General features: G+C 56.9%; 43 protein-coding genes and 2 pseudogenes. 22 read left to right on the forward strand and 23 right to left on the reverse strand.

Annotation, left to right across the window (positions count from 1 at the left end; all coding sequences use genetic code 11):
* Positions 1–789: 789 nt before the first annotated feature.
* Positions 790–963, reverse strand: coding sequence for a hypothetical protein (locus tag M2427_RS39420; protein ID WP_280712151.1), 174 nt, complete (start codon positions 961–963; stop codon positions 790–792).
* A gap of 2,054 nt (positions 964–3,017) precedes the next feature.
* Here M2427_RS39420 and M2427_RS39425 point away from each other — a divergent pair.
* A complete protein-coding gene (locus tag M2427_RS39425; RefSeq protein ID WP_280712152.1) occupies positions 3,018–3,197 on the forward strand; it encodes a hypothetical protein in 180 nt (59 codons plus the stop codon).
* Between the two features lie 403 nt (positions 3,198–3,600).
* On the opposite strand, the gene M2427_RS39430 is transcribed toward M2427_RS39425, so the two are convergent.
* The 6 genes from M2427_RS39430 to M2427_RS39455 form a co-directional block, all read right to left on the reverse strand.
* Positions 3,601–3,867, reverse strand: coding sequence for a PilZ domain-containing protein (locus tag M2427_RS39430; protein WP_280712153.1), 267 nt, complete (start codon positions 3,865–3,867; stop codon positions 3,601–3,603).
* Positions 3,868–3,879: 12 nt separating this feature from the next.
* Entirely contained in the window at positions 3,880–4,113 is a 234-nt protein-coding gene (locus tag M2427_RS39435; RefSeq protein ID WP_280712154.1) for a hypothetical protein, read from the reverse strand.
* A 198-nt stretch (positions 4,114–4,311) separates the two neighbouring features.
* The gene (locus M2427_RS39440; RefSeq protein ID WP_280712155.1) at positions 4,312–4,560 is read right to left on the reverse strand and encodes a PilZ domain-containing protein; all 249 of its coding nucleotides are present in this window, start codon (positions 4,558–4,560) and stop codon (positions 4,312–4,314) included.
* Between the two features lie 6 nt (positions 4,561–4,566).
* A complete protein-coding gene (locus M2427_RS39445; protein WP_280712156.1) occupies positions 4,567–4,788 on the reverse strand; it encodes a hypothetical protein in 222 nt (73 codons plus the stop codon).
* A gap of 1,029 nt (positions 4,789–5,817) precedes the next feature.
* Positions 5,818–6,012 (reverse strand): DUF6499 domain-containing protein, encoded by a 195-nt coding sequence (locus M2427_RS39450; protein ID WP_280712157.1) that lies wholly within the window; start codon positions 6,010–6,012, stop codon positions 5,818–5,820.
* Positions 6,013–6,178: 166 nt separating this feature from the next.
* Positions 6,179–6,451: a DUF2285 domain-containing protein gene (locus M2427_RS39455; protein ID WP_280712158.1), complete on the reverse strand. Its 273-nt coding sequence runs from the start codon at positions 6,449–6,451 to the stop codon at positions 6,179–6,181.
* A gap of 146 nt (positions 6,452–6,597) precedes the next feature.
* Between M2427_RS39455 and M2427_RS39460 the strand changes: the two genes are divergently transcribed.
* Positions 6,598–6,846, forward strand: a complete 249-nt coding sequence (locus M2427_RS39460; RefSeq protein WP_280712159.1) for a helix-turn-helix transcriptional regulator — start codon at positions 6,598–6,600, stop codon at positions 6,844–6,846.
* On the opposite strand, the gene M2427_RS39465 is transcribed toward M2427_RS39460, so the two are convergent.
* A complete protein-coding gene (locus M2427_RS39465; protein WP_280712193.1) occupies positions 6,794–7,039 on the reverse strand; it encodes a hypothetical protein in 246 nt (81 codons plus the stop codon). The genes M2427_RS39460 and M2427_RS39465 overlap by 53 nt on opposite strands.
* 291 nt (positions 7,040–7,330) lie before the next feature.
* Between M2427_RS39465 and M2427_RS39470 the strand changes: the two genes are divergently transcribed.
* Together M2427_RS39470 and M2427_RS39475 are read left to right on the forward strand one after the other, a co-directional pair.
* The gene (locus M2427_RS39470; RefSeq protein WP_280712160.1) at positions 7,331–7,561 is read left to right on the forward strand and encodes a hypothetical protein; all 231 of its coding nucleotides are present in this window, start codon (positions 7,331–7,333) and stop codon (positions 7,559–7,561) included.
* Positions 7,562–9,092: 1,531 nt separating this feature from the next.
* Entirely contained in the window at positions 9,093–9,887 is a 795-nt protein-coding gene (locus M2427_RS39475) for a hypothetical protein (protein WP_280712161.1), read from the forward strand.
* 33 nt (positions 9,888–9,920) lie between these two features.
* On the opposite strand, the gene M2427_RS39480 is transcribed toward M2427_RS39475, so the two are convergent.
* Both M2427_RS39480 and M2427_RS39485 read right to left on the reverse strand, forming a co-directional pair.
* A complete protein-coding gene (locus M2427_RS39480) occupies positions 9,921–10,268 on the reverse strand; it encodes a hypothetical protein (RefSeq protein ID WP_280712162.1) in 348 nt (115 codons plus the stop codon).
* Between the two features lie 13 nt (positions 10,269–10,281).
* Positions 10,282–10,473, reverse strand: coding sequence for a hypothetical protein (locus M2427_RS39485; protein ID WP_280712163.1), 192 nt, complete (start codon positions 10,471–10,473; stop codon positions 10,282–10,284).
* A gap of 797 nt (positions 10,474–11,270) precedes the next feature.
* Here M2427_RS39485 and M2427_RS39490 point away from each other — a divergent pair.
* Complete coding sequence (locus M2427_RS39490; RefSeq protein WP_280712164.1) at positions 11,271–11,504, forward strand: hypothetical protein; 234 nt, start codon at positions 11,271–11,273, stop codon at positions 11,502–11,504.
* Positions 11,505–12,144: 640 nt separating this feature from the next.
* Here the strand turns inward: M2427_RS39490 and M2427_RS39495 are convergent.
* From M2427_RS39495 to M2427_RS39510, 3 genes are all read right to left on the reverse strand, one after another.
* Positions 12,145–12,513, reverse strand: a complete 369-nt coding sequence (locus M2427_RS39495; protein ID WP_280712165.1) for a hypothetical protein — start codon at positions 12,511–12,513, stop codon at positions 12,145–12,147.
* Positions 12,514–12,709: 196 nt separating this feature from the next.
* Positions 12,710–13,006, reverse strand: a complete 297-nt coding sequence (locus tag M2427_RS39500) for a hypothetical protein (protein WP_280712166.1) — start codon at positions 13,004–13,006, stop codon at positions 12,710–12,712.
* A gap of 444 nt (positions 13,007–13,450) precedes the next feature.
* Entirely contained in the window at positions 13,451–13,723 is a 273-nt protein-coding gene (locus tag M2427_RS39510) for a DUF2285 domain-containing protein (RefSeq protein WP_280712167.1), read from the reverse strand.
* Positions 13,724–13,821: 98 nt separating this feature from the next.
* Here M2427_RS39510 and M2427_RS39515 point away from each other — a divergent pair, with 98 nt between their 5' ends.
* Both M2427_RS39515 and M2427_RS39520 read left to right on the forward strand, forming a co-directional pair.
* Positions 13,822–14,103: a helix-turn-helix transcriptional regulator gene (locus M2427_RS39515; RefSeq protein WP_280712168.1), complete on the forward strand. Its 282-nt coding sequence runs from the start codon at positions 13,822–13,824 to the stop codon at positions 14,101–14,103.
* A 408-nt stretch (positions 14,104–14,511) separates the two neighbouring features.
* The gene (locus M2427_RS39520) at positions 14,512–14,928 is read left to right on the forward strand and encodes a DUF1488 family protein (RefSeq protein ID WP_280712169.1); all 417 of its coding nucleotides are present in this window, start codon (positions 14,512–14,514) and stop codon (positions 14,926–14,928) included.
* A 207-nt stretch (positions 14,929–15,135) separates the two neighbouring features.
* Here M2427_RS39520 and M2427_RS39525 read toward each other — a convergent pair whose 3' ends face one another.
* Complete coding sequence (locus M2427_RS39525; RefSeq protein ID WP_280712170.1) at positions 15,136–17,220, reverse strand: autotransporter domain-containing protein; 2,085 nt, start codon at positions 17,218–17,220, stop codon at positions 15,136–15,138.
* Between the two features lie 316 nt (positions 17,221–17,536).
* Here M2427_RS39525 and M2427_RS39530 point away from each other — a divergent pair, with 316 nt between their 5' ends.
* Positions 17,537–19,774, forward strand: coding sequence for a caspase family protein (locus tag M2427_RS39530; RefSeq protein ID WP_280712171.1), 2,238 nt, complete (start codon positions 17,537–17,539; stop codon positions 19,772–19,774).
* Positions 19,775–20,167: 393 nt separating this feature from the next.
* Positions 20,168–20,551, forward strand: coding sequence for a helix-turn-helix domain-containing protein (locus M2427_RS39535; RefSeq protein ID WP_280712172.1), 384 nt, complete (start codon positions 20,168–20,170; stop codon positions 20,549–20,551).
* 214 nt (positions 20,552–20,765) lie between these two features.
* On the opposite strand, the gene M2427_RS39540 is transcribed toward M2427_RS39535, so the two are convergent.
* Complete coding sequence (locus tag M2427_RS39540; RefSeq protein ID WP_280712173.1) at positions 20,766–23,636, reverse strand: Ig-like domain-containing protein; 2,871 nt, start codon at positions 23,634–23,636, stop codon at positions 20,766–20,768.
* A gap of 438 nt (positions 23,637–24,074) precedes the next feature.
* Here M2427_RS39540 and M2427_RS39545 point away from each other — a divergent pair, with 438 nt between their 5' ends.
* Both M2427_RS39545 and tnpB read left to right on the forward strand, forming a co-directional pair.
* Complete coding sequence (locus tag M2427_RS39545; protein WP_280712174.1) at positions 24,075–24,371, forward strand: transposase; 297 nt, start codon at positions 24,075–24,077, stop codon at positions 24,369–24,371.
* Positions 24,368–24,577 carry an IS66 family insertion sequence element accessory protein TnpB gene (tnpB, locus tag M2427_RS39550; protein WP_280712175.1) on the forward strand — a complete coding sequence of 70 codons (210 nt, stop codon included), beginning with the start codon at positions 24,368–24,370 and terminating at the stop codon, positions 24,575–24,577. The genes M2427_RS39545 and tnpB overlap by 4 nt, the downstream gene beginning before the upstream one ends.
* 545 nt (positions 24,578–25,122) lie before the next feature.
* Here tnpB and M2427_RS39555 read toward each other — a convergent pair.
* Entirely contained in the window at positions 25,123–26,280 is a 1,158-nt protein-coding gene (locus tag M2427_RS39555; protein WP_280712176.1) for an aminotransferase class I/II-fold pyridoxal phosphate-dependent enzyme, read from the reverse strand.
* A gap of 2,308 nt (positions 26,281–28,588) precedes the next feature.
* On the opposite strand from M2427_RS39555, the gene M2427_RS39560 reads away from it, so the two are divergent.
* Together M2427_RS39560 and M2427_RS39565 are read left to right on the forward strand one after the other, a co-directional pair.
* Entirely contained in the window at positions 28,589–28,741 is a 153-nt protein-coding gene (locus tag M2427_RS39560) for an IS630 transposase-related protein (RefSeq protein WP_280712177.1), read from the forward strand.
* A gap of 208 nt (positions 28,742–28,949) precedes the next feature.
* Positions 28,950–29,177, forward strand: coding sequence for a hypothetical protein (locus M2427_RS39565; protein WP_280712178.1), 228 nt, complete (start codon positions 28,950–28,952; stop codon positions 29,175–29,177).
* 363 nt (positions 29,178–29,540) lie between these two features.
* On the opposite strand, the gene M2427_RS39570 is transcribed toward M2427_RS39565, so the two are convergent.
* The 3 genes from M2427_RS39570 to M2427_RS39580 all read right to left on the reverse strand — a co-directional run bounded on the left by M2427_RS39570 (position 29,541) and on the right by M2427_RS39580 (position 33,248).
* On the reverse strand, positions 29,541–30,953 hold the full coding sequence (locus tag M2427_RS39570) for a mannose-1-phosphate guanylyltransferase/mannose-6-phosphate isomerase (RefSeq protein ID WP_280712179.1): 1,413 nt from the start codon (positions 30,951–30,953) through the stop codon (positions 29,541–29,543).
* Positions 30,954–32,137: 1,184 nt separating this feature from the next.
* Positions 32,138–32,503, reverse strand: coding sequence for a hypothetical protein (locus M2427_RS39575; RefSeq protein ID WP_280712180.1), 366 nt, complete (start codon positions 32,501–32,503; stop codon positions 32,138–32,140).
* Positions 32,504–32,606: 103 nt separating this feature from the next.
* The gene (locus M2427_RS39580) at positions 32,607–33,248 is read right to left on the reverse strand and encodes an OmpA family protein (RefSeq protein ID WP_280712181.1); all 642 of its coding nucleotides are present in this window, start codon (positions 33,246–33,248) and stop codon (positions 32,607–32,609) included.
* A gap of 336 nt (positions 33,249–33,584) precedes the next feature.
* Here M2427_RS39580 and M2427_RS39585 point away from each other — a divergent pair, with 336 nt between their 5' ends.
* Complete coding sequence (locus M2427_RS39585) at positions 33,585–34,997, forward strand: caspase family protein (protein ID WP_280712182.1); 1,413 nt, start codon at positions 33,585–33,587, stop codon at positions 34,995–34,997.
* A gap of 706 nt (positions 34,998–35,703) precedes the next feature.
* Complete coding sequence (locus M2427_RS39590) at positions 35,704–35,913, forward strand: hypothetical protein (protein ID WP_280712183.1); 210 nt, start codon at positions 35,704–35,706, stop codon at positions 35,911–35,913.
* Positions 35,914–36,023: 110 nt separating this feature from the next.
* Here M2427_RS39590 and M2427_RS39595 read toward each other — a convergent pair whose 3' ends face one another.
* Positions 36,024–36,200, reverse strand: coding sequence for a hypothetical protein (locus M2427_RS39595; RefSeq protein WP_280712184.1), 177 nt, complete (start codon positions 36,198–36,200; stop codon positions 36,024–36,026).
* Positions 36,201–37,240: 1,040 nt separating this feature from the next.
* On the opposite strand from M2427_RS39595, the gene M2427_RS39600 reads away from it, so the two are divergent.
* The 3 genes from M2427_RS39600 (at position 37,241) to M2427_RS42195 (ending at position 38,527) form a co-directional block, all read left to right on the forward strand.
* Entirely contained in the window at positions 37,241–37,546 is a 306-nt protein-coding gene (locus tag M2427_RS39600; protein ID WP_280712185.1) for a hypothetical protein, read from the forward strand.
* Between the two features lie 473 nt (positions 37,547–38,019).
* Positions 38,020–38,238 carry a glycosyltransferase family A protein gene (locus M2427_RS42190; protein WP_348521973.1) on the forward strand — a complete coding sequence of 73 codons (219 nt, stop codon included), beginning with the start codon at positions 38,020–38,022 and terminating at the stop codon, positions 38,236–38,238.
* A complete protein-coding gene (locus tag M2427_RS42195) occupies positions 38,168–38,527 on the forward strand; it encodes a glycosyltransferase family A protein (protein ID WP_348521974.1) in 360 nt (119 codons plus the stop codon). Before M2427_RS42190 ends, M2427_RS42195 begins: the two co-directional genes overlap by 71 nt.
* A 431-nt stretch (positions 38,528–38,958) precedes the next feature.
* Here the strand turns inward: M2427_RS42195 and M2427_RS39610 are convergent, their stop codons facing one another.
* Both M2427_RS39610 and M2427_RS39615 read right to left on the reverse strand, forming a co-directional pair.
* Positions 38,959–39,666: a hypothetical protein gene (locus M2427_RS39610; RefSeq protein WP_280712186.1), complete on the reverse strand. Its 708-nt coding sequence runs from the start codon at positions 39,664–39,666 to the stop codon at positions 38,959–38,961.
* A 382-nt stretch (positions 39,667–40,048) separates the two neighbouring features.
* Positions 40,049–40,290: pseudogene (locus M2427_RS39615) on the reverse strand (transposase); the annotation flags it as partial.
* Between the two features lie 663 nt (positions 40,291–40,953).
* On the opposite strand from M2427_RS39615, the gene M2427_RS39620 reads away from it, so the two are divergent.
* Positions 40,954–41,319 carry a hypothetical protein gene (locus M2427_RS39620; protein ID WP_280712187.1) on the forward strand — a complete coding sequence of 122 codons (366 nt, stop codon included), beginning with the start codon at positions 40,954–40,956 and terminating at the stop codon, positions 41,317–41,319.
* 55 nt (positions 41,320–41,374) lie between these two features.
* Here M2427_RS39620 and M2427_RS39625 read toward each other — a convergent pair whose 3' ends face one another.
* On the reverse strand, positions 41,375–42,235 hold the full coding sequence (locus M2427_RS39625) for a hypothetical protein (RefSeq protein ID WP_280712188.1): 861 nt from the start codon (positions 42,233–42,235) through the stop codon (positions 41,375–41,377).
* A 594-nt stretch (positions 42,236–42,829) separates the two neighbouring features.
* Between M2427_RS39625 and M2427_RS39630 the strand changes: the two are divergent.
* The 3 genes and pseudogenes from M2427_RS39630 to M2427_RS39640 form a co-directional block, all read left to right on the forward strand.
* Positions 42,830–43,173, forward strand: a pseudogene (locus M2427_RS39630) (IS701 family transposase); the annotation flags it as partial.
* 573 nt (positions 43,174–43,746) lie between these two features.
* Positions 43,747–44,640 (forward strand): class I SAM-dependent methyltransferase, encoded by an 894-nt coding sequence (locus tag M2427_RS39635; protein WP_280712189.1) that lies wholly within the window; start codon positions 43,747–43,749, stop codon positions 44,638–44,640.
* Between the two features lie 1,154 nt (positions 44,641–45,794).
* On the forward strand, positions 45,795–47,962 hold a 2,168-nt coding region (locus M2427_RS39640; protein ID WP_280712191.1), incomplete at its 3' end, for a calcium-binding protein.

Consider the following 47,962-nt stretch of genomic DNA (forward strand, 5'->3'; position numbering starts at 1 on the left):
CTGTCCGCGCCTTCAACGAAGCGTCCCATCCGTGTCCTCCATCAGGAAACGGAGGAATCGTAGCCGACTCGTGGCTTTTCACACAGCCAGGGTCACAAGCGGTAATGCTCTGGCCCACTACAAGATTTCCGCTCGCCCTCAGGAGCCGACATGAGTACACGCGCTAAATCTCCCCATTTTGTGGATACATGGAATCTTCGGCTGATCGGACAACAGGGCCTTCGCGCCAGCGAATCTACGCCCCCTACCCCTAAGCGACGGATGGCGCCGCGCGTGAGCCTTCTCACAGCACGCGCCGGCCTCGCTGGCCGTGCTGCCGATTATGGCACCGCATGCACAGGGTACGCAGGTTGGCCAAGGTATCGGTCGAACCGGGCGTACCGCGCTCAACGATGTGATGCGCCGTCAGCCTGTCGGTCGGGGTGGTGCAGAACCGCTCCGTGCACCGATTGCCGTCGCGCTGCAGGCACGCGGCTCGTAAGGCGCGCCAGCCGGCAGATTTGTAGAAGGCGTCGCTGTTGAAGGTCGGTCGTTTATACGGCCGCCATTGGGCGGGCCGGAATTGCTTTGCTCGTGTTGGCATGATTTCCTTTGATCTAACCCAAAGGGCGCGTTCCTAGACGCGCTCCGTTTATCGGCATGAAGCAGCCTCCCGAAGAGCGCCCGCCCGACAGAGAGGAGAAGCTACCTCCGCTGGATGAGGCACGCAGACTGCTTGCGCAATACATTGACGACCTGCGCCAAATCATCGCGAAGCTGCGCGACCGGCCTAATTGAGGCGCTAGTGCGCTAGTTGGACGACGCTTGCCAGCCTGTGCCCGCAGTCAGGCGGCCCAGCTTAGCTTTTTTAAGCTGCAGCTTCGCGCGTTCCGCTTCAACGATATGGCCATCGCGTTCGAGCACATCGAGCAGTATCTCTAGGTTCTCAATTTGCTTGCGAAGTTCACTTATTTGTTGCTGCAATTGCGTACCCTCAAAAAAATAAAGGCAACGTACCGAGTTCGACTTAACCAAAAGTTCTTGCCGAATTTCGATAGACCGTTTCGAAACTCGCCGGGCGTACCGATTATGCAATGAGATTTGCCTCCATGGAATCGATACTGGAAGCCATTCGAACCGTCTACGCCAAACAAAGCGGCGGGCCGTGACACGTTGAACGACAGTGACCTTGCCCAACACCGCCCGAGCCCTCAAACTCACCAGCGGCCTCGCCAGCCGGTTCTAAAGGCATGACCACCGACCTGCGGTAATGAGGCTCCCGGTCACCCTTCTAAGAGAAACCCGATTATTCCGATTACTCCAGTTATTCATTAGAGGAGTAGTCAGAGTAACCAGAATAATCAGAGTTCTATAGAGCGGTTAGGCAGCCTTTCCGAATTGTGTTGGCACGGTGGTCAAACAGCACCGGGAAGAGGTCTTCGAGCCGGCGGAAAGGTTGCCTGCCAAGTCGTCGAGCTCATCCGCGATATGCGCAAGATCGAGCTCGTCGAACCGGTTCGCACGGATCAATGAAGCTTGGCGCGAGGCCCAGGTCGAGCGGCGCGGTAGACGTGCTCCTTCTGCGCGCGGCTGATGGGTGCCGTAGTGCACGTCCCATTTAACCTAACAAATTTACATTAATCCGAATCTCAACTTGCTGACTGGCTCCTTGAGCCTTAGCTTCGATTTGCCAATCGATCTCAGGTCTTTGCCCCCACCCAGTACCCACGAAGACCATGTAGTCATTGGCCAGGGTCGCCGGCTTTACCCCAGGGTCGGCGGCCCGCCCTCCCTCCCAACATCGCAGATTCGATAGCAAATCCTCGCCCCAACCATTCGGCTGAGATTTGCTGCTCGTTAGTAAGAATCGGTCAGGATGGATTTTGGGACGGGGCCGTGGGGGACATACGCGGCTCGGTGCCGAGGTTGAGGGCCCGCCAAGCAGCCAGCCCCGGCGGGCTCTCCCTCACCGGTTCCGAATTAAATACGTTTCCAACTGTGTCATAAATAACATTGCACTGCGGCAGAGCTGCGGTAGGCTGCTGCTTACCGGGGCTGGCTCCATATTTCACTTAGATCGTTTTCACCCGGATTTTTCAACAGTGAGGCCGCAGTGGTCCCCCGCTGCGGCCTTTTACGTCGGTTTAGATAAACCCGGCTCCATCACGACCACGTGCACGAAATCGTTTGCTGAGTTCACGAAGCACGCCGGAAACGATCGCGGCCTAACTTCTCGCCATTGCGAGAGGGGATTTCAAAATGATTACGCTTAAAGTGATTGCGCTTGCTCTTGGCGTCGGCGCTTTGTTTGCGATTTATTCGGCTGACCTAAGCGCCGACTTCGTCCTGGCGATCGTGTCCTGCCTGACATAACGAGAAGGTCCGCCAAGTGAACCGGCGGGCCGTTTGCTAATCGCTTGAGGCGCCGACGGTGCTTGGTCGGCGCTCGCAATTTCCCCTACTGATTCGTCAGCGGGTCGACGTAACGAACATGCAGAGTAATGCATGTCTTGGCCCCATCAAGCCGCACCCTAACCTGATTGGCCGTCACCCCCGGCGCCAGAATCATTCCCTGCTTGCCGCCGAGCCGAGGCCCAGCAGATGCGGCAACAACTACCCGTCGACCAGCAAGCAGCTCGGCTTTGCCAACAGACTGATCGGCCAATTTCGGCAAGTTGCGGTTTGTGTTGCGCGACATAGCAGCCCTATTGTAGGGCCGCTCCGGCAAAAGAAAACCCGCCGACTTGGGAGCCGGCGGGGTCTCCATGCCTATACATGTCGCGGCAGTTGTCACCCGATCCGCGATAACAAACAATATAGCGATAGCCGTTGACGTCGGGTTACCGGTTCAGCCACCTGCGGCGAGTCATCAGCAGCTGGCGATCTTTGCGCCTGAGGGACTGAGCCGGGCGCTTAGCGATCCACCAGCGTGACTGGTGCCCCACCCGCTGGGCCGACCCGGCCCTGCACATCACCTGTGCTTGACGCATTCGCATGATCACTTTAATCCCGCGCGTGATCACGCCGGAGAAAATCAAGTGGCAAAGAAGACGAAGAGCAAGCGCAAGGAATATACGAAAGACGACGTGAAGCTACTCAAGGCGCATTCTAAAGCCCGTACTCCAGTGGCAAGGCTATCAAAGCTGATGAAGCGCTCTGAGGGGTCATTGAGGCAGAAGGCGCGCAACCTTGGAATTGGTCTAGGACACCAGCGGTAGTTTGCCTAATCGAAAGCGCGGCCCGCCGCCAGCATGAAGCGGCGGGCCCTGCTAAGCCCAGTACCAAAGGTCTTCGGACAGTGGGGCGATTGGCGGATAGCGAATTTGGTGGACACCGCGTGGCTACTGCTTTCAGCGTTGAAGTTACCGCACTGGCTGATGATTGCAGGAACTTTTGCTTGTTGTTGTCGGCTCTCTGGGCATGTTGCTTGGGGATAGGAGGGCAGAGGAAGTCGATGCCTCTCCCGAGCAGACGATCGAAGCTCCTCCCGAGCAAATGCCGCCCCTCCCAAAACTCCTTAGCTCTCAAAAGAAAGCTCGGACCTCGGACCTGCGACGGTGATGGGCCAAGAACGCCCAACGCCATTGCACCCGCCAGATGTCACTTTCAGTGTTTTCACGGTCAGGGAGCCCCCTCCTCCGAGGATTCATCTACGAAGACGACACCGACGCGATTGCCACTCGACCAGACCAGGCGGCAATCTCTAACGATACGATCCTTTTCCAACATTAATCGGAAAACGGACCTGATATACCGCTTTGTCGGGAGTTCAATTGCCGCGCCCTTATCCGATATGTTGAACACGCGGCAACGTAAGCTGGCGCCGTCACCCGAAATGTAAGCGATCTCGTCGGCGTTTGTGCGCTCTACCCTGCGACGCTCCTCCATGAGGTCACCTCCTCATCCGTGCACCGGCGGATCATCGTTCGCAATTTGCTCTAACAGCCGAAACTGGCGTGCGATCCGCACGGCTAGATCCGAGCGCGCCTTTGCGAGGGCCTTCCTTTGTTCGAGCACGTCGTGTCCGTCATGCTCAAGGACATCAATCAGCGCTGCTTGGTCGTCGATATACCGTCTCCTGGCTTCGATTTCCCGCTGAACGTGCGCGACTTCACCGTCGAGTTTTGAGATCATGGCAATCCTCGAACCCGGCGGCTTTGCCGGGGAAAGCCGCAAGCTAGCCGGCGATTGCCGATGCGAGCGCAAAGACAGGAGCGAAAATGCCTTTCGTCATGATGGAAAAGAGGGTGACACGTGAAAATTACGATTTTGCTAATTGGGACAGCGGTAAATTTTTCCTTCGAGCCCTCGCTTCGTCGGGCTGGAGGCGCTCTAAGGCAGGTCGAAAGTTACGCCGATCTTGAAGGGACCTCGCCAGACTACTCGGCACGGCAGCGTCAGATTGTCTTCAGGAACGATCAGCGTGAACGCCCCGGGAACTGTTGCGCTTCCATCGGAAAGCTGCAGAGCGGCACCGGTAACGGAAAGATCGCGAACAACGCAGGTCGTCTGCTTGGCGCCATATTGGATCTGCGCCGGCTTCGAAACGCGATGGCGGGGAGCTCTTCTGGTCTCGACCACGAGGGATCACTCCCAATTCATTCCATATTCGTCACGCGTTTGGTTGATCCAAAGCAGCGCTGCTCTGCTATCCAACCAGATCAACCGCTCTTCGTCAGCGGCCTCGTCGGAATGCATGTGTAAGACGAACTCGTTTTCGGCGCCCCTAAAAAGGCTGCCGCACGCCTGACATTCGGCGAGCGACTCAACGGCGATGAACGAATATTTTCGCGTCGAAATGAGTTGCATGAAAAATTTTCCGCAATCAAAAATATACCCGTACAATCACGGACACGGATTAAGGTCTCCTTAAAATGGGCTAATCAGTGATTGTAAAACTGAGAAATGCCACCCGCTCACCTGTGCAAGATTCTGCACGGTGGAAATGTACAGGTGGCAGAAGCAAAAACGCCGCCGGCTTAAAATTGTCGCGAGCGGCGGCTTTCCAGCCCCGAGGGGGAAAGATGCAAAACCCCGGTAGAGTTTGGTCTATATCGACTTTGTTAAGGTTCAATGTTCCTGATTTGACAACCGCAGGGGGGAATAGGATTAGACTCCCAACAAAGCAACCTCGTCCCAGATGCCGCAGGTCGCGCGGTCAGCAAAGGTTGCGACCCCGCCCTCGTAGATTGGCACATCGAGGGACCACGGCGTCCTGATGTCGCCGTACGATTTGACGGGATTGTCCCTGTAGAAGTCAGAGATAAACTCCCTGATGCGCGCCGGGGCCTTGGTGATCCAAACGGCTTGCCTTTATAGCGTCGCTCACCGTGTGCCTCATATTTCGCGCCGATGATCTGCATCTTCGCAGAGACATCTATTCTAACAGGCAGCAAAGCCATCGACTCGCGATGCCGGTTTTGTTGTCGTGATCTCGCTTTGCGCTTTGCCCTTACGCTCTTCAGCTGATGAACTTGCCGGAATGCTGCGTACAGTGCGGTAGAAATTGGTGACGTCCGGACAAAGACCTCGAAGCGTTCGCCAGCCGGCGCGCTGCATACGCACGTGCATCGAAATCGCAGTCAAACGGCAGTTCGGCCGCATATGACGCGCCGAGCACTGGCGCGTCTTTGGACCAAATGCGGTGGTCCACCGCACCGATGCGCAGCACAGCGTGCCAGCCGTCGACAGCGCGGCGCACCTCGCCAGCTGAAAGGTCAAGCCAGTGGCTGAGAGGGCGCGCTGCCGGCGCCGGCCACTGCGACCTTGACCGGAACCACCGCCGCGAGAACTTCCGGCGTCCAAAAAATCGTCTGCTCGTCGAACGACCTATGCGGGTCATGGGCGAAAGCAGATACCCCATTTCCTCCTGAATTCCTCAGTCACCTCGCCGTTCGGACTTTTGGCAATCATCACCTCGTACTCACGCCGATAGTCGGCGTTGCGGCGCAGACATTCCCAGGCGATGTCGGTGACTTCCGCGTCTTGTAGGCTCTTGTAGGAATCCGGCGCCCGCCAGTCGAATTCAGGCATTGCTTCCACCCCATTGCACGCAGGTAACAAGGATTGCGGCGCAATAAGGATGAACGAGGCGGTTGTAGGAAGACCCTAATTTGGCACCACGTGGTGCGCCGGAAGCACCACCGGTCGGCAAAAGAAAATAGTTCTGTCTGCAAGAAGACCGGCCGGGGATTTTCATCTATTTGGAGCCAGTGCTGCGCAAGAGGCGCCCCTGCTCCGTCACCCATTTGGCCCGCGCGAGGTGACTCTGATATGCGCTCCGCGCACGGTTCGGCTCTCGCTCGGGGTCCAAATGCAAGACCACTCGAGCCACTTCGCGCCAGTCCGCCCCCTCACCTTCGGCCTGCAGAAGGCGCATGTAGGTCACCACATGCCGCTCATCGTAGGCAGTGAGAATTTGATCTGCGGGCGCAGCATCGGCGACGTCTGGGTCGAGCGGCGACTTCCTCATAAAACTCCGCGCCTTAGATTAGACAATTTCTAACATGCGCGCCGGATGGAGCAGAAGCGTTAAGACTGTCGCGGGAGCCGTCCGGCCGGCGTTTTGTAGAGAATACTCCGTGGAGAAATACTCTTCAAGGACATGCTCTCTCGCGTATGGATATACGCGAGATACTCGCAATCAATTTGCGGAAGCTCCGGCAGGCCCGTGGTTTGTCACAGGAGGAACTGGCTCATCGTGCTGAAATTGACCGCACGTATATCAGTGCACTCGAGCGAAGCGTTTATGCGGCGGGTATCGACGTTGTCGATCGGCTCGCGCGCAGCCTAGGTGTTGAGGCCGCCGACCTGCTCACTCGCCCGCCCACAAGCGCCAAGAAAAAGACTCGGGGCCAGCCCGAGTGATCGATGCCGAGCCGCTCGATCCGGCGGCCGGTACGCGCTCACTGCTTTCCGGCTTGCGGTTTTCCTCGCTCAAGACGGTCTCGATGATCTTCGAGGTCTCGGACTTGGAAAACCCGCCTTTGCGGAGGAGCGCCTCCCGGTCCTCGTCGGTGCACAGCGCGCCTAATTCGGGCGGCATGCCGATGATAGACAATCACGTAGGTCACATCGACCGCGTAGCCAGCGATCACGGCGAACAGGCAGACAAGGTACGCGTTGCCCCACTCGAACGAAATGTTCGACAAAGTAATGGCGAGCACAACTGCAGCAAATATGAGTCTTCGCATGACGGATGTTCATGCACAGATAGGCCGCGTCGGTCAATCGAAGCGGTGACGAGCCCGATTGAGTTCTAAACACTCACGGTTTGCAGAACCTCGCTGACGTTCCGAGCCACTGCTAATCAACAATTTGACTCTCGTCGGCGCTGCGGTTGGATGCCGGCATGACTGTCTGTCTCATCAAGCACGAAGCCGTGCCAGACCGCGGCAGCTTCGAGGTACGTTTGACTGACGAAGCGCCACAGTTGCTACTTCTATTTCGACGATCTTCCATCGCGCCGGCTGCTGCCAGGGCAAGTGCCGCGCGAGCAAGCGCTCAGTTCGGCGACTATGTTCGCGTGAATTATGCGCGGCTTGATCGGGGGCTGGCCCAAAGGAAAAAACCGTCCGCGTGAACGGCAGCCAGCGTCGTCACCGGAGCTGGATGCCCAAGGTTTCCGCAACCCGCTTGACCGAGGCGATATACCTTTGCAGCGCGCTCGCAATCTGGACGGCGCTTGCTCCCTCAGTGGCCATCTCAATCAGCAACTTCTGCTCGGCGTCGGTCCACTGCCGAGGTTTCTCGCACCTCATCGTCAGCTCCGCCCAAGTGAAACCTAAAATGAATATGCAGAAGCCCGCCAGGTGCGTCAGCTAGCGGGCTTCAGCCAATGCGTCGCGCCGAGTCCAATATGCGACGCAGAACAATAAGCGGATCAAATTTGTAAATCGTTAAACGTCGCCCTTCGCAATCGAGGACAAACCGGCGACTTGTGAACTGGTCGGCAGTTTGTTGGACCGGGCGTCTGCGCGAGGCTGGCGATGTTGCACGAAGGAATCACGCACCGGGTGATCGGCGTTCACTGGCCGTCGCGGGTTTGCATCGCACATGAGGCGTTGATCTCTACACAGCTGACATCGCCCATCCGAGCTTACCTCAGCTGTGGGCCATAGAGAACGCGCGTCTCACTCGATTACCCTATCGGCGCGCGCCAGCAACTCGGGAGGAAATTGGCTTTCTCTCACCCGGAGTTTTTGACTGGGCGCGGCAGCAGCGCCCCCCTACGAAGCGCAATAGCTCACATGTGCTCCGAGGGCGGACGAATCTCAACTTAGGTGCGGCCAACCGGGTCCGATCGCCGGGTAGCCCGTTCAATGCGTCTCAGCCGTGCCTTAAGGCGCTCAATCTTGAGCCGAGCCTTACGCGTGGACGTACGCTTAGTTTCGGCTAGGCCTGAGAGGCGCTCCAGGATATTGAGCTGCGCCAGCAGCATTCGGTTAGCGTCAGTCATTCGAGCCGCATTGGAAGAAAACCGCTGGCCTCATGAGCCGGCGGCCAGCTTAAGATAGCTTTTTGCGATCGGCAGGTACCGACTGTTCGATGTGTACCACGGAATGATCCACCAGTCTGACGATTGTTCTTTCCACAGCCGGACCGGCAGCGGTTCGACGCCGTTGCCACCAGTAATCGACAATTTAACTCTCGCCGGCGGCGCGCTTCGATGGCCCGATGTGAGGCGATACAAGACGCAAGGACCGCACCGAACCTGATGGCCGCCTACGGAAGGTTACGCTGGGCGATCTCCGGTCAACGGGCGCGCGTGATCTGAATGTGTTCTGCCAGGACCGTCGCGGCAGTCACAACGTCAAGCTGACAGCCGAGTACGTCGACCGATGGCCGGACGAGCTCCGGATCTCGCCACTCGAGCTGCGGTTCGTCTGCACAGCGTGTGGCATGCGCGGCTCCAACATTGTCGCCCGCAGCAACGGCACCGAGCAAGCCATCCTGCCGAGACCCGGCAGTTGACGAATCGCCTATAGCTCACGGCAATTCCGGCAGGGGCGCCGATCCATGAGGCTGATGAATGTGAATCGGCGCGGCCTTTGACCCCCCGTCAATATTCGGAGCCGCGACACAATCATGTCGCCGTATCGTAGGAGGGAGCGATGGAGGAAAGCACCGCGCAAGGGTCCGGCAAAGAGCCGCTATATGACCGGGCGTTGCTGTTGCACGGCCGCAAGCGCAACGAGGTGCTCACCTTGAATGAGGTGCAGCGATACGGGGCAGAAAGTTTCTCCGATCCCGACTACGTTCGCCTTTATAGTATGACGCCGCCACAATGGTACGCGCGCGGTGTACGCTTGCTCGGTCGAACGGCTGTTGAATGCACGCGCGACCCGTTGGCCGATCTTATCGGCCGCGACATCGCAGCGATCGCGGCCTCATTCCCGCCCGAGACCAAGTTCTCGGTCATCGATCCCTTCGCGGGATCGTGCAATACGCTTTACTGGATACTGCATGACGTTCCGTGTTCGCGGGGGCTTGCGTTCGAGTTCGATCCGAGCGTCTATCAACTCACTAGGCAAAACATTGCCGATCTCGATCGTCCGATCGAGCTCATACAAGGCGACTACAACGTGGTCCTGGACAGGCTTGACCTGCCGACGCACGACGTCTTGATTGTCTTCGTAGCACCGCCGCGGGGCAATGCTCTCGACGAAATCGAGGGTCTTGATCTGCGTCGGACCGAACCGCCGATCACCGACATAATCACGCGACTGGCTAGCGCCTATCCCGACCGCCGCATGCTCTTTGCTGTACAGGTATACGAGAACGTAAATGTGGAATCGATCGCGGAGCTGAAATCCAAGGTGGATTGGTCGACAGTCAAAAACTATAACCTCAACGTCCCCGGTCGCAATCACGGCATATTGTCGGCCAGCAGAGGTTGGCGGCCGTAGCCGCTCTCACAGGCCGTGGTGTCGGACGGCAAGTCAGCTATGGGTCTTGGCCATGTAAAAATCCGCAATCAGCGGCCTGATCCCTCGGATATTCATTACTCGGGTCAGATTATAGGCCAACAGCGGGAGGGCCATCTCAGCGGCTCCTTTTGGAAGGTTTTGGTGCGTCGCTCCCATGCGCGCCTTCATCGCGCCGAACGGATACTCGATAGTCTCGCGACGAAGGCGCATTGCGAGCGGGTTCGCGTCGAGCCGCTGCTGCACGGCGTCGAGCAGATCCTCTTGCTCCCATCGCGTGATCCGCCGCTCGGATCCGGCCGTACAGTGAGGGGTTTGCCAGGAAGGTTGTTTATTCTCCAGGGGCATAACATGAGCGAGCAAGTCTTTTTTTCAATCAAGGGGCCGGCGCCTCCCGCTCAACGTTCTTCATCTCGTTGAAAAACATTTCGGTTGTGCGACCGTCGGACCATTCGACGATAACACCGAACAGGCGTCGCTCCTTGATGACGCCGACCTCCACGGTGGCGGTTCGTTGCCAGCGGATTCGATCGCCAACAGTGAGGTCTCGCACCTGCCAAGGTTTCATCGCTTCCCCTAACGGCATCCCGCATCGCTCTTACAGGCATCCAACGCAGAGGCACGTAGATTGCGAGCGTTGGAGATGTTCGTAGTCGATGTCGCAATCTTCGTTGCAAAGTCCTGCTGGATCTGGCCAGACATTGGTGGTTGTGCTCGGTGTCACACCTGCCGGACCAATGGTGGCTAAACCAACCGCCGATCCAGCTGGCTAGCTTCGCTTTTTCCGCCGCACGGCTCGCATAAGGAGCGGAGAGAAAATCAGAGCAAATATTACGAGAAAAAGACGCATGAACGCCTCTTTGAAAATGCTTTGCCAGAGAAAATGCTGTTCAGCGAGCCGCTAGATCACATTAAGTCAACACAGACCGACAATATCCGATCTCTCGGTGAATGCCAATCACATCGGCTGCGATTCGCAGCGCCAACGTGTGGCTAGCATCGGCGATGGGCATTTATCGCACTTGCCAAATCGTTTGTGGCTTCAGCCCATATCAATACAACAGCAGTCGCGACCTGCACCGTCGTGCTAGGCCAAGATGTAAGCAAGGAGCCATGGTTTTCAATTGCATGCGTCGTCGCGCGAAAATTGACCTCATGCAGACGCCTACCGGGTCTTCATGGCGGTGTGGGCCAACTTTCATGCAGCATGCTGTCAAAGTGAGCTGGACGCTGCCTTCCAATTCGCGATTCTATCAGGGCCTCGCTACGAAAATACCTATCCGCGGTTCGCCCCGCGCGGTGTCGGCGCGGCCCTGATCGCAACCCAAGGCGGTTGCCCGCAAAAGAGCCGACCGGTGTTATTTGATGATCAGTGAATTTATGTCTCCAGAAGAAATTGCAGGGCTTATCAAGGATCAGGCTTCGCTTAGTTTGGGTCCATGGCCACAAGACTTGAAGCTCATGATTTTTGTGACCCGGCAAGAATGGCGCTGCGGCCTCAGCCCAGCTACTCAGTTTAGCAATGCAGTTTACCGTAAGGGCGCGCGCCAGATTGCGCGTGAGCTCCAGAAGACAATCGGTGTAAAGCAATCAAATTGAGGGCTTGCTAGCGCTGTCCTTGCTGCAGCTTCATTGCGTGAAGCTCCGCAGGATGCTGCGCTCACGGCGGGCATATCGTCTCGTGAATGGGAATTCTGCCATGCCATGCAGTTGAGTAGCGCGTCCAGTATATGGTCTTGATAACGGCTGGTAGTTGCGGTTCGATCTCAGAGGTGTCGTTTCGCGCCTACCTCTTATTCGATTTATATCTGACCGGATTGCATCCGTGGACATCATCCGACGAAAATGGACCGACGCTGAAGACGCAGCGATACGTGCCGAGCTTATGGCCGGTCGTTCCCCAGAAGGCATCGCGGAAGATCTAGGGCGCACCCCTGCCGCGATCCGCGCACGAGCCTACGTTCTGCGCATCGCTTTAGGCCGTGCGAGGATGTGGAGCCGGCGCGGGACCGCGAACGTTGATGCGTAGCAGGGGCCCGGTCATGGATCCTGGGGTTTCGCCAACGTGCGCGCTGGTATCAATGATGTCTGATCTATGTCGATCATGGTCACTCTGGCATTTGTTGCGCATTGACGGAAACGCAGGCGGCCGACCAGGCCTGGGGCGGCCATTCGCCTATGTAAAGCTCACTAGCTTGAGCTTTGTGATTTGTCCTTCGGTCTGACCGTTGGACCATGGTTAGATGATCGCGGCTTGAACGGCATCGTGATCTGCCATGATGCCCTTGGCAAATGAGCTGAGTGGACTGTCGAGCGCGGTGGCGATCCATGGATCGAGGTCGGCAACTTTTTGCTGGCGCATCATTTCGTGGAAACGATCGACCAAGTCGCGGGCCTCGAGCAACGGTGGGACATCGTGCGCAATCTTGGCCATGATCGATCCCTGATCCCTGGGTACTTGATCGCGTTTGATTGTCATAAACCGCGCAATCTTGCGTGCCGACGGGGTCTTCCTTACCCGCCCGGTCGGATCCGATGAGTCATCGGGGCGGCGGGTGGCCCGCCGCAGTTGCCGAATGACAAGATCCCCATGCAGTTGAATGAACATCTCCACAGCCCGACCGTACTCATGCACGGTGCCTCAGGCCTATCGCGCTCTTTCCTCCACCTTCGAAGGCTTCGCGTAGCGTGCCTTCCCGTTCGCCTGAAGCAGCCGCAGGGGACGCATAAGCAGACGCGGGCGTCTCGACCGGTTCTCCAGCATTGCGCCTCTCAATGTCCCTGAGAGGGTGCACGTGTGCGGCTTACACCGCCAGACGTTCGCGCCGCTGCTTGGATGGCGTGTGAAATGCAGGACCCGGCGCGCGTCCACTCATCGCGTGCCACAGCCAGCGCGCTGCATACGCGCGCGCGTCGAAATCGCCGTCAAACGACAGTTCGGCCGCATATGACGCGCCGAGCACTGGCGCGTCTTTGGACCAAATGCGCTGGTCCGCTGAACCGATGCGCACCACGGTCTGCCAGCCGTCGACAGCGCGGCGCACCTGGCCTGCTGTAAGGTCGAGCAGTGGCTGATACGACGACACGCCGTCGTCGGCCACTGCGACCTTGATCGGAACGACCGCCGCTAGACTAGAACCTCTGGCGCCCAGAAGATGGTCTGCTCGTCGAAGGACCTCTGCGGGTCACGGGCGAAAGCAGATACCCCATTTCCTCCTGAATTCGTCAGTCACTTCGCCGTTCGGACTGTTGGCAGTCATCACCTCGTACTCACGTCGATAATCCGCGTTGCGGCGCAGACATCCCAGGCGATGTCGGTGACTTCCGCGTCTTGTAGGCTCCTATAGGGTTCCGGCGACCGCCAGTCGAATTCAAGCATTGCTTCCGCCCCATTGCACGCAGCTAACAACAATTGCGGCTCAATAGGTATGAACGAAGCGGTTCTAGGAAGTCCTTAGTTTGGCACCACGTGGTGCATCGGAATGACCACCGGTCAGCAAAAGAATATACCTCCGCCCTGCAAGTCATCAGCCGGCGATTTTCCTTTATTTTGAGTCAGTGCCGCGCAAGAGGCGCCCCTGCTCCGTCGCCCATTTGGCGCGCGCAAGGTGGCTCTGATATGCGCGCCGCGCACCGTCCGGATCTCGCTCGGGGTCCACATGCAAGATCACTCGAGTAACTTCGCGCCAGTCCGCCCCCTCGCCCTCGGCCTGCAGAAGGCGAACGTACGTGACGACATGGTGTTCGTCATACGGCGTCAGCGCCGGCTCGCTCGGCGCGACATCCACGACATCAGGATCTAAAGGCGGTCCATTCATATCTATTCGTGGCATTCGACGGAAACCCAGGACAAAGTATCTGAATATATCGGTTATAGACAGTGGTTTGATGGTCTACACGATGGCTGCTTTTGCGCATGAAAGCTCGTGCGCTTGTGGCCTGGAACGTCCGCCGAATCCGCGTCGCTCGCGGTATTCCGCAAGAGCAATTGGCATATGATGCTGAGATTGATCGTTCATATATGAGCGGCTTGGAGCGACAAACGGAGAATCCAACCATTGATCTGCTCGAGCGACTCGCCGAGACGCTAGGTGTTCGGCTCTCAGAATTCTTTCTTGAACCGCCCAAGGGAGCCGCCGCGCCAAAGCCGTTAGCCAAGGGCCGGAAACGGATTCGTCCCAGCCCTAAGAGCAAATAATCGCTGCACGGCTGTGTACTTATTGCGTGGCTGGCCGCCTGATGTCTGCTCAATCCCTGGGAGCGGCGGGAAAGCGGACGTCTCCCGAGGTCGCTGAAGGGCCATTTGGGGACATCTTGTCGCTCGGCCTGACGCAAATTGGGCTCAGCTGTGGAGGGCAGCAATGGATATTAAGCGGGCGTTGCCCCGTCCCCAATTTCGGAGCGTGGTGCGCGTGTTCGAGGAGAGACGCGCCGAACTGGGAGGCGCTGTGTCCTAAGCTGGCCAGTTGCCGCGCGGCCTCATCGAATTTTGAATATCCATCTTGGCGAGCCCTATCGAGTTCGCAACGGTGGGGCCCCAAACCCAACCCCTGATATAAGCGTCGTCGGACCGCAGACCCGTCTTCGAGCCCACGTTTCTCTGTCCATGGTCGGGCAGATCGAGATTCTTGTTTGGGTCAAGGCGCGTCTGACGATCGCGCCGGTCCTTTGCGGCGCATCGATCTTGCTCCGGCTTATCTTGCCGGATGGGGGCATGTCTGAGGCGAAGCCTGTTCTCACCCGCGGAGACGCAATCGGCTATCACGGCGAGCGCATGTTCTACCGATTTACCATGATGAGAGGCCGAACGCCGGTATCTTGTGAAATGAGTAACGGAGCTCTCATGGACCTCGCGGGTCGCACGAGCATCGTCGTGATCGACCATGAGGCGGTGTTTCCTAAGCATCGCGACCTGATCGAGGCAGTGGCGTGCGGTCTATTCAGACGCAATGAGTACATCAGAAATTTTTCCAAGCATCTGCTCCGGCCGGTGAAGCGCACCTTCGACGCCAGCGCGACGTAGCTTTCGAAAAAGCGGTCTCGCATGGCTTTGGTCGGTGCCATCCATCTTGTCAGTTAGGCCACATCGGAAGAGCAGCCACGAGGCCGTCAGGGTAGACGGCTGATAACGGATCGAGCCCAGAGCGCCGTTCGAATTTGTTAAAACAAAAGCCCCGGACGATGCCGGGGCTTTCATGTCACGTGATTTGCGATCGGTCAGTACTTGTCGTCAGTACTTGGCAACCACCGCCTGCGGAGCGAAGCGGTAGTTGAGGCCGACCTTGACCTGACTAATGCTGTCTGCCTTGGTCGAGAGGATTGTCGTGCCGTCGGATGACAGAGCCCGGTCGCGCCCGAACGACAGGTAGTCATATTCCGCCTTCGCCGACCAGTTCTTGCCAAGGTCGAATTCGGTACCGTAACCAACCGTCCAGCCGAAGCGGTTGTTCGAAACCCCAAAGCCGGTGCCGCTTGCAAACACGACGCCTGCAGCGTTCGCGCACACGGTTGCAACGGCCGGACCCTGCGGATTGTAGCAGGTCGCATTGGTCTTGCCGTTCTCGAAAGCCGCACCGCCCTTCACGTAGAGGAGGGCGCGTCCCCAGGCATAACCCGCACGAGCCGTTGCAGTGGCGACCCAGTTCGTCTTGTCTTCGGCCACGAATAAAGCCGAGGTCAGGCCGGGGATGGTGAGGCTCGTGCCGACAGTACGCGCTCCGTGGATGTTGGCCGCGCCGATGTCGCCCTCCGCACCAAGGACGAAGCCGTTGCTGAACTGGTAGTTGTATCCAACTTGTCCGCCGCCGAGAGCGCCGGTCGTCCACGGCCGGGTGGTGTCGGTTGCGGGGTCGCCGAATCTCACGTCGGTCCGGCCGGCAGAGCCACCGAAGAAGCCGCCGACATAGAAGCCCGTCCAGTTCGACGCAGTGATCGCAACAGGGTGCGCCTTGACCATCTTGACAGCTTTGGTCGGCATGATCGCGGCGGCGATGGTTTCTGGCGAGAACTGGTAGCGGATGCCGGCATTGCCGGTCCAGCCGTCGATATTGGAGCCGTTTCGATAGTCGACGCGGACAAAGCCGAGCCAACCCGTGTTGACGATCTGGCCAGCGACGCCGAGCGAGTACTGGCCGTAGGTGCCAACGCGCGAGGTTGTCGTTGTCTGATTGTATGTGAATGGAGCGCCGCGGAACAGGCCGTTCAGGGACGTGTAGTTCGACGTCACGTTGCCGGCGAACTCATGGAAAACGCTCACAGACGCGAACGGCTGCCAGATGACGTTGGGTGTGGCGATCGTCTTGCCGCCGCGCAAGCTGAGGCGGCCCATCTCGCTCTCGACGTCGTTGGTCCGGATGATGCCGGTGATGCCGGTGAAGTTCGCACCACCCACGCCTGGCGCTGTGAAGTTGTCGACGGACGTCTTCGAATAGATGAAGCCGGCTGACGGCTCGATGAACCAGCTGTCGCCCAAGTCGAAATTGTAGCCGGTCGACGCCGCGATCGAGTAACCATGCGCTCCGATCGGCTGGTTCGCAAAGGCGAAGCCCGGATTGTTCAAGCTGACATTATAGAACTCTTGGCGAACCATCAGGTCTGCAAAGAAGCGACCCTTTGTAGCAACAATATAGGTGCCGAAGAAGGGCACCTCGAATTTGTTGCTAAAACCCGCATCGTCGGACGTCTTGGCACCAAGGTAACCAGCGGTCGTGCCGAGATGCACATTCCAGCCGCTCCAGTTCAGCCGAGCGATATCGGCGCCGACCTGAACGCCGGCGAAATTCTCTTTCTGCGAGGTGGAGCAATTCGTCGAGGCGGTGTTGACGACCGCACCACCCTGCGTCGAGATACCCAAGGATTGAGAAGAAGAACTAATGTTGACGTGGCCGCCGACGGCGCGCGCCCACACGCCCCCGCCGGGCTGATCCGGCGCCGGGTTTGCCGGAGCCGACACGAACGCGCTGCCTTGCTGCGTCAGGAATGCGGTGTTGACGTTACCGATGGCCGCCGAAATGGAAGCGCTAGCGGAACTCGTAGGCACTGCCAGCGTGCCGATGTTGTTGATAGGCGTGAGGGTTTGTGTCGTCGCGCAGTTTTGCGCCAAGGCCGAAGATGCCCCCAACAGCAGGGTGGAAACCGCCGCAACCCCCGCGCCACCAGCCCACTTCACAAACGAGCCCATAACCAGTTCCCCAAAAATCGGAATCGAAAATATTGGGCTTAGCCTAATTGACCCTTTTGGCCTGCGAAACTGAGAGCTTTCGTTTTTGGTCAGCAGCGCCTGTGAATTCCGCGCGGTGTATCTGGCCAGCAACATTTCGAAACGGAGACGCGGTCTTTCATTACCGCTTGCGTGACTTGAATCACGTTGCCAGGAGTTCAATGCGACACGGCTGTGGACACTTGTGCGGCGGGCTGCCTCAGTCGCTGAGCCACGACCATTGTGACTTGTGTCACGCAACTCTTCGAGATCGAGAAAATACCTTGGTGTGAAGGCGTTTCGACACATTGCGAGACAATGGTCTCGACGATAAAGTCCGACATCAATTATTGATTTCGGACTGGCCGACCGCCTCCAACCTTCGCCTCGCGGCTCGGTATGGTGCTGTTTGCTCGCCAAAACGGAATGTTCGATGATCCGGCGGTTTACCGCAGCGGTGGCGACGATTGTCGGGACCTTCTCGTTGGTGGTCTTGGCGCCCGATTGCGCGTTTGCGGAGCGCCGCGTCGCGCTGGTCGTCGGCAACTCGAGCTATCAGTCGGTTCCGCAGTTGCCCAACCCTGCGCGCGATGCGAGCTCTATCGCAAAGATGTTCCGCGACGCCGGCTTCGACACTGTCGACACGCTGATCAACGTTGGCAACCTCGAGTTCAAGCGTGCGATCCGCAAGTTCGAGACCACGGCCGACCAGGCTGATATCGCGGTGGTCTACTACGCCGGACATGGTTTGGAGATCGGGGGCACCAATTATCTGATCCCAGTAGATGCGAAGTTGGCCTCTGATCGCGACGCGGACGACGAAGCGATCCCGCTCGAAAGGATGGTCTCCTCGGCCGACGGCGCCAAGCGGCTGCGCCTTGTCATTCTCGACGCCTGCCGTGACAATCCCTTCGTTGGGACGATGCGGCGAGAGCGGCGGAGTGTTGTTACCCGCGCGGTCAGCAGCGGTCTGGGCAAGGTCGAGCCGACCATGACGGATACGCTGATCGCATACGCGGCGAAGGCGGGGTCAACGGCAGATGACGGCGACGGCGAGCACAGTCCGTTTACGGTTTCGATTCTCAAGAATCTGCCTGTGCCCGGACTTGATGTGCGTCTTGCCTTCGGCCGGGTCAGGGATGAGGTCCTCAAGTCGACCGCCAATCGGCAGGAGCCGTATGTGTATGGCGCCCTCGGCGGTGGCACGATCTCGCTGGTGCCGGCCCCGATCGTGCCGCAAGAGGCGCCTGTCAATGAAGTCAAGGGTGACTACGAGTTGGTGCAAAGGATCGGCACCAAGCGGGCGTGGGAAGTTTTCTTGGCGACCCATCCAACGGGATTCTACGCGGATTTGGCGCGTGCGCAGGTGGAGGCGCTCGGCAACCAGCCACAGGCCAATATCCAGGTCGCGGCTTATCCGCAGACGCCGTCTCCGACCCGCGATACGCCACCGACGAAGGAGCAGATCGAGTGGGACAAAATCAAGGATAGCGTCGACATTCCTGTGCTCCAGCGCTTCATCAAGCGCTTTCCCGACGCGCCGCTTGCGATCACCGCGCAACAGCGCATCGACGTTTTGAAGCAGGCGATCCAGGAGCGCGAGGACAAGGCGCGTGCCGACCGCGAGGCCGCCCGACAGGCTGCCGAGGAGGCCAAGCGGAAGGCGGAGGCCGAGCAGGCCGAACTGGCCGCCCAGAAGAAGCGGGAAGATGACGAGCGCCGGGCGCGCGAGGCCGAGGCAGCCGAGAAGGTCAAGGCGGCCGCGGCCGCGGCGGCAGCCGACAAGAAACGCATCGAGGATGAGCGACGTGCAGCAGCGGCTGAAGCCGACCGGCTGGCCAAATTATCCGAGGCTGAGCGCAAGGCGCAAGAGGCCAAGCAGAAGGCCGAGCAGGCCGAGCGCGACCGCGCCGCTGCGGCCGCGGCGGCAGCAAAAGCGGCAGCCGATAAACAGGCAAAGGAAGCCGAAGAGGCGCGCAGGCTGGCTGACCTCGCGGCGGCGAAGGAAGCCGCCTGCAAAGATCAACAGGCCCGGCTGGACGCGATCATCGCCAAGGGCAGTGACGGTACCGGCATCGACGACCTCAAGGCATTCTTGAAGACGGTCTCCTGCGACCGGCTCGGGCCAGTGGTCGTTGCCGCGATCGATCGCTTCAATGCCGAGGCCGTGAAGCGGGCGGCCACGCAGCCCAATTCGCCGCAGCTCGTCACGTCCGCCCAGACTGAGCTGGTCCGGCTCGGCTGCCTGACCGGCAAGCCGGATGGCAAGCTGAGCGACTCGACCAAGGCTGCGCTTGGTCGTTACTTCTTGATCGGAGGCCAGCAGGTAGAGCCCGACAAGATCAGTGTGACGCAGGACCTGGTCGGCGAACTCGCCAAGCACGCGACACGGGTCTGTCCGATCCAGTGCAAGAGCGACGAGACCCTGAAGGGCGATGTCTGTGTCGCCAACGAGAATCCGGCGTCGGCTGCGACCGCCTCGCGCAAGAGCGGCGACGATGACAAGTCGCGCCAAAAGCAGACCAATCGCGATGCCGATCGCGAGCCCGCTCGCCGTGCCAAGCCCGAGAACGATGCGCCTCGCGCCCGCCAGCAGGCGGTTGCGCGACCGAGCATCGTGAGCGGTGGCGGCGGCGGTGGCCACAGCACCATCATCGGCGTCGGGTTCTGAAAGGATTGCGAGCCGGTCGGAGTATTGCCCGTGCCGGTACCAAGAGGAGGAGCGGAGATGAATCGGGTTTGTTCGTTGATGCTTGCAGCGGCTGTATCGATGCCGCTCGTTCTATCTGCGGTCCTGCCGGCCCTCGCGGATCAAGGGATAGTGAAGCCCTCTAAGAAGCACTACGCCCTGCACGATCGATGGGCGATTGCGCGCGTCCACCAAGTTACACGCGTTGCTGCAATACCCCCCGATCTCGCGTGTGGAGGATTCTGGTGCCGCCGTGACTTCGTGTTGATGCTCGGCATCGGCTTCTAGAGCATGTTGGGGTCGACTTGAATCGCAGGGATTCCCAAAGGGAGCGAACCGTGATTCATCCTTGAGGCCGGGAGGAGGCCGACAGGGATGGCGCATGGAGAGGCTCTTCGCATACGGGTAATCAAGGCCGTCGTTGAGGATGGCCTTTCGCGGAACGAGGCGGCCCGGATATTCCGGGTCGGGATCGCGAGCGCGATCCGCTGGGTGAAGGCGTTCGAGGAGACGCAGCGCACTGCAGCTTTGCCGACCGGCGGGGACCCGCGCTCTGTGCTGAAGCCGCATCGGGACTGGCCGTTGGAACTTCGGCGCAAGGAGAACGATCTGACGCTCGATGCGATCGCCGAGCGACTGCTTCGCAGGCATGGCGTCGAAGCCGACAAGTCGATGCTGTCGCGCTTCTTTGCCGGTGAGGGGCATCAGCTTCAAAAAAACCGTGCACACCAGCGAGCAGGATCGTCCCGACGTCGTTGACGTGCCGGCAAGCGTGGCGGTGCGCGCAACCCAGCCTTGGCGGTCGGCTCATCTTCTACGAGACGCCTTTCGAATGCAGAATCCATTCGAGCCCTGAGGGGCGCGAGTGGTGATTTAAGCCTGCACTATGAACCCCATACTTGCTCAATGCAGCAACGTCTCGTGAGAGACACGCAAAGCAATGCGTGTGTTACAAGAACGTCTAGATCTAGCGTTACACGAATTGAAAGCTGAGCTGATGCGCGAGCAAGTGTGCTGCGCTGATGTTCTGAAACGTGATGGAGTCGTGAGCGGCATCCATAATGACGGCATTGCCATGCGAATCTTCGCTCGTCGCTGCCAACAACGCGTCCATTTTTGCAAAGATTACGTGATCGATCTGGACAGTATCTGTTCCTGGCTTGAAGTTTGAAATTGTTGCTTGGCCAAAATTCGGCGCGAAGACAAAATTAGCCAAATCAACTCCAGATGATTTGCCGTCCCCAGCATTCAGACCGCTGCTACCGTCGGTTCCGATGATATGGACCATAGCGCTATTAGCGCTTGCGGCTACCGGTTGCTCGACCGTGGGTGGGTCATATACTATGGTTCCGCCAGCGCCATCGCCCGCAAACGAAAAGTTAGCGAGAGAATAACTGCCAACGAAGTGCAGGACATCGACAGTCGATCCATTGCTCACCGACAGAACGCCAGTAGAACCATTATAGATGGAATTGGTTTGTATTGAACTGTTGTACGCAATATTGACGAGATCAATTTGATCGGATCCTGCTAGAGTGCCATCTCCAGTGAAGCCGACAATTTGTCCGGTAAACGTCGACGGCATGTCGAGCTTCAACATCCCGGTCGAGCTACTGAATGTCACTGATCCGGAATCGCTGTTGGCCAATTCGAGTTTGCCACCAGCATTAATAATCTGGTCGACCACGCCATCATTAACAAGGTTTTGGTAGAAGACGGGTTCGAACGATTTAAAGCTGCTTCCCGACATCCAACCGCCGGTTGCATTGCCGAGATAGTTGCCCCTACTGTCGGTATTCCAAATCGTATATAGATCTTGGCCCACGGCCTTCCAGGCAACTTCGTACCCTGTAGCCGTTGCTTCAGCACCAATCGGTACGCAACCTGCAAACTCGCCCGCGACAACTGCTGCCCCGTTAAATTGCAACTCCGGTCCAGTCCCAGAGCTGCTATCGGTGAGCTGATAATTGTTACCGATCTGTACCAAGCCCGTTGACCCTGCCGGTGGAGTGACCGGCGAAGTCTTGAGGATAAAGTCGAGCGCAGCGCTGCTGCCGATGTTGCCGGCGGCGTCAGTATCCTCAGCCACGATGCTATGACTTCCATCGCCCACGAGCGTGACGTTGGTGGACCAGGATCCGTCGGCCTGCACGGTCGCAATGGCCAGCGGCGTGGTGCTGCCGTTGTCATAGAGATCGACGGTGGTACCGACCGCGGCCCCCCCGGCAGTGACCGTTCCGGAAATGGTTTGGATCGCTTGACCAACGGGGCCGCCAGTGCTGGAAATCGCAACGCTCGGAGGAATGGTAGGCTGGGGCCCGGTCACACCATCGCCAACTAGCTCATGATAGAAGCTGGGCTGATACGATTCCAAGCTGCTTCCTGACATCCAGCCGCCGGTCGCGTTGCCAAGATAATGGCCGTTGCTGTCGGTATTCCAGATCGTATATAGATCTTGGTCCACGGCCTTCCAGGCAACTTCGTAGCCCGTAGCCGTTGCTTCAGCACCAATCGGTACGCAACCAGCAAACTCGCCCGCGACAACTGCTGCCCCGTTAAATTGCAACTCGGGCCCCGCCCCGGTGCTGCTGTTTTTGAGATAATAATTGTTACCAATTTCGGTAAGGATTGTTGAGCTGGACGATTGGACTGTGGCCGCCGACACTTGGATTATGAGCGGGTGATCAGTTAAGCCGAGATCGACCGTCGATACGTTATGCAACGCCTGTACTGGCGTTGAGCCCTGCAATGGGTCAAAAATCTCCACGGTGGTGAAAGTTTGACCGAGATTTACGGTCACATTGGTTGCCGATATCGCAATAGCGCGATCGTTTAGCTGGTCCCACACGTCCGGCTCGTTCCAAACCATGATTTGAAACGAGCCATCCGATTTTTCAGTGAGATAGTTATGTCCGGTCGAAGGAAGTCCGCTGATTGAATAATTAAGTGCCCCCGAGCTAAATGTATTTGCGTTAGCTCCGCTGTCGCCCAGAATGGTTGTTAGATTGTGGATCGCGACAGCTGCGGGCTTCGGCGAGTTGTCCAACCTAAAAAGGCCAAAGTGATCCTCCTGATTGGCACCGCTAGGATCAGGGTACGCGTCTAGGAGCTGGTAAATAAACGTTTGCTTTGCGCCAAGCTGCGCCGCATCCATGTACGTGTTTAGTAGAAGTTTCGCCTGGGTATTCTCATCGACTCCCTCCCATCCGCCTGCGGCAAATGCCGTCAGGGAGGTATGGTAGCCAGTCTCGGTCAACACGAAAGGCTTACCCGGGTCAGCGGCCTCTTGCTGAGATACATCTGATAGGATCGTGTCGCGCGGCTCATCGCCATTCTTGGGATATGGATGTGCATTATCCCAATCCGACTGAGACGCCGTAAACGGACCCGTAAAGCCGATAACTGGAATATTTTTGAGTAGCGGATCGGCTTTTACTGCATTGAATAGCGCACTCTGATAAGCTTCCGCAGCGGCCGTGCCGGTCAAACCGAGATATGTTACAGGAAAGTTATTGACTTCGTTTGGGCCTTCGATGCCGATGATTGAACCGGGATGTGCCGCAGCGAAATCGTGCAGCCGCTGCACCAGCAAAAGCGGGTCCGTGCCACTGGCAAAAAATATAAACTTTATGCCGGCATCGGCTGCATTGCCAAGGTGGATTTGTCCTAATGTGTCATTGTCGGGATTTGGAGCCTCATCGCGGACAGCCTTTATGCCCAGATATCCTAGATCAGCCAGGTCCGCACTGATGTTCCTGTAGCCACTATCTGTGTAGTTGATATGCGTATCGACGCCCATTGCGCCTAAAAAATCGCCAGCACGCACGGCGGAGATAGCTGACATTTGTTTTCCTGTCGCGGTGCACGAGACCCAATTAATTTATCTACATTAATCGACTTACTTACACAACGGCACAATTTTAGCGCATGCAAGATTGCGCCGACGCCCCGACCGGAACGCCATTCACTTCGCAACAATTGCATAATGGGCGTGCCGAAACGCTTGCCGTCCTCATAGTGTCAAAGCCGGCGCCTTCCGACAATTCCGCAAAAAATTTTGGCGATCCTATAATTCCGTTTGTAAGCGCTAAGCCGATACCCTCGGTTCGACGTTAGATTAGATGTGCGAAGAAGCCTCCGGATTGAAATGGAGGTCCGGGATGGGATTGGACGGCAAAAAGTACGTCCATTTAGGCAGCTCTCAGTTGGAGCGGTCAGCCGGCTTGAGGTGCTTGAGGGCCCGTCCGGACGTCGTGAGCGTTCGGAGGCCGAGCGGGCTCGGATGGTCGCGGAAAGCCTGCTGCCGGGTGCTCAGGTGGCGGAGGTGGCTCGCAGGCACGGCGCGACGCGTTGGCAGATTTACGATTGGCGGCGACGCTTTCGGCAGCGAGGCGAATTGCCGTGGTGCGAGGCTTCGCAGCCGTTCGCGCCGCTGGTTGTGGAAGGGCGACTAGCGGAGGATCACGTTCCGTCGGTCAAGCTCGAGATTGCGATTGGCGACGTCGTTGTGCGGACGGAAGCGGCTATTGATTGTGAGCCACTGTCTCGGTTGATCCGTGCGGTGCGAGCGTCGCGATGATCACGCCCGGTGCTGATCTGAAGATCTACATTGCGACGCGGCCCATCGACTTCCGCTGTGGGCATGATGGGCTTGCTGCGAAGGTGCAGCAGATGCTTGGTCTGGATCCGTTCAGCGGTGCAGCCTTCGTGTTCCGGTCGAAACGGGCGGACCGGATCAAGATTTTGGTATGGGATCGAACGGGCTTGGTGCTCGAGCACAACTAATTGGCTTCATACTACAGCCCTTTCTTTAGGATCGATGCATTTTGAAGAGTTGAGCTGACGAATGATCTCAGCGCGGTGGGCAAGCTGTTTCCATCGGCTGCATTGCTTGGCCGGGACGTGCGGTCCTGGCGGTTCATAGAGGCCGATATAGCCATTGTAGGCATGTCTTTTCACGATGCCGTATTTCGCCCACCTGACCAGGGTACTTTCGGAGATCACGCTGCAGCGTGTCGGCGCCGTGTTCAAGGATAGGCGTATGCCTACCTTACCGCTATCCTTACAACTATCCTTTGACATTGTGACCTCGCGACAAACCATTCTCCGAGATCCTTCTAGCCGACCAGATCAGCCCTCAGCGCGTGGTCTTTGCATGACGCTCACGTTGCAACCGCAATCTCTGTTGTCGACATAACTAATTTGCTGAAAACGCCTAACGAAGACGCAGCAGGGGGATCGCTGTCGATCTTGCGGATCGCTTTGCTGACACGCGCGTATCGTGGTTACTGAATAATGCCTTCCCAATATTTCGATTGTAAGCCGGTCGGCTACGCGAGTTGCGCAATTGAGCTAGCCAACACCTTTGCTCTAAGTTGCATCAACCCAAATGGATAGTTCTCACCGAGGGAAATACTACAAGTCCTATTCAGAATGTCGAGCGAGCGGGAACACTCGTTAGCGGAGTACGAGATCTTGCGGTGTGCCCACTTGTAAGGGCTCATACGCTCATCGAACGTGCGTTGCGTCAAAATCGGAATCCAATTGGTGTAAATGTGGCGATGTGTATCAATCAGTCTTTGGACACCTCGATGAGCGGCGAAATTCTTTGCACGGTCCGCATCATCGAAAATTACGGTCAAGCCGATAGCGTTAGCCGGGTCATTGTGCGGTGAAATCCGAAACCCTTTACTCGTTGCAAGGTATTTAGTCATCATCGCTCGACGCCTAGAAAGGCGGCGTAAAAGCGGGTCAAGCCGAGGTAATTGAGCATAAAGAACGGCGCCGGTTAGCTCGGACACTTTGAAATTTACTCCCGCAAAAACAGGCTCGTCAACATCAAGTCCTAACTGCCGTTCATAGGACCCTGCGTCATGATAGATTCGCGCGCGTGTAAAAATTCGATCATCATTTGTAAGTACGGCACCGCCTTCGCCTGCATTCAGGTTTTTATGTTGATTGAAGCTGAAAGCTCCGACCTCACCGATGGTACCAACGCGGCGCCCCCGGTAGATTGCTCCAACAGCTTGGCAAGCGTCTTCAATGATTTTAAGTTTGAACTGCTTAGCAATACTGGAAATCGGGTCCATATCGCACACTAAGTTTAGCATATGAACGGGTATGATGGCCCTCGTATACGGAGTAATCTTCCTCCTAATGTCTTCAGGATCGATCGTGAGGCTTTCATTTATATCAACCAAAATTGGCACCGCGCCAACAGCCAACGGGGCGATAGCAGTCGAAACCCAAGTGTAGGCCGGCACGAGAACCTCGTCCCCCGGACCTATCCCAGCTCCGACTAACGCGGCAATCAGCGCACTCGTGCCGCTGTTGACCGTGAGAACATGCCTGGTTCCCAGCTTTTCACTAAGTTGGTGTTCGAAGCGCGCCGTGAAGCCACGATTTCCTATATCGTATCTAAGCAAACTTCCGCCAGCGATCGCCCGACCGAGGGCCAGCCATTCTGAAAGCCCTAATGCGCGTTGCATGCTGATATTGCTCCGTGACCTTTGTAAGACAAATCATAACTTTTAGAACTTTGTGTGCACATTGGACGCTCGATCGGATGATTTGAAATGGCTGTTCCTCAAGCGGCGACATTTTTGCTTTAATTTTAGGCGATCTTGTCATTCCATGCGAGCCCGAGGCGGACGTGAGCATTAGTTGCGCAGGTGCTTGATCAACGACCCCGATGCAAAACGTGATCAGACCGCTTACATCCACAGCAACCCTGAACAGCTCAACTTGACTCATCATTAGGGATGCCATCGCCCATCGAACCTTCGTCAATTGGCCTCGATCTACCGGTCAGCGCCGTTGCGCATGATCGAGCACAAATCGAGTCCGTTGCTTGCGGGATTTGAGGCCGGTAATCGAGGTGATCGTGACCCGTGGCACGATTGAGAATGAGGTGGACCAACTACAATCAGGGAGCGGCAGAGCCAACATTCGAAACTGCCTTGGGCTGCTGCGTACGCTGATCGGCCTTGTAGGTTGTTAGGCAACCGCGGCAAACGAAGATAAATGAATCGGTTGGGTTAACTATCCATCAGCGCGGCCTCTGCCAGCCGCCAGACCTAACCGTGCGGCGAGCTCCGTGTTCCTTTTGGCGCACAGATCCATGATTCGTTTTTTCGCCGGTTGTAGGAGATGTTTTCCATGCCAAACGGTAGTGAGGATCTGCAAATATTTTCTCTCAACAAGGCGTTTCAAAAAATAACAGACCAGGACACACGGCGATCGATTGTATTAAACGTGGAGGCCGCGTTTGAGCACGAACAATCGCAGCAAAAGTCTCGGCGCACCAAGCACTAGCCTGTCAGCTATCGCTTTGGTAGCAACCCTAGATTCGTTGCTGCGCATCGGAAGGTGTACAAAGCTGTCGGATATTTCGCGAGGGAAAGCCGATGTGCCTTGCATTGGGCCTTCCGCAGTGGAAGGTTCGCTGGCACACGCTTATCCGGCGCGATGTACGAAACAGGCCGCCCTGATCCGTAAACCTGCCGCGCATGATCATTTCCGCTGATTCAAGATGATAAAGTGAATCATCAAGCCCCCTCCCTGGCGAGGGGGCTCTTCAGGAGACCACTAGTATTTCACATTTATGACCCAAGGTGGAAATTGCGACCTTCACATTTTCATGCATTGTTGAATCGAATTTTTCAAAGTATCCTGGTTGTATTAGCGGCAGTTCCCTATTTTTGTTGAGGTGCGTTGCTTGAAAGCGTTGTCAGATGTAGCGGATTTTTGTTCGCGCTGTGGCGCGGACGTTCGAATAGTTTCTTTGAGATTCACCTGGCGTGGCGTGGAGACGACATCGTCTTGTCCAGAGTGCACGACAAGTGGGTCAGCAGGCGCCGACGTTAATTCGGCGCCTCAGCAAACCTTGGAATCACATAACACTTGGAAAAGTGAGTTGAAACGCGCTGTGAAACGCTAGGGGCTGGACCGTCTGCGGCGGGTACAGCAGCCGGGCCGCGGCGTCACGATAGGAACGATCGCTAGAGCAGATGCTAGATCCGACCGAAACTACTCAACGCATCTCGCCGTTTAAGCTCGATGCCTATAAAGTCGGTGAGGTGTGGAACTAAATTGCCGCCGGCACAGTGCTGATGGGCCCCCAAAGCGGCGCTTTTCATTGGCATAAGCCAGAGGGAGCGGACACACTGCGTGTTGCACCACCTCGCTGACGCGATTAAATGGCCATAGCTCATACATCGGCTTTTGCATGCGCCTTCAACCGTCCAAGGCAAGCGCCAGAATGATTGAGCCTGCGCACAGACGCCGCGGATGCTTGAAAATTAAGCTAACTCGCCTCGCGCTGTTCGTGGCGGTCATCGCAGGTTCGGTCTACGCGGCGAACGCGCAGACTGGGCAACTCCCCCCGCACGCCGCATGGGACGGGTTGGGACCCGACCCCCACGCTGCTCCCTCAAATTTGAAGCGCATAGCGCGACACCGCGATGCGGAGCAAAAGACGAAGAGCCAACTCAACCCGACGACCAAACAGCTTCATCCCTTGGTGCCATCAAATGCTCTGCCGAACCGGGACTATCTTGAAGACCAAGCGGAGAAAGATGAGGAAAACCTGCAACTCAAGCGGGCCACGGAGATTTGCAGGGGATGTTGACGCCTCTCCGCTCAACTCTAACCGGCCCTCTAATGCTCGCCCAAGTCGTAGGTAGGCTAGTTGCTTGCGAGCTCTAAAGCGGGATGGGTTTAGTCTGAATTGGTTTGGGGTTCCCAAATCAGTCTATTTCCGATTCACCATGCGGGCTAGATAGGAGGCCAGTACGGATGGCCAAGCCTTACTCTCTGGATCTTCGCAAGCGCGTCCTGGCTGCGATTGAAGGCGGGACGTCCCATAACCGGGCCGCCAAGGATTATGGACTGGCGATCAGCACGGCGATCGGTTGGATGAAGCAGGTCGATGAGATGGGCAGCGTTTGAGCCTAGGCGGATCGGCGGCCGCAAGCCGAAGGCCATTTCGGGCGATCACACGGTCTGGCTCTCACGGCAGATCAAGAGTGACGACTTCGCCCCGCGCGGGCTCGTTGCCGAGCTGGCCGCTCGCGGCTTGACGGCGGCCTTGAGCTGTTGACGCTACTAAGATGCCGACTTATTTTGCATACAAAATGGTGCTGTCGACGGGGACAACATGAGACTGAAATTCGTCCCGATCTCGGTGTCAGTCCTTCTGCTCGCGACGAGTGCGCATGCGGCCGGTTCAAAGCTCTTGAGGGACGCCGCAATCTTCCACGACGAACATCGGATTGAGTTGCTGATCCACAAGGAAGTGCGAGCAGAACAAAGTGACGACTTCCAATCGTTTAAACAAGCTCTCGACGCTTTGAGCAAGGAAAGCACTTCTTTACAGCGTGATTGAATACGGCCGCAATTTGCTCATTTTATGGTAGCTGCTACAAGAAGTACGTGCTGAGAAAATAACCAGCGAAACTTTTTAGCAGAAATTCGATTTTTTCCGTCTCTGAACTCAGCACGAGGGTTGCGGCTGATAGTCTTAAGTGCGGCAACGAAACCGGCCTCCCGGCGGTTTCGCGACGCAACTGCAGTTCGGATCGGCGCATCTTACGTCCTAAGAGAGGCGCGAAAGCAGGCGCCAGACACCGCTCCAGTACCGACTTTGCCGTCTCCAGTGGTACCCGTCTCAAGAACTGCGGCGGGGGCATTCGCGTTCCGACAATGTCATGGATCGCGTGCAGCCATTAGTATCCCGGGTTGGAAGCGCTTAGCTCCTTTGATAGTCGTCTTCAATCCGGATGATGTCGTCTTCCCCGAGATAGGAGCCGGTCTGGACCTCGATCAGTTCCAGCATGATCTTGCCGGGATTCTCCATCCGGTGGACCGCGCCCATCGGGATGTAGATGGACTCGTTCTCGTGCACCGTCTTCACGGTCTCGTTCACGGTGACGCGGGCCGCACCCCGGACCACGATCCAGTGCTCGGCGCGGTGGTGATGCTTCTGCAGCGACAGACGCCCGCCCGGCTTCACGACGATGCGCTTGACCTGGTGGCGCTCGCCATTGTCGACCGACTGGTAGCTGCCCCAGGGCCGGTGCACCTTGAGATGCTCTTCAGTGACCTTCGGCGCGACGGCCTTCAGCTTGGTCACGAGACGCTTCAGGCCGTTGGCATCCTTCTGCCGCGAGACCAGCACCGCATCCGCCGTCGCGACCACGACGAGATCATCGACGCCTTCGAGCGCGACCAGCGCGGAATCGGTGGTGACGTTGCAGTTGCGCGAATCCTCGAACACGGCGGTGCCATGCGTGGCGTTGCCTTGCGCGTCCTTCTCCGACAATTCCCACACCGCGTGCCAGGATCCGACGTCGGACCAGCCGCACGACACCGGCACCACGGCGGCGCGCGAGGTCTTTTCCATCACGGCGTAGTCGATCGAGATCGCCTTGGCCGCGCCGAAAGCCTTCGGCTCCAGCGTCACGAAGCCGAGATCGCGGCCGGCATTGGCAACCGCCGAGGACACCGCATCCACGCTCGCCGCATCGACCTTGCGATATTCGTCGAGCAGCAGCGCTGCCGGGAACATGAAGTTGCCGCTGTTCCAGAGATAACCGGAACTGACGTAATCGGCGGCCTTCACCGCATCCGGCTTTTCGACGAAGCGCGCAACCGCGTGCACTTCGCCCGTGATCACTTCACCCGGGCTGATATAGCCGTATTCGGTCGCGGGCCGCTCCGGCTTGACGCCGAAGGTGACGATGCGCCCGGTGCTCGCGGCAGCTAAGCCCTCGCGGCAGGCCGCGACGAAGGCGGCGTTGTCCTGCACGACGTGGTCGGCGGCAAGCGCAAGCACGATCGCTTCACTGGTGCGCGTTTGCGCGAACACGGCTCCGGCGGCGATCGCGGGGCCGGAATCGCGGCGCATCGGCTCGAGGAGCACGTCGGCCTCGATGCCGATCTCGGCGAGCTGCTCCAGCACCATGAAGCGATAGGAGGCGTTGGTGATGACAACAGGGCGATCGAACAGCGCGGCGTCGGAGACGCGCAGCAATGTGTCCTGGAAGGTCGAGCGCGCGCCGAACAGCGGCAGGAACTGTTTTGGGCGCACCTCGCGCGAGGCCGGCCACAGCCGCGTGCCGGCACCGCCACACATGATCAGGGGAATAATGCGTTTGTCCATCACCATTTCAAACCTCGGAAGCAAACCCAAAAAAGGAAGGTGGGTGCATCGATATTTCCGATGAGGCCGGATCGACCTCAGAAAACCGAGCGATCATTAAAGCACCGCGTTACACCTAAACACTTCTCGTTCGTTGGTAACGGGTGCGACTTAATCTAATAAAGCTTCTGGCTTCGCGCACGCACAACTTTAGGGCAAGTCGTCCGTTGCTCTGTAAACCTTAATAGCAACCCGGAGTAGACACAGCGGCTGTGGCGCGTGCTCTGTCCGGTAGTTTTGCCCCAGTGCCGATTTAATTTTTTGCAAACCTGCCGACGATCGAACCGTGGCGCATGTTTGGAACAACGTTGTTCTTCCGGCGAGCTTGGCGATGAAGGTTGTTGCTGCGTGGCGTCGGGAACTCTAGATTCGCCCTTTGGACGAGTCACATACCGACTTAACCAAGCTCCTCACAAGCTGGATCGAATTGGGGTCGTTTTGCCAACTCTCGTACTCGCTCCTTCGACTTCCGCGCCCCTATTGCCCGAACGTCGGCTTCACGATCTGGCCATGACCGCTAGGGCCAAAATCCGATCCGAAAAGCCTGCAAACATATCGCAGTTGAAGGGCCGAATGAGATCGATGCGCTATAATCAGAGTGGTGAGAGCGGCGGACGGGGCCGTGGCTCATAGCCTATGCCCAAACACCGGTAACGCCAGCACGGCATTGGATGACTCTCGGCCGGGGATCGCCTGCCTGCCTAGTGTTCGACCATTACACAAGCGGCGTGGCCAGCCAAGCATGACAGTTTTACTTATCGAATTGTCATAGATTGAGCACACAACAACGGAGCAGGCGCTGAGTGTTAGATGTCGAAGGACAGAGCTACTGAACGCCCGTTGTCGGAAACAGAAGAACAGACCCTCTTCTGCTTGCTAAAGGAGGGCGTGACTGCGATGGAAGCTGCAACAAGACTCGGGCGAACACCTCATGCTGTTGGTAGCCTAGAACGGCCTCGCATTTCGCCCTTCGCCGCCAAAAGGAAGTCCGCCAGCCCGCTGCGGGCAGACTTCGATCACGCCCACGCGATAGCGCCTTGGGCGCAACGCCGAGGATAATCGAGATTAGCCGCCCCCCGGTTACCCAGCGGGATCGGAAGATGCGAACGAAGGTGAGCAACGTCTGCCGCTTTTTGGCCGCTAAATTAGAAGCCGAACCAACGGATGCGGGACCAAGAGACGCGCTGATGGTAAAGGTGCGGCAGATAAAGGGGAAACGGCTCCCAATAAGCATACCGTTGATAGCGGCGGTCCGCGTGGCGCCGGTACGGACGCACCGCATCGGTTGGCTGCGCCGGGGTTGTATCGGCGATCTTCCGCACGATGGACGGGCGCGGCACTGGAGATGCCCGCGGCGCGCCCGATGACGGCATATCGGTCTGCGAATTGGGAGCGCTTTCGGCGGGCGGTACCGACGGTGGAGGGGCGACGGCGTCTTCCCCATGGCTCGGAGCATAGGTTGCGGCAAGAAGCAGGGTTGCGACCGTGAGCCTGGTATAGATCATCTTCATGTGAAACTCCCAAATCATTCCATATGATGCATACCTACTGCCCATACGAGCAGCTCCAACGTTCGCACGATCTCCGTCGGAACACCGACCAGACTAAGAGAACTCATTTCGAAGCGGTCTTAGTTTCCATATTCACGACTTGGACGCGGCGGTTTATCGCGGCGTCAGGATGATCCAAGTCTTTCAGCCTGGACTCGCCATAGCCGACTGTAACGAGATCGCCGCCGGAAATACCGTAGTGGTCAACAAGGTAACGCTTAATGGCATCGGCCCGTCGCTCGGAAAGATCCTGATTGAAGGCATCATTGCCAACCGCATCGGTGTGGCCCGCGACAACGAAGGTCGACCCCTTCAGACCTGGATCTGAGAGCGCCTTGCCGAGCGCCTCAACGGACGCCATTGACGTCGGGCTGATGGCGGCCGAGTTGAAGTCGAACTGGATCTCCAGATCGATATTTGGCTTGGCCGAGGCGATCTCGGCGATTTCTTCGCGCTCGCTCGACGATAGCGATCGGGTCCTTCGGTTACGGACGCTGTTGAGAACGTCGTCGGCATGCGCCTTTGCAGCGGGGTCGACTTGCGGAGCAACCGAAAGGCTGCGGGTCAGCGGTTTCGGCTTCAAGGCGGAGAGAATTTGGTCGGCCGACACGTTGACCTCTCCGGCGAATGCAAACCCTGCCGTCGTCGAAAAAGCAGCACTGAGCACAATCGCCCGTATTGGAAAAAGCCGATGAAAACGAGCCATGATCATATCCCCGTTGGTAGGCCTGAACATTCCATTCGTGATTATCAGCATAGACGCATTGGGGAGACTTGACCGTGATGTACATCACCCACTCGACAATCATCCTTGACCGAGCCGTGTGCCGCTTCGGCGTCAGCTAGGTTCTTTGTTTAAACTTGGCTGTCGCGGATACGAGGCATAAGCTACTGCCGCCGAGCGCGCGGAAAGCAGTTGTATGGTGGTCTAAAATCTCCGTGATTTAGGTCACAGTTTGCGCCCAGAGAGCGGCACAAGATGAGATCTGTTCGGGTTGGCGAGAGATGTGATGATTTGCTGGGTAACCAGGGAGACACGATAATGCGCTTCTTGATTGCAACAGTAATGGCAGTAGCTTTTCTGGTGAGCGCGGATGCGGCCTTTGCCGAAAAGCGAGTCGCCTTTGTCGTCGGCAACGGCGCCTACAAGAACGTCACGCAATTGCCGAACCCACCGATCGACGCCAAGGCGATGGCATCCACGCTGCGCAATGTCGGCTTCGAGGTGATCGAAGGATCGAATCTCACGCGCGACCAAATGATGGCGAAACTCCTGGACTTTGGCGGGAAGGCGCAGGGCTCCGATGTCGCTGTATTTTATTATGCCGGGCACGGCATCGCGGTTGACGGCAGCAACTATCTGTTGCCGGTCGATGCCGACATCAAATCTGAAATGGATGTCAAGCTGGGCGCGGCGATCAACATCGACCTGACGCTCGACCAGACCATGGCCGACGCCAAGGTCAAGCTGGTCTTCCTCGATGCCTGCCGCGACAATCCCTTTGCCGCCAAGATCAGGGCCAACTCGGCGACCCGCGGCGTCAACGTGCAGAGCGGCTTGGCCGAGATGAAGTCAGGCGAAGGCACGCTGATCGCGTTTGCAACCGGCCCGGGACAGACCGCGCTCGACGGCCAGGAGGGCAACAACAGCCCCTTTACCCGCGCGCTGATCGACAACATCACCAAGCCCGGCGTCGAGATCCAGCAGGCGATGACCTCGGTGCGCGCCCAGGTCAATGAAGAGACCAACAAAGGCCAGCTGCCCTGGGGCCATACCAATCTGATCGGCGCCGTCTACCTCAATCCGGCGCAACCGACTGAGCAGGTGGCAAACGCGGCTACGACCGCGTCGAGCGGCGCGCGAGCGGCCAGCAGCAACTCGGACGGAGTCGAGCTCGAATACTGGCGCTCGGTGAAGGAGACCAACAAGCCCGAAGAGCTGAACGCCTATCTATCCGCTTATCCGAACGGCCAATTCAGGGCGCTGGCGCTGGCGCGTCTGGCAGCGATCCAGAACGGGCCGTCGACCACCACGCGTAACCTCAACGCCGGCGTCGATCCCGCAACTTTCACGGATGACGCCAACCAGCTCACCGAGGACCAGATCGGCCTCGACAAAGGCCAGCGCCGCGACGTGCAGCGCCGCCTCAACGGGCTCGGCTTCGACACCAAGGTCACGGGCGTGTTTAACGATGACACCCGCTCAGTGTTGAAGCGCTGGCAGGCCGCCCGCGGCTATCCATCAACCGGTTATCTCAACAAGCTTCAGCATAAAGCGCTTCTGGGAGAGATCGTTGCCAGCAACTCCGGAAGCAGCGACGAAACGGCCGAAGACAGGCCCGCCCGGCGCGCGCGCCGGAGCAGTGGCGGTGGCGGCGGTCGTAGTGGTAGTGGATCCTTTGCAGGCCCGGGACAGCTTTTTGGGGGTATTGTGCACGGTGTGTTTGGGCGATAGTTCGGCGATCAAACCGATTCCGATTTCGACACCTCTGAGATCGTCACCCTCAAATTGATCCGCAGAAATGCGGCTATCCTCATCTTCGCTCTTGAGGTCGGAGCCCTTGCGATTTCGCTCCGAAGCAAGCCAGCAGGTACCGCAAAGCGGTAGCGAAGCTCCGCAAGGCCGGATGCGGTCGCTCGATACTCAAGGCCAGCAGCTGTATCTCGCGCTTCGATCCACGCATGCCGGAGGAACATAGTCTTCGTTTCCGGAGCGTCAGGAAGTTGGGAACAATGCAATTAACCACCGGCGAAAGAGGTTGAGAAGCCGCCTATGGTGCGGATTAAACACTATGCAAGGCACGTCTCGGAAGCGCGCTCTGGGTGTCGGAGTTCGTGAAGGATGCCTTGAAGTCTCCGCTTGCCTTTCCTGAGAAGCGATATCGCAACGCATCATTGAAAAGTCGTTACGCGGAAGACTTGTGAACGGTTGATGCATCGGTCGCGTCGCCTGCCTTCTGCGTCAAAGCTACCCGCGATCATCACTCCGGCATCCGCCTGACCTCGGAGTAAATAGGTCGGCCGACCGCGCTTGATCCGGCCATCCATTTGAGCGGAGACTTAAATGAGCGGGCTTGGTCCTCTGTTTCGGCGGTCAAATTGGGACTCGCTTAACTTTTATGCAGTTGCCTTGGGCATTCTCTATTCATTGGATCACAAATATGCCCAAGGAATTGAAATCAGCGCGAGAGCTCTCTGACATCATCCACCAAGTGGTCGGCGTGCCTGGACTGGATATTACGGTGCGTCGAGATCATGCCTATGGCTGGCAGCCGATCGTTCTGTCCGCACCCGGCAATCCTATCGGCTTCCAACGGCGGGTTGAGGAGATCGCCCTTCGGATGCGCATGCAGTACGATCTCGCGAACTGACACTGACCAAAGCGCGGCTCGACGTCTGTGTGGGAAGTAGCCGCAGCAGATCGCGCACGCGAAGCGACGGCTGCGTGGTCCAGTACTCCCGCTATTCGCCGTTGCGCGATCTAAGCAGCGATGTCGAAGGAGGCGATCAGCTCGCGTAGATCCTGTGCCAGTTCGCGATAGTGCTGGCCCGCGCGCAGATAAAGCTCGCGGTTCTCTACATCTGCGCGCCTGGCAATTGCTTCGCACTCATCTGCGAGGGTTTCAAAACGTTCAAGCTTGGCTTCAAAACCGGTCATCGAGACGCCCTCAATACCTTATTAATTCTTGAAAGACGGACACGCTAATTCCCAGCATAGGCCAAGGCAACCATTGTTTTTGATCCGTGCGCGTGAGGTCACAGAATACCGTTTGCCGGCAGAACGCACTCTGCAATTCACTCCAGAGGAACACCTACCGGGGCTGCTCTATTAGCGAGGGGAGATCCCGTGTCCGAGCCGACGCCCAGCGATTGAAGTGCAACGCTGATGAATGCCGCGGTTTGGCGGCGGAAGCCGTTAGCGAAGTGGATAGGCAGGCCTGGCTCCGGCTCTGCTGCGCGGTGGGACAAGCTTGCAGATCACGCGCGGCAGCATCGGGGCCTTTTTTCGGTACCAATGGTCTTTTCGTCGGAAGGCCTTCGTGCCGCCCCTGTCTACAGAAGTCTCTCAAGCCGGTGTTAAAGACGGCCGGCTCTTCGGCCGCGCCTTGCGCGCCGGCTGATGACCAATCCGACCCCCGCCGCTTCATTCCTCAGCGGGGAGCCGGTCCATGGGGCTGGAGAAAGCGCACAAGATGCCGACGATTTCGAGCGAGGATTTAACGAATTCTCAGCACGACATGGGCAACGGTATCGAATGGAATGCTTTCGCGGAATTCTAATCGGTACGCCCATCAGCCTAATGCTGTGGGCAATGGTCTTGTGGACATTCTGGCGGTAGTCCTCGTCTATACTCCTTCCGAGGCGGAGTGAGCCTGCCCCCTTCAAGGAAGAACCAAATAAGTCGCGTGTCGCCGGTGATGGATTACTTGCGACACAAAAGCCTTGAACCCGTTGGTAGCCTGGGCCGGGCACCTATGACGCGCGGAGGCACAAAAAACGCTAGATCGCGCTGTGTTTCATCACCGGGAGATTTTCGGGTGATGACGGTGGTCCTGATCAATTGATCCTCGGGATATTGGACATCGATCAAAGCTCAATCGTAGGCGCGTTCAACTTTGCTATCCACTCCGGCGCCCCTGTGAGCCCGGCGCCCTTCGGCCGAAGCTGTTTCAGCTGCGCACGCTGCTTGGAGATGTCGTGGACATCGCGTTCATGAACTTCGAGCAAAATCTCTTGGCCCTCGCCATGCACGTGTTCTTGCTCAACAGCCCGTCAGTCGCTTTAGTCCTGCGCCGTGAGCGGCCGTTTTTCTCCACGCAACTGCGGCAATACATCCCGAAAGGTGAACTTCTCCGTCTACCGCGTCGTCTTGCTCGTCATGGCTCCCCTCAGGAGTTTGGAGCCTGCGGCAATACCCCGGGGCGGCCAACACCAACGGCCGCTTCCGCGCTTTCGGCTGAACCACGTTCATCGCCATTCTTGAACGCCGCCCCGTTCCGCTGACTTCACAGCTTCTCGCCGCTATTTGCCCTAGCCAATTTCTGTTCGGCTTTAGCAAACTAAGTAGTCGCATAGCGCTCAAAACGTTCGCAGAAATTGATCGTCTGGGCTCCTCCATATACCAAGGTGGCGCGGCGCTCGAAGCCAGGTGGCAGACTTCATCGTAACGAATGTTGGACCAAAACTCCTCGAGGTGCTTATGCAAAGTGCAGCCTTTGATCCTTAATGTCAGAGACGTTGTCGAATAGACCAGTCCAAAGATTGTCCACGACGACACAGCTTTCTAAGTCGGCCCTCGATGCTGGCGATCGCAAAAGTGGAAGCCGATAAACCCGCATCTACCAGCCCCATCACATGAACCATATTCACGCCAGATCGAATATGAAATTGCGATAACCTGAACGATGGCGATAGTAATCTATCTCTTTAGGCTGCTCCAAACGTCACTGTTTGTATAGATTTAAGGTTATTTACCGTTGTCATCACGCAATTCTATTAACGGTCGCGAAGCACAGAGCCCTCTGGTTTCGGTTGTCATTCCGGCCTACAACGCGCAAGAATTTATTGAACGAACGCTTCATTCGGCGCTTGCCCAAACTTATCTCAACCTTGAAGTCTTGGTTATTGACGATTGGCTCTACGGACCGCACCCTAGACATAGTTCAAAGGCTGGCTCGTGCAGACGCTCGCGTTAGGGTTTTTAGCATACCAAACGCCGGCGTTGCAGAAGCAAGGAATCTTGGACTTAAGAATTCTTCTGGCGGGTACGTCGCTTTCTTAGATGCCGACGATTTATGGCACCCAAACAAGATTGAAGCGCAGCTCGCCGCATTGAATGCGGCAGCCGACGCAGCCGCTTGCTACGTTATGTTTCGAGCAACTGATCTATTGGACGCGGTGTCAGCGAACTCTCCCGAGGATTTCCAATATTTCTGCGACGAAGTGGTGTTCTGGCATGAGCTGCCGTTGACCGCTCGTCGTTGACCCGCTCTCTACCCACCTGTCGCACAGCGCCTCGTCAGACAAATTCTGCATATGAGGATGAACAAGCCCGGCCACAAGCCTCGTTGGCGGCGGCGGTAGCCCGGCCCCATGCGACAAACTAAATTGGAGCGCTTCGCCAGCCCAATCAATCTCCGACGACCAGCGGATGACGAAGGTTGATGATCGCCTCCAGAGAAGCCCGAAAATAGGTCGTCCTGGCGATCGTCGCGCGATCTGACACACGGTCCGTTCTCCAATAGCGAATTTTTCCGCTAGAGGAATCACGATCCGCCAAAATCCGGTATCCTAAAACAGAAAATTGACACCCCGGCTTTCTTGCAAAATCGAATACTTGCTCAGGTTAGATCACCGCGACACATCAATCACGTCCGAATTCTTTACGGACGACTCGGTAGCAGCCCGCAAAACAATCAGGCCAAAAGCACAATCTGTTCCTTCAGGCGCTGAGAGATCACCTCGAGCGAAACTACTTCGTTTTGAGGAGCCGCCGGCGGCGCAAAACTCGACATCGTAGAGGCAACTTCCTGATCAGCTTTTACGGCATCTTGGGACATTGCGGGTCGCTGCGGGTCAACCTTGTTCGCCTCACGGGTCGAATCAGATTCAGCTTCTGCCAGCAGAATCAATCTGACCGCTACTTCGCCCAGCTTACTTAACATGGGATCCGTCTCGTAAAATCCCACGACGTAACGATAAGCCAATGCAATTGTGGCACATGCGTCCGCGAGCAGATCGACAACTACAGAGCCTGAAATAACTCCATCGATCGCATCACCGGCGTCAATTGCGTGAACAAAATCGGCCGCGCACCGGGCGATGGAGAGAGCAGCAGCGGTGTCTTCTTCAAGAGACGGGATTTGAAATGACTCAAATTGAAACTGGCCAGCGACATATGCAACCGCTTTTCGGAATTCTGCTCTCCGCGGCGCATCAGAATCTAGGTAGGCGGTAAAACACCGACAGATCCTCGGCGCTAGATCAATTTGATCATTTATTTGAACGACAGCCGAGCTTTCCGATCTTGGATCCGCTAGCAAAGCACCACTCTCGCCATCGCTTTCAAGAGCTGCGGCTCGAAAATCCAAAACACTCAACGTTAGCGCAGCAGGCGGTTCCATCGAACTACCTCGGCAATCAAAGTAGACTTGTCCAAGACAATTCCTGATTCGGGTGTTAGGCAATAGCTTTTTCCAGGCTGCCGCCTACGTCCCAAACATCCGCGGTTTGCTACCATGCGCGCGAACCCCTCAGGCACTTTCTCGGTTCGCTTAAATTCCGACACGCCAAGCTAGTGGCGGTTGGCCCTGCGGGCGTCGCGTTCAGAAACTCTACCCCTGGTGAACCAGCGGAGTCTTCGGAGCTTGGAATGTTAGGAGGCGATTCATTTGGGCGCGCTGCTCTCCCCCGGGGCGTGGTGTAGCTGGCGGTGGGTCACCACGTTCGCCGGCAAGGGGCGCGATGGTTTCCAGCTTCGTGTAGTGGGCACGCATGGACAGCCTACTCATCGTTCTGTGCGAGCAGGATCGCGCCGATGAGGCGAACGATGGCGTCCTCGTTGGGGAGATGCCGGCTACCTCGGTGCGCCGCTTGATCACGCCGTTGAGACGCTCGACTGGGTTGGTGGAGAGCAGCTTGGTCCGATGCTGCGGAGGGAACGTCATGTAGGCGAGCACGTCGGTCCAGACCTCGTCGAGGAGGCCGGCCAGCTTCGGCAGCTTGGGGCGGAGCTCATCCGCGACCTTGCCTCCGCCGTGGGCGAATGTTGCGGGAACCATCCCAAATCGCAAAAGAGTTTATCCGGGGGAGGAGGTTCAAAATTGTCTCCCTTGTCTTGCCGGGCTCGAGATCGTGTTCTCGGCAGGATTCTCCACATATCCGCAGGGCCGGTAACCTTGACAAGTTAGGTTAAATTGCGGCTTCCGTTGCGGCCTCGCATCTTGCCGATACATTCAGTGGCTGTCGCGCAAAGAAAGCATTTTGCCCATCTCACGTGGCCAAATTCGCTTGCGAGACAGTGCAGCAGCAGCAGCCAAGCAGCTCCACTCTTTTCGAACATCATATTTGAGGAAGGCCATCCACGGTGGATCTACTCTTGATTTTTTTGGTCTTTGTCACAGGCTTCGGAAGCGGCTACTACGTGAGCGACCGGCTATTGAAGAGAAAGCGACCTTTGATATCACCGCCAAAACCGGAAGGTACAGAGCCCAATCTTCTCGACTTCAAGCCAAACAATATGAGCGACCTCTGGCATACATTGCGCAAACGCCCTCCCCACAGCTAGGACGCGAGTTAGGGGCGTGGCATACGCCGGCCTGCAGACTGATTTACGCCTCCGATTGCTGGTTGACGCCCTCCTGCCGTCCGTGCTGCAGTTGCGGAACCGACATTCCTAGGATCAATTTGCCGTGGAACCCGTAGTATTATTACCGTTGTTTGTCGCCGGCTTCGGCTGCGGCTTCTATTTGCGTGATCGGATCATAGAGAGGCGACGCACGCAGTATCCCGTCAAGCCGTACTTAGCTGAGAAACCGGTCGCTCAGCGAGGGCCGGAACCAGATCTGGAGCTTGATCAGATCCGTAAGAAACCTTTTCCCGGAGCGAGCGCGCCAAATGGCGTTCGCTCATTAAACGTGACGCGTCGTTCGGCAGCAATGGGCGACCCAAAAATCGACAATTCCTCAACACGAGATTTTGACCCGGATCGTATTAGCGCTGAACTTCGCAGTTTGCTGGAGCTGCTTCCACGTGAGGAAAGGAAGAGAGATTCCTGAGAAGTCGGGGACGTCTCCATCACCAGATGGTAAAAGCAGCGCAAACTTATTGCGGTTACTTCGGAGAGGAAGTGAGCACCCCCCACAGATTCCATTGTCCCCAAGTGGACAAAGGCGCCTGAAAATTATAGGGCGCCATAAACGCAAACAACATCGGTTTCCTTGGAATCAAGTATCCGCGCGCATCGCCGCTGACGCCTGGATTTACGCCGGGCAAGCTAGCAGCGGCTGCGACGAAGGGTCCGCTGCAGATCACGTTTGGCGCACTCCAGTGGATGCCATCCGAAGAGGTTCTATGTTGCGGGACCCATCCTTGATCACCGAGATCAGATTCAAACATAAAGAATAGACCCGACACTGGATCATATTTGACGTCGACGCTTTGGTCGTTCTCGACGACCTCGATTGGCGTGCTCCAGTTGATGCCGTCGTGAGAGGTGGCGAAATATATTCGGTAAACCTGATTAGTCCATTGTCCATCGACAAGACTAATCGTTTTGGTCGAGTCAGTATACCACATATAAAGCGTCCCCTTCATGACGACGACCGTTGGTTGTCCCGCGCCGTAAATATTGCTGTCATCCGGCGTCGCGTGGAACGGCCACAATATCACGTGAGAGTCGGGCGGATTCTCCTCCCAAGTTCCTCGGTCGGTATACTTAAGAAAAGGGCCCGCGGGCGATGCGGATCGGGCGACGAATATGACCGTCTGCACATTGAGGATATTGCCGCCGTAAAACAAATAATAATACGGTCCATCTCCTGCATCATAGCGCACGATCGATGGATCACAGTCGGCGCGTTCCAACTGTGTCGGATTTAGAACAATTTGCGGGGTGCTCCATTTTATCAAATCAGACGAAGTGGCATGACGAGTGTCATCCCAACCAGTGGTGCCGCGGCTGCAAAAATACATATGGAATATGCCTTCTGAATAAATGATGGAAGGCGCATACGCATAAGAGAATTTGTTAGCTTCAGCATTGATAACAAGAAGGTGTGGCCGGAGGTGCAAACACCGCTTGTTTATAAGGGCGTACCTAGAATGACATTTAGTGACCCGAGCAAACCGTGCCCCGTTAGCCGAGATGCCTGACGAGGAACCGCTCGAGCTGGACCCTTGAAACAACAAAACAACGATCATTGCCGAGACGACTTTTAATAAAGCCGCGGGACCGACCCTTGTTAGCATCTTCAAGAAATGCTTCCACTCGGCATTGCCCGCTCCCTGCTTCGACAAATTAAACATAGCCGGACCCAATTTTCTCAAGCGTTCACTGCGCCGACCGGCCGTGGTCGGAGGTCACAAACCTTGCCGGCGTCGCTCATCGGAATCAATCGAAAAGGCGTTCGATACTTACTGCTCGCACGCTGGAACTTGATGATGCCGAGTTCCGCAGCGTCCCGGCAGCTGGCAGTGCTTGTTTTCAGGTCCTGGAATTGGAATACTTTCCTCAAGTGGCCCTACGTTCGTCTCGTCGGCGGTGAACGTCCTCCAAGCTCCTAGCAAGTGGCGTCGACCGAGGAGACGCTTCCGTTGTCGGCGGCGTCGCTTCGGTAGGTTTAAGTAGCGGACACGTCTGTTGTTCACGCCAGCGCGCGTGGCGACGAATGTGCCTGTTCCTGGAAGGCTTACTCGAAGACGAGCAGCGCAAGGCCGGCTGAATGCGAACAGAGGCGGCCGGCGATCCCGGCCGAAGGCGACAACAGGCGATCCTCGGTCGAGAGATTGGGACGCCGATGCGCTGCGCGACTATGTCATCGAGCATTTGGCGGATGACGATGCGGTGCTGGTGATCAACGAGGCCGGCTTTCTCAAGCAGGAGAAGAGCGTCGTGCGGGTTGGCGCGTCAAGAGTAGGCTATGGGCCACCCCATGCCAGGGTGCCACGCCGCGGACCGTCTCGCCGGCCTACACGGTCTCTTCGACAAGGCGGACCTTGTCGGCGTAACTCCATCGCCGCTGACGCTCGGCGCCCAACACGTTGATCTGCCTTCCCGACCTGACTTTGAAGCTAGACTTGAGGTCAAATCCTCAGCCTGCCTCGAAGGCTGAACAGGCGGCCGTCGCCTTAGGATACGCTTATAAGCAACGCTCAAGGAAATCGTGCCGCCAACCTAAAGACATAACTTGGAGCGAAGATCTGCCGATATTTTAAGCCATTTGATGAAGTTCTCACCAACTTTGGCTGTGGGTTGTCGCGCCGCCGCTATTTCTAACCAGCTGGACCCGTGTCAGCTTAATGGCCATATAGCGAACCGCCTTTTGCCGCATTCCTCTACGAAATTGCGACTAGCATTTGACCTGTTAACTCGTTGGGCATGCATGGCTGAGGCAGCTAGGCAACATATTGTATCACTTGACGTCGCCCCAGGTGCCGCAACCTCGTGGTTGGAGTTGATGGCGCGTTGCCCTCGGTGCTCTTCTATGTTGCAAAATCTGAAATCTCAGCCGTCCTGTTCCGACCCCGCCTGCGAATACAGCAAATCCGGGTTTCCATTGGTCCACGGTCAGCCGGTTCTAATCGATTTTGCAACGAGCATTTTCGACCGCGACGCGTACCGGCGCCACAACGGCTCCCCTCTTAAACGCGACGTCACCCTCCGTTCAATTGGCTCGCGGCTCCATCAGTTCACTTTTGGAATGAACCGGGTTGCAGCTTTCAACTGTGCTAAATTCCTCGGGCTTCTCAAAAAAGTCTCCGGTAGGCCAGTCGTGCTTGTCATTGGTGGCGGCACCATCGGCTTTGGCACCGGCGAACTCTATAATGACGCTTCGATCGAACTAGTGGGCACCGACGTCTACGCCTCACAACACACCTGTTTAGTAGCCGACGCCCATAAGCTTCCTTTTGAAGAAAAAGTGTTTGATGGCATTTGGATCCAGGCGGTTCTCGAGCATGTATTAGAACCACATACCGTCGTTGCCGAAATCCATCGAGTGCTGAAGCGAGGCGGTTTGGTTTATGCGGAGACACCGTTCATGCAGCAGGTGCATGAACGCGCCTATGATTTTTCTCGCTTCACGCAAAGCGGCCATCGATGGTTATTTAAGGATTTTTCCGAAATAAGCGCCGGGCCGGTCTCAGGCGCGGGGGTCGCTTTACTCTGGTCTATCCGATATTTTTGCCGTGCTCTTGGAGCGGGCAATAAACTCTCGCTCTTAATTTGCCTTCCATTTTTTTGGATTCGGTTTTTAGACAAACTCGCGCGCGGGCGCACCGTTGCGGACGCCGCCAGTGGGCTTTTCTTTCTCGGCCGGAGAGCCGATCAGGCCATCGATCCGCATTCGATGCCGAAATACTACGATCTACAACTATAGCAGGTCACTAGATCGACGACTGGATTTGGGCCATTGCCTCGCATCTTGGCTAGTCGGCGCGTGCTTTTGCGCGTGGTGCAGCAACGACCCCAAGAAACATTTAAGCACCGCGAGGGCTTTGTTGTCAGCTGTCACAATCAATCGCCAGACATTGTCCCGCCACCGAATGCTCTCCTTCTCGATGGGAACGCGCGTCAGATTAATCTTCTTCTTGAGCGCGGCGGTCCCTTTGAATTTCTTTGATGGCCGTCAATCCAAGCGGCAGCCTGCCCTTCGATCGTCACCGCCAAGCTCGAGTGCATCAGGATGCCGCAAACCGTGCGCGATCTCAGGCGTCCGCCTTGTCCGGCGGCTGTTTGCGCGCTTGGTGATCCCGCTCGCGTCGGAGTTCTCTCTTTGACAGCTGAACTTGGTCGTATCATGGGGCACTAGAACAGGACCTTCGGTGGCAAGCGCTCGCTCACGCGTTGATTGAATGTGGTCGGCCAGAATATTCGCTTCACTGACCCGCTCATTAGAGAAGAAGCTGTAGGCTGCCTAGGTATTCGTCCAATCCTGGCAGACGAGCGGAATACTTTGTCCTATGGCGCTCCCAATCTGCGTGAGCAGTTTTGCGGAATGTATCGTGCCAAAACTGGCATCCACTAGTCTCTTGATCAATCCAATATTCACCGCCCAACAATCGCAAACAGCCGTTTGCCGATCCATCGCTCAATATAAGCCCCGTAGAGCCCCCCTCGCGAATCAGGCGCTCAGCAAGGACTGACAAGTGATTCTTTCGATTCAAAATTTTCGCCGATCAGCGGATCAGCTCGAGCGGTCAAAGTTATGGGTAATTGAAAGTTTCACCGGACGGATACTGAGCTGTGCGTCCATAGCCCGTCTTTAGAGATAGACGAGCACATTGGAAGCGATGGCCGCCAACTACCATCACCACGGGCGCTGTCGCCTTTCCCGTAAAACTCCGGTGAATTGGCACTCAAGATCCGGCGCTTCATCAACGCTTCTATTCCGTTAAATCGGCGAAGCTATTAACCGCTTGTTCTCATTTGGCCGAGAACGATGGGATGTCCGGGCTTTAGGAATCGCTCTCTAAAGAATCTCTAAGAATATTGGGCCCCGGATTATCGATCACTCCAATTCGGAGTTTAGGCGTGGCAAGGATCTTCGACGTTCAAGGCTTCGGTGCACTGTCCGAGTGGAATGGGCAATTCTCCAGCCTCTCTGCAATTCAGGCATTTCAGACGATCGCGTCGCTGGGATCGAACTCAGTCGAGTTAACGGCTAGAATCTGGACTCAAACTGGAACAAGCAACACCGTTTTTGCCGATCCCGCCAAGACCGAGAGCGACGCAAGTCTTTTGGCCGGTTTTAAGGCTTCACAAGCCGCGGGGCTATCGGTCGTCTTCAAAGCCGCGATTTCATCTGAGGATGGAACGTTGTGGAACGCTTTGGCACCCACAAATGTCGGCGCTTTTTTTGCATCATACAAAGCGGAAATAGTTCACCTCGCCACGATCGCGCAGGAAGGTGGCGTCCAGACCTTTGTCATCGGCAACGAGATGGAGAGTTTGACGGGCCAACAATATCTTGGCTACTGGACCGATCTGATCTCGGCCGTTCGGCAAGTCTATCATGGGGAGCTGACGTATGCGGCCGCGACCGACGAGGCTTCGAAAGTCAGCTTTTGGAGTGAGCTCGATACTATCGGTGTGAATACCTATCCACCGCTGTCCAACAACATGAACCCGACGGTTCAGGATCTGGTCCACGCCTGGAATTCGGTACCGATCGACCCCTATTGGGCGGCCGCGTTCGAGTATAAATCGCCAGTCGATTATCTGCACTCGCTGTCGGAGCAATACAATAAGCCAGTTCTGATGACCGAGGCAGGTTACCAAAGTATCGATGGCGCAGCAGGCGGAGCACAGGCGCCCTTTACCACTGATCCAGCCGCACAGGCAGATGCGTACAATGCTTTTTTTCAGGTGTGGACTGCGGAGGGCGGAAATTGGCTGGAAGGCGTCGAGCTTTGGCAATGGGATCTCAACAACCAGTATAGCAGTTTGGGCTATTCCCCGATGGGAAAGCCAGCTGAGGCAGTCGTCTCGCAATACTTCCAAGGCAATGGGTACATACCCAGTCTTACGGTCAATGGTTCATCTATTGCCGAGGTCATCGATCTCGGTCAAGGGAATAACGTTGTCCACACCGGGCTCGGCAATAAGGTGATTTACTGTGGCGCCGGAAACGATCTTATTATTGGCCCAACTGTTGCCGGACCGCTGAAGACCACCACGATAACCTTGACGGGATATGGGTCGGAGGTCAATGGCGTCGGAGCGCAGGCGGAAGTCTTCGTCAATGGCAAAGCCGTATCCGGGTTGCTCAATTTCACGTCGGCGATCGACTCTTCAGGTTACCAGACCTATACGGTGACGTTTAACAATCCAGCTTCGATCACCAGTCTCGATATCGGATTGATGAATGCCACACCGGGGGTGGCGCTGCATCTCAAGGATGTTTCGGTCAACGGAGTTGCCCTCTCCTCGAGTGACGCCACCAATTCAAGCGCGCCCGGCACGTTCGATCTCTACGTCTTTTACATTCACATCGATGCGACTAATCACCAGAACTGGTTTTTCGGCGATCAAACCAGCAATTCAACGATTTATGGCGGCGCCGGCAACGACGTCATCATCGGCGGAATTGGCAACGACACCATCGACGGCGGGGCCGGAATAAATACGGCGGTATATTCGGGCAATGCCGGCGACTACAAGGTCACCCATGTCGGCAACACGACCATCGTAAGCGACACGGTTGCGGGCCGTGACGGGAGCGATCATCTGACCAATGTACAGTTCCTGAAGTTCGCCGATACCCTCATGGCGGCATCGCCGGCGTCGGTTGTGATCGAGTCGTCTGGATCGACTAGCCTGGTCGAGGTTGGAAACACATACCATCTCTATAATGGCGGGACAGATCCCTCGCTGAAATATGCCGGGGGTAACGTGGTCGAGGGCCAATTTGGCACTATGACGCCAATCGCTGTGGAGCAGACGGCAACCGGATATGAGGTTGCTTGGAATGATCCTAGCACCGGTCTTTACACGGTATGGAATACGGATAGCAGCGGTAACTTTACCTCTACTCTCGTCACCGGTGTATCGGGAACCAATGTTATACTAGATGGAGTCATCGGGGCTAACGTGATCGATACCAATGGCTCGACCAGTCTGGTCGAGGTTGGCAATAATTTCTACCTCAACAGCGTCAGCAGCGGCTCTGGTCCAGAGTTAAAATATGGCGGCCCGGCGGT

The sequence above is a fragment of the Bradyrhizobium sp. BR13661 genome (genome assembly GCF_029892425.1).
In the GTDB taxonomy this organism is placed as follows: domain Bacteria; phylum Pseudomonadota; class Alphaproteobacteria; order Rhizobiales; family Xanthobacteraceae; genus Bradyrhizobium.

Coding starts and splice junctions, on each gene's coding strand:
- M2427_RS39430 (WP_280712153.1), bottom strand. CDS start 3,867: ATGGAGGAGCGTCGCAGGGTAGAGCGCACAAACGCCGACGAGATCGCT.
- M2427_RS39435 (WP_280712154.1), bottom strand. CDS start 4,113: ATGATCTCAAAACTCGACGGTGAAGTCGCGCACGTTCAGCGGGAAATC.
- M2427_RS39445 (WP_280712156.1), bottom strand. CDS start 4,788: ATGCAACTCATTTCGACGCGAAAATATTCGTTCATCGCCGTTGAGTCG.
- M2427_RS39450 (WP_280712157.1), bottom strand. CDS start 6,012: ATGCCTGAATTCGACTGGCGGGCGCCGGATTCCTACAAGAGCCTACAA.
- M2427_RS39455 (WP_280712158.1), bottom strand. CDS start 6,451: ATGAGGAAGTCGCCGCTCGACCCAGACGTCGCCGATGCTGCGCCCGCA.
- M2427_RS39460 (WP_280712159.1), top strand. CDS start 6,598: ATGGATATACGCGAGATACTCGCAATCAATTTGCGGAAGCTCCGGCAG.
- M2427_RS39470 (WP_280712160.1), top strand. CDS start 7,331: ATGACTGTCTGTCTCATCAAGCACGAAGCCGTGCCAGACCGCGGCAGC.
- M2427_RS39475 (WP_280712161.1), top strand. CDS start 9,093: ATGGAGGAAAGCACCGCGCAAGGGTCCGGCAAAGAGCCGCTATATGAC.
- M2427_RS39485 (WP_280712163.1), bottom strand. CDS start 10,473: ATGAAACCTTGGCAGGTGCGAGACCTCACTGTTGGCGATCGAATCCGC.
- M2427_RS39490 (WP_280712164.1), top strand. CDS start 11,271: ATGATCAGTGAATTTATGTCTCCAGAAGAAATTGCAGGGCTTATCAAG.
- M2427_RS39495 (WP_280712165.1), bottom strand. CDS start 12,513: ATGTTCATTCAACTGCATGGGGATCTTGTCATTCGGCAACTGCGGCGG.
- M2427_RS39510 (WP_280712167.1), bottom strand. CDS start 13,723: ATGAATGGACCGCCTTTAGATCCTGATGTCGTGGATGTCGCGCCGAGC.
- M2427_RS39515 (WP_280712168.1), top strand. CDS start 13,822: ATGAAAGCTCGTGCGCTTGTGGCCTGGAACGTCCGCCGAATCCGCGTC.
- M2427_RS39520 (WP_280712169.1), top strand. CDS start 14,512: ATGGTCGGGCAGATCGAGATTCTTGTTTGGGTCAAGGCGCGTCTGACG.
- M2427_RS39525 (WP_280712170.1), bottom strand. CDS start 17,220: ATGTTGCTGGCCAGATACACCGCGCGGAATTCACAGGCGCTGCTGACC.
- M2427_RS39530 (WP_280712171.1), top strand. CDS start 17,537: ATGATCCGGCGGTTTACCGCAGCGGTGGCGACGATTGTCGGGACCTTC.
- M2427_RS39535 (WP_280712172.1), top strand. CDS start 20,168: ATGGCGCATGGAGAGGCTCTTCGCATACGGGTAATCAAGGCCGTCGTT.
- M2427_RS39540 (WP_280712173.1), bottom strand. CDS start 23,636: ATGTCAGCTATCTCCGCCGTGCGTGCTGGCGATTTTTTAGGCGCAATG.
- M2427_RS39545 (WP_280712174.1), top strand. CDS start 24,075: ATGGTCGCGGAAAGCCTGCTGCCGGGTGCTCAGGTGGCGGAGGTGGCT.
- tnpB (WP_280712175.1), top strand. CDS start 24,368: ATGATCACGCCCGGTGCTGATCTGAAGATCTACATTGCGACGCGGCCC.
- M2427_RS39555 (WP_280712176.1), bottom strand. CDS start 26,280: ATGCAACGCGCATTAGGGCTTTCAGAATGGCTGGCCCTCGGTCGGGCG.
- M2427_RS39560 (WP_280712177.1), top strand. CDS start 28,589: ATGGCCAAGCCTTACTCTCTGGATCTTCGCAAGCGCGTCCTGGCTGCG.
- M2427_RS39565 (WP_280712178.1), top strand. CDS start 28,950: ATGAGACTGAAATTCGTCCCGATCTCGGTGTCAGTCCTTCTGCTCGCG.
- M2427_RS39570 (WP_280712179.1), bottom strand. CDS start 30,953: ATGGACAAACGCATTATTCCCCTGATCATGTGTGGCGGTGCCGGCACG.
- M2427_RS39575 (WP_280712180.1), bottom strand. CDS start 32,503: ATGAAGATGATCTATACCAGGCTCACGGTCGCAACCCTGCTTCTTGCC.
- M2427_RS39580 (WP_280712181.1), bottom strand. CDS start 33,248: ATGGCTCGTTTTCATCGGCTTTTTCCAATACGGGCGATTGTGCTCAGT.
- M2427_RS39585 (WP_280712182.1), top strand. CDS start 33,585: ATGCGCTTCTTGATTGCAACAGTAATGGCAGTAGCTTTTCTGGTGAGC.
- M2427_RS39590 (WP_280712183.1), top strand. CDS start 35,704: ATGCCCAAGGAATTGAAATCAGCGCGAGAGCTCTCTGACATCATCCAC.
- M2427_RS39595 (WP_280712184.1), bottom strand. CDS start 36,200: ATGACCGGTTTTGAAGCCAAGCTTGAACGTTTTGAAACCCTCGCAGAT.
- M2427_RS39610 (WP_280712186.1), bottom strand. CDS start 39,666: ATGGAACCGCCTGCTGCGCTAACGTTGAGTGTTTTGGATTTTCGAGCC.
- M2427_RS39625 (WP_280712188.1), bottom strand. CDS start 42,235: ATGTATTTTTGCAGCCGCGGCACCACTGGTTGGGATGACACTCGTCAT.
- M2427_RS39635 (WP_280712189.1), top strand. CDS start 43,747: ATGTTGCAAAATCTGAAATCTCAGCCGTCCTGTTCCGACCCCGCCTGC.